The sequence below is a fragment of the Novosphingobium sp. MBES04 genome (assembly GCF_000813185.1).
GTDB lineage: Bacteria > Pseudomonadota > Alphaproteobacteria > Sphingomonadales > Sphingomonadaceae > Novosphingobium > Novosphingobium decolorationis.
On sequence record NZ_DF850489.1, the window covers coordinates 1,000,884 to 1,058,017 of the forward strand.

At 65.2% G+C, this 57,134-nt stretch carries 48 protein-coding genes (2 of these 48 cut by a window edge); 29 read left to right on the top strand and 19 right to left on the bottom strand.

The annotated features are described in order from the left end of the window. The 4 genes from MBENS4_RS18280 to hflX form a co-directional block, all read left to right on the top strand. Positions 1-2,025, top strand: partial view of a HAMP domain-containing histidine kinase gene (locus MBENS4_RS18280; RefSeq protein WP_039393470.1) — the 3' portion only. The gene continues 192 nt to the left of window position 1, outside the view; the window shows 2,025 of its 2,217 coding nt (coding positions 193-2,217); the start codon falls outside the window, past its left edge; the stop codon is at positions 2,023-2,025. 73 nt (positions 2,026-2,098) lie between these two features. Beyond that, entirely contained in the window at positions 2,099-3,496 is a 1,398-nt protein-coding gene (gene ntrX / locus MBENS4_RS18285) for a nitrogen assimilation response regulator NtrX (protein WP_039393472.1), read from the top strand. Positions 3,497-3,639: 143 nt separating this feature from the next. After that, complete coding sequence (gene hfq, locus MBENS4_RS18290) at positions 3,640-4,215, top strand: RNA chaperone Hfq (RefSeq protein ID WP_039393474.1); 576 nt, start codon at positions 3,640-3,642, stop codon at positions 4,213-4,215. Between the two features lie 7 nt (positions 4,216-4,222). Then, a complete protein-coding gene (hflX, locus tag MBENS4_RS18295; protein ID WP_039393476.1) occupies positions 4,223-5,569 on the top strand; it encodes a GTPase HflX in 1,347 nt (448 codons plus the stop codon). Here hflX and mazG read toward each other — a convergent pair. Both mazG and MBENS4_RS18305 read right to left on the bottom strand, forming a co-directional pair. Continuing rightward, on the bottom strand, positions 5,546-6,337 hold the full coding sequence (gene mazG / locus MBENS4_RS18300; protein WP_039393478.1) for a nucleoside triphosphate pyrophosphohydrolase: 792 nt from the start codon (positions 6,335-6,337) through the stop codon (positions 5,546-5,548). The two genes, hflX and mazG, sit on opposite strands and share 24 nt — an antisense overlap. 55 nt (positions 6,338-6,392) lie before the next feature. Beyond that, entirely contained in the window at positions 6,393-8,141 is a 1,749-nt protein-coding gene (locus tag MBENS4_RS18305; protein ID WP_039393486.1) for an acyl-CoA dehydrogenase C-terminal domain-containing protein, read from the bottom strand. A 219-nt stretch (positions 8,142-8,360) separates the two neighbouring features. On the opposite strand from MBENS4_RS18305, the gene MBENS4_RS18310 reads away from it, so the two are divergent. Beyond that, on the top strand, positions 8,361-9,227 hold the full coding sequence (locus tag MBENS4_RS18310) for a DUF1838 family protein (RefSeq protein ID WP_039393493.1): 867 nt from the start codon (positions 8,361-8,363) through the stop codon (positions 9,225-9,227). A gap of 11 nt (positions 9,228-9,238) precedes the next feature. Here MBENS4_RS18310 and MBENS4_RS18315 read toward each other — a convergent pair whose 3' ends face one another. After that, complete coding sequence (locus MBENS4_RS18315; RefSeq protein WP_039393500.1) at positions 9,239-10,483, bottom strand: serine hydrolase domain-containing protein; 1,245 nt, start codon at positions 10,481-10,483, stop codon at positions 9,239-9,241. Between the two features lie 268 nt (positions 10,484-10,751). On the opposite strand from MBENS4_RS18315, the gene MBENS4_RS18320 reads away from it, so the two are divergent. Next, positions 10,752-11,930, top strand: coding sequence for an alpha/beta hydrolase-fold protein (locus MBENS4_RS18320; protein WP_052322521.1), 1,179 nt, complete (start codon positions 10,752-10,754; stop codon positions 11,928-11,930). 20 nt (positions 11,931-11,950) lie between these two features. On the opposite strand, the gene MBENS4_RS26885 is transcribed toward MBENS4_RS18320, so the two are convergent. Continuing rightward, positions 11,951-12,337 carry a hypothetical protein gene (locus MBENS4_RS26885; protein WP_052322522.1) on the bottom strand — a complete coding sequence of 129 codons (387 nt, stop codon included), beginning with the start codon at positions 12,335-12,337 and terminating at the stop codon, positions 11,951-11,953. A 65-nt stretch (positions 12,338-12,402) separates the two neighbouring features. On the opposite strand from MBENS4_RS26885, the gene MBENS4_RS26890 reads away from it, so the two are divergent. The 10 genes from MBENS4_RS26890 (at position 12,403) to MBENS4_RS18370 (ending at position 21,074) form a co-directional block, all read left to right on the top strand. Beyond that, on the top strand, positions 12,403-12,963 hold the full coding sequence (locus tag MBENS4_RS26890) for an alpha/beta hydrolase (RefSeq protein WP_052322523.1): 561 nt from the start codon (positions 12,403-12,405) through the stop codon (positions 12,961-12,963). Between the two features lie 22 nt (positions 12,964-12,985). Continuing rightward, complete coding sequence (locus MBENS4_RS18330; RefSeq protein ID WP_039393505.1) at positions 12,986-13,702, top strand: SDR family oxidoreductase; 717 nt, start codon at positions 12,986-12,988, stop codon at positions 13,700-13,702. Positions 13,703-13,850: 148 nt separating this feature from the next. Then, entirely contained in the window at positions 13,851-15,266 is a 1,416-nt protein-coding gene (locus MBENS4_RS18335; protein WP_084592231.1) for an MFS transporter, read from the top strand. A gap of 8 nt (positions 15,267-15,274) precedes the next feature. After that, positions 15,275-16,102 carry an alpha/beta fold hydrolase gene (locus tag MBENS4_RS18340; RefSeq protein ID WP_052322524.1) on the top strand — a complete coding sequence of 276 codons (828 nt, stop codon included), beginning with the start codon at positions 15,275-15,277 and terminating at the stop codon, positions 16,100-16,102. A gap of 14 nt (positions 16,103-16,116) precedes the next feature. Then, on the top strand, positions 16,117-17,262 hold the full coding sequence (locus MBENS4_RS18345) for a DUF3089 domain-containing protein (protein WP_052322525.1): 1,146 nt from the start codon (positions 16,117-16,119) through the stop codon (positions 17,260-17,262). Between the two features lie 182 nt (positions 17,263-17,444). Then, complete coding sequence (locus MBENS4_RS18350) at positions 17,445-17,831, top strand: c-type cytochrome (RefSeq protein WP_039393511.1); 387 nt, start codon at positions 17,445-17,447, stop codon at positions 17,829-17,831. 2 nt (positions 17,832-17,833) lie between these two features. Beyond that, positions 17,834-18,745: an alpha/beta hydrolase family protein gene (locus tag MBENS4_RS18355; RefSeq protein WP_039393513.1), complete on the top strand. Its 912-nt coding sequence runs from the start codon at positions 17,834-17,836 to the stop codon at positions 18,743-18,745. A gap of 173 nt (positions 18,746-18,918) precedes the next feature. Further along, positions 18,919-19,485: an ureidoglycolate lyase gene (locus MBENS4_RS18360; protein ID WP_039393515.1), complete on the top strand. Its 567-nt coding sequence runs from the start codon at positions 18,919-18,921 to the stop codon at positions 19,483-19,485. Continuing rightward, complete coding sequence (locus MBENS4_RS18365) at positions 19,482-19,850, top strand: hypothetical protein (RefSeq protein WP_242405009.1); 369 nt, start codon at positions 19,482-19,484, stop codon at positions 19,848-19,850. Before MBENS4_RS18360 ends, MBENS4_RS18365 begins: the two co-directional genes overlap by 4 nt. Before the next feature lie 39 nt (positions 19,851-19,889). Further along, positions 19,890-21,074, top strand: a complete 1,185-nt coding sequence (locus MBENS4_RS18370) for a class I SAM-dependent methyltransferase (protein ID WP_039393517.1) — start codon at positions 19,890-19,892, stop codon at positions 21,072-21,074. Positions 21,075-21,087: 13 nt separating this feature from the next. Here the strand turns inward: MBENS4_RS18370 and MBENS4_RS18375 are convergent, their stop codons facing one another. The 9 genes from MBENS4_RS18375 to MBENS4_RS18415 all read right to left on the bottom strand — a co-directional run bounded on the left by MBENS4_RS18375 (position 21,088) and on the right by MBENS4_RS18415 (position 32,893). Continuing rightward, positions 21,088-22,140, bottom strand: a complete 1,053-nt coding sequence (locus MBENS4_RS18375; RefSeq protein WP_159108098.1) for an amidohydrolase family protein — start codon at positions 22,138-22,140, stop codon at positions 21,088-21,090. Further along, positions 22,137-23,093: an alpha/beta fold hydrolase gene (locus MBENS4_RS18380; protein WP_242405010.1), complete on the bottom strand. Its 957-nt coding sequence runs from the start codon at positions 23,091-23,093 to the stop codon at positions 22,137-22,139. Before MBENS4_RS18380 ends, MBENS4_RS18375 begins: the two co-directional genes overlap by 4 nt. Before the next feature lie 5 nt (positions 23,094-23,098). Next, positions 23,099-24,106, bottom strand: coding sequence for an alpha/beta fold hydrolase (locus MBENS4_RS24345; protein ID WP_052322526.1), 1,008 nt, complete (start codon positions 24,104-24,106; stop codon positions 23,099-23,101). Between the two features lie 82 nt (positions 24,107-24,188). Continuing rightward, the gene (locus MBENS4_RS18390; protein ID WP_039393523.1) at positions 24,189-25,592 is read right to left on the bottom strand and encodes an MFS transporter; all 1,404 of its coding nucleotides are present in this window, start codon (positions 25,590-25,592) and stop codon (positions 24,189-24,191) included. 2 nt (positions 25,593-25,594) lie between these two features. After that, positions 25,595-26,611: a phosphotransferase enzyme family protein gene (locus MBENS4_RS18395; protein WP_039393525.1), complete on the bottom strand. Its 1,017-nt coding sequence runs from the start codon at positions 26,609-26,611 to the stop codon at positions 25,595-25,597. Then, positions 26,565-27,413 carry an alpha/beta fold hydrolase gene (locus MBENS4_RS18400; protein ID WP_039393527.1) on the bottom strand — a complete coding sequence of 283 codons (849 nt, stop codon included), beginning with the start codon at positions 27,411-27,413 and terminating at the stop codon, positions 26,565-26,567. Before MBENS4_RS18400 ends, MBENS4_RS18395 begins: the two co-directional genes overlap by 47 nt. 184 nt (positions 27,414-27,597) lie before the next feature. Further along, positions 27,598-30,150 carry a TonB-dependent receptor gene (locus MBENS4_RS18405; RefSeq protein ID WP_039393529.1) on the bottom strand — a complete coding sequence of 851 codons (2,553 nt, stop codon included), beginning with the start codon at positions 30,148-30,150 and terminating at the stop codon, positions 27,598-27,600. Between the two features lie 455 nt (positions 30,151-30,605). Then, complete coding sequence (locus MBENS4_RS18410; RefSeq protein WP_052322528.1) at positions 30,606-32,012, bottom strand: MFS transporter; 1,407 nt, start codon at positions 32,010-32,012, stop codon at positions 30,606-30,608. Next, positions 32,009-32,893 carry an alpha/beta fold hydrolase gene (locus tag MBENS4_RS18415; RefSeq protein WP_052322529.1) on the bottom strand — a complete coding sequence of 295 codons (885 nt, stop codon included), beginning with the start codon at positions 32,891-32,893 and terminating at the stop codon, positions 32,009-32,011. Before MBENS4_RS18415 ends, MBENS4_RS18410 begins: the two co-directional genes overlap by 4 nt. Positions 32,894-33,012: 119 nt before the next feature. On the opposite strand from MBENS4_RS18415, the gene MBENS4_RS18420 reads away from it, so the two are divergent. The 7 genes from MBENS4_RS18420 (at position 33,013) to MBENS4_RS18450 (ending at position 41,468) form a co-directional block, all read left to right on the top strand. Next, the gene (locus MBENS4_RS18420) at positions 33,013-34,311 is read left to right on the top strand and encodes a M24 family metallopeptidase (protein ID WP_039393531.1); all 1,299 of its coding nucleotides are present in this window, start codon (positions 33,013-33,015) and stop codon (positions 34,309-34,311) included. After that, positions 34,308-35,156 carry an LLM class flavin-dependent oxidoreductase gene (locus MBENS4_RS18425; RefSeq protein ID WP_039393534.1) on the top strand — a complete coding sequence of 283 codons (849 nt, stop codon included), beginning with the start codon at positions 34,308-34,310 and terminating at the stop codon, positions 35,154-35,156. Before MBENS4_RS18420 ends, MBENS4_RS18425 begins: the two co-directional genes overlap by 4 nt. Beyond that, positions 35,153-36,382, top strand: a complete 1,230-nt coding sequence (locus tag MBENS4_RS18430) for an LLM class flavin-dependent oxidoreductase (RefSeq protein WP_052322530.1) — start codon at positions 35,153-35,155, stop codon at positions 36,380-36,382. The genes MBENS4_RS18425 and MBENS4_RS18430 overlap by 4 nt, the downstream gene beginning before the upstream one ends. Beyond that, positions 36,379-37,407: an alpha/beta fold hydrolase gene (locus tag MBENS4_RS18435; RefSeq protein WP_052322531.1), complete on the top strand. Its 1,029-nt coding sequence runs from the start codon at positions 36,379-36,381 to the stop codon at positions 37,405-37,407. The genes MBENS4_RS18430 and MBENS4_RS18435 overlap by 4 nt, the downstream gene beginning before the upstream one ends. 111 nt (positions 37,408-37,518) lie before the next feature. Beyond that, a complete protein-coding gene (locus tag MBENS4_RS18440) occupies positions 37,519-38,727 on the top strand; it encodes an FAD-dependent oxidoreductase (protein WP_039393535.1) in 1,209 nt (402 codons plus the stop codon). A gap of 215 nt (positions 38,728-38,942) precedes the next feature. Then, complete coding sequence (locus tag MBENS4_RS18445) at positions 38,943-40,397, top strand: MFS transporter (protein ID WP_039395465.1); 1,455 nt, start codon at positions 38,943-38,945, stop codon at positions 40,395-40,397. Between the two features lie 3 nt (positions 40,398-40,400). Then, positions 40,401-41,468, top strand: coding sequence for an LLM class flavin-dependent oxidoreductase (locus MBENS4_RS18450; protein ID WP_039393538.1), 1,068 nt, complete (start codon positions 40,401-40,403; stop codon positions 41,466-41,468). 100 nt (positions 41,469-41,568) lie between these two features. Here MBENS4_RS18450 and MBENS4_RS18455 read toward each other — a convergent pair whose 3' ends face one another. Both MBENS4_RS18455 and MBENS4_RS18460 read right to left on the bottom strand, forming a co-directional pair. Continuing rightward, positions 41,569-41,934 (bottom strand): hypothetical protein, encoded by a 366-nt coding sequence (locus MBENS4_RS18455; RefSeq protein ID WP_039393543.1) that lies wholly within the window; start codon positions 41,932-41,934, stop codon positions 41,569-41,571. Between the two features lie 26 nt (positions 41,935-41,960). Continuing rightward, positions 41,961-43,190, bottom strand: a complete 1,230-nt coding sequence (locus MBENS4_RS18460) for a class I SAM-dependent methyltransferase (RefSeq protein WP_039393544.1) — start codon at positions 43,188-43,190, stop codon at positions 41,961-41,963. Positions 43,191-43,404: 214 nt separating this feature from the next. On the opposite strand from MBENS4_RS18460, the gene MBENS4_RS18465 reads away from it, so the two are divergent. Continuing rightward, complete coding sequence (locus MBENS4_RS18465; RefSeq protein WP_039393546.1) at positions 43,405-44,460, top strand: DUF1838 family protein; 1,056 nt, start codon at positions 43,405-43,407, stop codon at positions 44,458-44,460. A 163-nt stretch (positions 44,461-44,623) separates the two neighbouring features. Here the strand turns inward: MBENS4_RS18465 and MBENS4_RS18470 are convergent, their stop codons facing one another. Continuing rightward, complete coding sequence (locus MBENS4_RS18470; RefSeq protein WP_039393549.1) at positions 44,624-46,183, bottom strand: FAD-binding oxidoreductase; 1,560 nt, start codon at positions 46,181-46,183, stop codon at positions 44,624-44,626. Between the two features lie 203 nt (positions 46,184-46,386). Here MBENS4_RS18470 and MBENS4_RS18475 point away from each other — a divergent pair, with 203 nt between their 5' ends. Genes MBENS4_RS18475 through MBENS4_RS18485 form a run of 3 tightly spaced genes read left to right on the top strand, consistent with a single transcriptional unit; the run spans position 46,387 to position 49,695 of the window. Continuing rightward, positions 46,387-47,760, top strand: coding sequence for an MFS transporter (locus tag MBENS4_RS18475; RefSeq protein WP_084592233.1), 1,374 nt, complete (start codon positions 46,387-46,389; stop codon positions 47,758-47,760). After that, complete coding sequence (locus MBENS4_RS18480; RefSeq protein ID WP_039393553.1) at positions 47,753-48,817, top strand: Gfo/Idh/MocA family protein; 1,065 nt, start codon at positions 47,753-47,755, stop codon at positions 48,815-48,817. The genes MBENS4_RS18475 and MBENS4_RS18480 overlap by 8 nt, the downstream gene beginning before the upstream one ends. Then, entirely contained in the window at positions 48,814-49,695 is an 882-nt protein-coding gene (locus MBENS4_RS18485; protein ID WP_242405011.1) for a formylglycine-generating enzyme family protein, read from the top strand. The genes MBENS4_RS18480 and MBENS4_RS18485 overlap by 4 nt, the downstream gene beginning before the upstream one ends. Before the next feature lie 169 nt (positions 49,696-49,864). On the opposite strand, the gene MBENS4_RS18490 is transcribed toward MBENS4_RS18485, so the two are convergent. Then, positions 49,865-52,309 (bottom strand): TonB-dependent receptor, encoded by a 2,445-nt coding sequence (locus MBENS4_RS18490; RefSeq protein WP_039393555.1) that lies wholly within the window; start codon positions 52,307-52,309, stop codon positions 49,865-49,867. Positions 52,310-53,088: 779 nt separating this feature from the next. On the opposite strand from MBENS4_RS18490, the gene MBENS4_RS18495 reads away from it, so the two are divergent. After that, positions 53,089-54,045 (top strand): glyoxalase/bleomycin resistance/dioxygenase family protein, encoded by a 957-nt coding sequence (locus MBENS4_RS18495; RefSeq protein WP_039393557.1) that lies wholly within the window; start codon positions 53,089-53,091, stop codon positions 54,043-54,045. 33 nt (positions 54,046-54,078) lie between these two features. On the opposite strand, the gene MBENS4_RS18500 is transcribed toward MBENS4_RS18495, so the two are convergent. Both MBENS4_RS18500 and MBENS4_RS18505 read right to left on the bottom strand, forming a co-directional pair. Further along, on the bottom strand, positions 54,079-54,717 hold the full coding sequence (locus MBENS4_RS18500; RefSeq protein WP_039393559.1) for an isochorismatase family protein: 639 nt from the start codon (positions 54,715-54,717) through the stop codon (positions 54,079-54,081). Positions 54,718-54,844: 127 nt separating this feature from the next. Next, positions 54,845-55,891: an alpha/beta fold hydrolase gene (locus MBENS4_RS18505; RefSeq protein WP_084592234.1), complete on the bottom strand. Its 1,047-nt coding sequence runs from the start codon at positions 55,889-55,891 to the stop codon at positions 54,845-54,847. Positions 55,892-56,109: 218 nt separating this feature from the next. Between MBENS4_RS18505 and MBENS4_RS18510 the strand changes: the two genes are divergently transcribed. Beyond that, positions 56,110-57,134, top strand: partial view of a flavin monoamine oxidase family protein gene (locus MBENS4_RS18510; protein ID WP_255352680.1) — the 5' portion only. 169 nt of this gene lie beyond the right edge of the window; the window shows 1,025 of its 1,194 coding nt (coding positions 1-1,025); its start codon is at positions 56,110-56,112; its stop codon lies off the right edge, out of view.

The following is a 57,134-nucleotide window of genomic DNA, read 5'->3' on the forward strand; positions in this document are numbered from 1 at the left end:
ACGGCAACGCTCCTGGTCGGCATGCTGGTGCCCGCGATGGCGCTGATCGTGCTTCTCGGGCGCTACATAGCCCTACAACGCGCGGCGGAGAGTATCGGCGGCACCGGGCAGATGCACGTGCGCCTGGTGTTCATTTTCTCGCTCATTTCGGCGATTCCGACGCTGCTGGTGGTGGTTTTCGCCTCGTGGTTGTTCCAGTCGGGTGTCGAGTTCTGGTTTTCCGACAACTCGCGCGGTCTCCTCGAAAACGCGAACAAGCTGGCGCGGGGCTATTACGAGCAGACGGTGCGCGACGTCGGTTACGAATCGGTCGCGATGGCAACGGATTCTCGCCGGGAATTGGAGAGCCATCCCGCCGTTAGCCAGACCTTCCAGCGCTTTCTCGCCAACCAAGTCCTGCTTCGCAATCTGTCGGTTGCGGCGGTCATCCAGATCGATTCCGATGGCGAGCAGCGCACTCCCATCATCGTTGATCCGGACAACAAGTCCGAAAACAACCGCCTGAGCAAGGAAATGCTCGAACGTCTCGACAAGGGTGAACCCTATGTCGCGGAATCGAAGGATAACCGCATCGTCGCAGGCGCCCCGATCGAGCGTCAGTCGGGTGTTTACCTCCTGGTTGCGCGCACCAATGATCTTGTTTCGCTGAGCCAGGGGCAGCGCGCCGAGAATATCGTGCAGGCCTACGAGGTGCTCACCAGCCGCGCGCGGATCATGCAGTTGCAGTTCAACGTCGCGCTGTTCGTCGCCTCGCTGGCGCTGGTCGGGCTCTCGGTCTGGTTCGCGCTGCGCTTTGCCGACCGGCAGGTGCAGCCTCTTTACGAGCTGGTCGAGGCGGCGCGCCGCGTGGGGGCGGGCAACTACTCGCTGCAACTGGAGGGGCGCACCGGCACCGACGAGATCGGCCTTCTCAACCGCGCCTTCAACCGCATGACCGCGCAGATCGACAAGCAGACGCAGGCGCTTCTGGGCGCAAACCGCCAGCTTCACGAGCGGCGTCTGTTCATCGAGGCCGTTCTGGAATCGGTGACCTCGGGCATCATCTCGCTCGACGAGAAGGGCTGCATCCTCCTGATGAACAGCTCCGCGCTCAAGCTCACCAACCAGGACGACGTGCCCGAGGGCATGCCGATTGCCGAACTGGCCCCGGCCATTGCGACCATGATCGAGAGCGATGACCGCAGCGGCATCGTCCAGTTCAGCCGGGGCGGCGAACTCCTGACCCTCGCCGTGAAAACGAGCCGCGATGCGACCGGCCACGTCATCACTTTCGAGGACATCACCCGCCAGCTGGTCGACCAGCGTACCGCGGCCTGGTCGGACGTCGCGCGCCGTATTGCGCACGAGATCAAGAACCCGCTCACGCCGATCCAGCTGGCGACCGAGCGTCTCAGCCGTCGCTACCGCAAGCAGATCACCGACAATCCGGAACTCTTCGAGGACCTGACCGCCACGATCATCCGCCAGGTCGGCGATCTGCGCCGGATGGTCGACGAGTTTTCCTCGTTCGCGCGTCTGCCAAAGCCGGTGTTCCGCGCGGAAGATCCGGTCGCGCTCACCCGTCAGGCGCTGTTTCTTCAGGAAGTCGCACGCCCCGATGTCGAGTTCACCTTCGCCGCCGAGGATGAGATCGGCACCATCGATTGCGACCGCCACCAGTTCGGCCAGGCTATGACCAATGTCCTCAAGAACGCGGTCGAGGCCACCGAGGCCAAGGCGCGTGAGGCAGGAGAGGGCTACAAGGGGCGGATCGCGGTGGACGTCACGGCCAGCGACGACTGCATCAAGGTGCGTGTCGCGGACAACGGCATCGGTCTTTCGCAGGCGCGCGAGCGGATTATCGAACCGTACGTCACCACCCGCGAGAAGGGCACCGGCCTGGGCCTCGCGATCGTCAACAAGATCGTTGAAGAGCATGGCGGCGATATGACCTTCACCCCCGCCGAGGGCGGGGGAACGGTGGTAACTATGCGCTTCGCAGCCGACCCGCTGCTGCGCCAGCGCAAGCAGGAGGCCGCCGAATGAAGCCGGCCATGCGGGAACCCAGGCGCCTCGCGCCTGCTACGAACGATACGAGAAACAAGAAGAAGATAGGGCCATGGCACTGGAAATCCTGATTGTTGACGACGAGCGTGATATTCGTGAGCTCGTGGCCGGGGTTCTGAGCGACGAGGGGTACGATTGCCGCACGGCGGGCGACAGCACCCAGGCGCTTGAGGAAATCGACAAGCGCCGTCCCTCGCTGGTGCTCCTTGACGTGTGGCTGCACGGAAGCCGGCTTGACGGGCTTGAGGTGCTCGACGCGATCAAGGCGCGCGAGCCCGAACTGCCGGTGATCATCTTCTCGGGTCACGGCAACATCGACACGGCCGTGGCGGCCATCGGGCGCGGTGCGGTCGATTTCATCGAAAAGCCCTTCGAAGCCGAGCGGCTGATCCACCTCGTCGGCAAGGCGACCGAAACCGAACGCCTGCGCCGTGAGAACGCGCAGCTGCGCCAGGATTTCTCGACCGGGGAGGAGTTCACCGGCTCGAGCGCCTCGATCAACCAGGTGCGCGCGACCCTGAAGCGCGTGGCCAACACCGGCAGCCGCCTGCTCATCACGGGGCCCGCCGGTTCGGGCAAGGAAGTGGCCGCACGGCTTCTTCACGCCTGGAGCCCGCGTGCGGACAAGGCCTTCGTCAGCGTCAACTCGGCGCGCATTACGCCCGAGCGCTTCGAGCAGGAGCTGTTCGGGGAGGAAGCCGAAGGCGCGCTGGTACGCCCGGGGCTTCTGGAAACCGCCGATGGTGGCACGCTCTATCTCGATGAAGTGGCGGACATGCCCCTGTCGACCCAGGCCCGGATCCTGCGCGTGCTGACCGATCAGGCCTTCGTGCGCGTGGGGGGCACCCGCCAGATCCGTGTTGACGTGCGCGTTGTCTCCTCGACCTCGCGCGACCTTGAGAAGGAAATTTCCGAGCGGCGCTTCCGCGAGGACCTGTTCTACCGCCTCAACGTCGTGCCCGTGGCCATCCCGGCGCTGCGCGAACGGCGTGACGACATCCCCGCGCTCGTCGACCATTTCTTCGCACGCTACGCCAACGAGCAGGGCGTCGCGCCGCCGCAGGTTTCGCCCGAGGCCATGACCGCGCTCCAGGCCTACGAGTGGCCGGGCAACGTGCGCCAGCTGCGCAACGTGGTCGAGCGTACGGTCATCATGGCCCCGCGCGAGAAGCTGGACCGGATCGAGCCCGACATGTTGCCCCCGGAAATCTTCAACGCCCGGGGCGGCGGCGATGGCGGCGTTGCGGTGATGATGAGCGCGCCGCTTCGCGAGGCGCGCGAGAGCTTCGAGCGCGAGTACCTGCGCGTCCAGATCCGGCGGTTTTCCGGGAATATCTCGAAGACGGCCTCGTTCATCGGCATGGAGCGCTCGGCGCTGCACCGCAAGCTCAAGCTGCTTGGCATGTCCGAGCGCAAGGAGGAGGAAACCCCCGGTGAAGGCGAGGGGTGAGACACGCGTAAGGCAAACGACATAACTTTCGGATTTACTGCATTGCAGCAAGCGGGTAATTTCGATTCGCTTACGGCATGATCCGGGATGGGCATGCCAGATCGCGGACCGCATCAGCGGCCGCCAAAAAGAAGGAGAATACAATGGCTGGTCGAACGCTTTCCGCGCGGCCGAGAGCGAGCGCCACCACGGAGCCTGCGGACACCAAGCCCGCGGCAGCTCCGGCGCAATCGGCACCTGCATCCGGTAAGGGCCAGAACCTTCAGGATCAGTTCCTCAACCTCCTGCGCAAGAACAAGACCCCCGTGACCATGTTCCTGGTCAAGGGCGTCAAGCTGCAGGGCATCGTCACCTGGTTCGACAACTTCTCGATCCTGCTGCGCCGCGATGGGCAGTCGCAGCTGGTCTACAAGCACGCCATTTCGACGATCATGCCCTCGACGCCCGTCGATGCGGCCCAGTTCAACAGCGGCGAGGGTTCCAAGAAGACCCGCGCCCTACAGGACGTCTTCCTCTCCAGCATCCGCAGCGCCGGCGTGCAGGTGACGATGTTCCTCATCAACGGCGTCATGCTCCAGGGCCGGGTTGCGGCCTATGACCTGTTCTGCATGCTGCTCGAACGCGAAGGCTATGTGCAGCTTGCCTACAAGCATGCGGTCTCGACGATCCAGCCGGTGACCCCGGTGGACCTGCAGAGCCACGAAGAAACGGAAGACTGATTCCAGCTTGGACGACGAACTGAAAGGAGAGGTCACGCGCGGCGCGCGTGCCCTCGTCGTATATCCGCACATGCGCGGCAACCGGGGCAGCGCCGATCTGGACCCGGAAGCCCGCCTCGAGGAAGCCAAGGGGCTCGCACTCGCGATCGGCCTCGTGATCGCCGATGGCCAGATCATCCCGATCCGCGAGCCGCGCGCGGGTACGCTCTTTGGTGAAGGGCAGATCGAGAACATCTCGGTCGCCTGCAACCTGCACGAGGCCGAGCTGGTGGTGGTGGACGGATCGCTCACCGCCATCCAGCAGCGAAACCTGGAAGAAAAGCTCAAGCGCAAGGTCATCGACCGCACCGGCCTGATCCTCGAGATCTTCGGCGAGCGCGCGGCGACCGCCGAAGGCCGACTGCAGGTCGAACTGGCGCACCTCGATTACCAGGCCGGACGCCTGGTGCGCAGCTGGACCCACCTGGAACGTCAGCGCGGTGGCTTCGGCTTCCTCGGCGGCCCCGGCGAGACCCAGATCGAGGCCGACCGCCGGATGATCCGCGACCGCATGGGACGCCTGCGCCGCGAACTGGAGCAGGTGCGCCGCACGCGCGGCCTGCACCGTGACCGGCGCGAGAAGGCGCCCTGGCCGATCGTTGCGCTGGTTGGCTACACCAACGCGGGCAAGTCGACGCTGTTCAACCGCGTGACGGGCGCGGACGTGATGGCGGAGGATCTCCTGTTCGCCACGCTCGATCCGACGATGCGCGCGGTGCGCCTGCCGGGCGTGCAAAAGGCGATCCTGTCGGACACCGTGGGCTTCATTTCGGACCTGCCGACCCAGCTTGTCGCGGCCTTCCGCGCCACGCTGGAGGAAGTGACGGCAGCCGATGTCATCCTGCACGTGCGCGACATTGCCAACCCCGACACCGAATCGCAGAAGCGCCAGGTGCTCTCGGTCCTTTCGGACCTGGGCGTCATTCCGCGCGAGGACGACGAAGAGGAGCCGGGCGAGGAACCCACGATCCCGATCATCGAGGTCTGGAACAAGTGGGACCTGCTCAGCCCCGAGCGTGCAGAGGAACTGCGCGAGGTCATCGACTACCGTTCGGACGAGACCATCATTCCGCTCTCGGCGGTCACCGGCGAGGGCTGCGAGCACCTGCTCGATGTCGTCGGCCACGGCCTCAACGCCGATGCCAAGGTCTATACCTTCGTGCTGCCCGCAGCCGACGGGCAGCGGCTCGCGTTCCTGCACGCGCGGGGTGAGGTGCTCTCCGAAGTTGCGGATGGCGAGGACGAAAATGGTCCCCGCATCCGCATCGAAGTGCGCCTGGCCGAGCGTGAACTAGGCCGTTTTCGCGCGCTCTGACGCCTTTACTGCCTGCCAGAGCGCTTCCTGCGCGTCGAGATCGAGGTCGGCAAAGACCTCGTCTCGCTGGCTGGCGAGGGCTTCCATTCCCCGGAAGCGCCGTTCGAACTTGGCGTTCGCGGCGCGAAGCGCGTCTTCGGGCGCAATCCCGTTGAGGCGCACCAGGTTAACGGCGGCAAACAGCAGGTCGCCGGCTTCCTCCAGCTTTTCCGCATCCGATGCTTCGGCCAGTTCAACGAGTTCCTCTCGGACCTTGTCTTCCGCCCCGCTCGGATCGGGCCAGTCGAAGCCGACGCGCGCGGCGCGCTTCTGCAACTTTTCCGCGCGCATGAGCGCGGGTAGGGCACCCGCGACCCCATCGACAGCACTCGTCTCGCCCTTGGCGGCGCGCTCTTGCGCCTTCAGCTTTTCCCAGCGCTCGGTCTGGCCGGTTTCCGTATCACCCTCACCGAAGATGTGCGGGTGGCGCGCTTCCAGCTTGTCCGAGATTGCGGCAGCGACATCGGCAAAGGCGAAGGCGTCCTGTTCCTCGGCCATGCGCGCGTGAAAGACCACCTGGAGAAGCAGGTCACCCAGTTCCTCGCGAAGCGCAGGAAGGTCCGCGCGCTCGATGGCGTCGGCGACCTCGTAGGCCTCCTCGATGGTGTAGGGCGCGATCGAGGCAAAGTCCTGCGCGCGGTCCCATTCGCACCCGTTCACCGGATCGCGCAAGGTGGCCATGATGGAGAGCAGGCGGTCGATCTGGTCGTGACGGGAGGCGGCGGTCATGGCTGTCCTTGGGCAGGCGGGAAAGGGGAAACGGCGGTGCGCCTCCCTCTAGCGCTCAGAACAGCTCGGCGTCCATGGCCATGATGGTTTCGGGCCCCGCCTCGACCTGCGCGGCAAGCGCGTGGACCTGGGGAAGCACGCGCGCGAAGAAGTAGCCGGCAACGGCGCGCTTCTTGCGCGCAAGGGCGCTGTCCTCGCCCTCGCAGGCCGTGACCATGCGCACCCACATCCAGCCCAGCGAAACCAGTGCGACAAGCCGCAAGGTGTCGGTCGCCGCGGCGCCCAGCGCCTCGACATCGCCCTTCTGCGCGACGAGGGCCTGCGTGATCCGGCGCAGCGGGACGAGGGCCTCGGTGAGCTGCGCAGCGAATGGCGATCCGTCCGCGGCGGCCAGATCGCTTTCTACCAAGGTGAGGAAACGCGCCATCAGATCGCCGTTCTCCATCGGGAGCTTGCGGCCGACCAGGTCCATGGCCTGGACGCCGTTGGTGCCTTCGTAGATCTGGGTGATGCGCGCATCGCGCACGAACTGTTCCATGCCCCATTCGTGGATGTAGCCGTGCCCACCAAAGACCTGCTGGGCCTTGACCGCCGTCTCGAAGCCCATGTCGGTGAAGGCGGCCTTGATGACGGGGGTCATCAGGAGAACCATGCCATTGGCCTGGCTGCGCACCTCGGGATCGGGGTGGCGTGCGGCGATGTCCATCTGCATCGCGGTCCACACCGCCAGCGCGCGCCCTGCGTCAAGGAAGGCGCGGCCTTCCAGCAGCATCTTGCGCACGTCGGCGTGCTCGATGATCGGCACCGGCGCGCGGGTGTTGTCCGAGGAGCGGCCCTGCAGGCGCTCGCGGGCATAAGTCGCGGCCTTCTGGTGGGCGGCCTCGGCAATGCCCAGCCCCTGGATGCCCACGAAGAGGCGTTCGTTGTTCATCATCGTGAACATGGCGTTGAGCCCGCGTCCCGGCTCGCCCACCAGCCAGCCGATGGCCTCGTCGTAGTTCATCACGCAGGTCGGCTGCGCGTGGATACCCATCTTGTGCTCGAGGGCGCCCACCGACATTGTGTTGCGTGCGCCAAGGCCGCCGTCCTCGGCGGGCAGGAACTTGGGCACGAGGAACATCGAGATGCCCTTCACTCCAGCCGGCGCATCGGGAAGGCGGGCCAGCACCAGGTGGACGATGTTGTTACCGAAGTCCTGGTCGCCTGAGGAAATGAAGATCTTGGTGCCTGTAACCTTGTAACTGCCATCGCCGACCGGCTCGGCGCGGGCGCGCAGGAGGCCAAGGTCGGTGCCTGCATTCGCTTCGGTCAGCGCCATCGCGCCGCAGGTCTCGCCGGTGACGAGCCCTGTCAGCCATTGGGCCTTCAGTTCCTCGCTGCCATGGTGTTCGAGCGCTTCGGCCGCTCCACTGGTCAGGCCGGGGAACAGGCCGAAGGAGACGTTCGCGCCGCTCACCATTTCATCAAGCAGGATCTGGAGCGTGCGCGGGAGGCCCTGGCCGCCGAACTCGGGATTTCCGGAAAGGCCGACCCAGCCCGCCTCGACGAAATCGCGGTAGGCTTGAGGGAAGCCCTCGGGCGTGGTGACCTTGCCGTCCTGGAGCGCAGCGCCCTGTTCGTCGCCCGGCAGGTTGAGCGGGGCGAGCTTCTCGGCGGCGAAGCGCGCAGCTTCGCTCAGGACTTCACCCGCGAATTCGGCCGAGACATCCTCGCAGCCGGGCAGGGAGGCGATCAGGCCATCGAAATCGAGCACCTGCGTAAGCAGGAAGCGCATGTCGTCCACGGGCGGTGTGAAGCTGGTCATCGCGCAAACATCCTTTCCAAACCGGGTTCGAGGGTCAGTCCCTCCTGTTACGCGACGCTATGTACCAAACAGTTGTTACAATCAAGTTGGCGCGAGGTTTGAGCGCGTACACAGGCGCGAAGGTCTGTCCGACACGCGAATATCCATGGTGTCGCACATGGCGCCCACGGAAGGCCCGCCGGATGTTTCCTGGAGGAAAACGGGAAGGGGAAATGCGGTATGTCGGGATGGAATCGGCGCGGTGCGATAGGCGCAGGGCTCACGGCGCTGGGGGCGTTCGCAAGCCTGGGGTCACAGACGGCACTGGCGCAGCAGGGCGACGGCGGTGTGCCACTGGATATCGAGACCGCCAAGGGGCGTTTGCGGACCTTCATGATGCTGCGCGGTGCTCTGGACGAAAGGCTTACCATGAGCTGGGTCTCGGCGCGCTACTACGGCGTTGTCGAGGATCGCATGGACCCGCTTTTCGCGGTTGTATCTGCAGTTTTCTCGCGCTCGCGCCAGCTGGCCGACGGCCGCTTCGAGGCGGTCAATGCCGAGATTGCCTGGTTCACCGATCCGGTCAGCGGCGATGCGCTCGATAGCTATCGCAATCCCTATACCGGGGAGGATGTCGAGGTGCCGCAGGGGGGCTATGCGCCATCCAGGGTGCGTTTTGGACCGGAACTGGAATTGCAGCTTGAAAAAGAGATCCCCGGCCTGACGATGGAGCACGAAGTGCTGCCCTTTGACCTGCGCGGGGATGACCTCTGGGTGACCGAGCGCACGCGGACCGCGATGCAGGTACCGGGCGTCGCCAAGCCGTTCCGCTACTCCGAAAGCAACACCTACCACGCAAGCCGCGCCGCGATGGAGGCACCGGGGGCGACCCGCGTGCCGGTCTCGGTGGCTTTCACCAATGTCTGCTCGTGGCGGCCCTGGATGAGCATGGGGGACAGGCCCGGGCATCTCACCGCGACGGGCGTCGGCGCGCACAACGCGGACTGGGCGCAGATGCCGCCCGCCTGGATCACGGCAACGCGCGCGCGCCGTCCCGAAGTGCTGGCGGACCCGGCCGCGCTGCTCGCGCCGCTCTGGGACGCCTGATTACCTCGCGCTCATTCGGGGGAGGACATTCCCCGGATGAGCGTATTCACGAGATAGCTGTTGTCCCATTCCTCGGGTTTTTCCTTGGTGGGACGCGGCGGGTTGCCTCCCATGCGCAGCACGACAAGATCGTGGCCCGGCGCTATGTCGACGATCTGGTCGGCGTTGCCGTCGAACAGGAACAGGTCGGGATCGAGATAGGGTTCGGAATGGAGGACGGTGGGGCCGGGCTGGCCGGGCGCGCCAAAGGAGCGTCGTTCGACATAGGGCGCGCCAATCCACACGCCGAGGCCGAAGTGCGGGTTCTGCGCGGTGCCCGTGCGCATCTGCGCCACGTAGCCTTCGGGGAGTAGCTTGCGCCCGTCCCATGCCCCGTCGTGAAGGAGCAGCACGCCAAGCCGCGCGAACGTCTCGGCGGGCAGCATCATGCAGCAACCGGAGTGGGCCTCGCCGCCCGGCCGATTGAGCCAGAACGTACCGCCCATCGCACCAATGGGGCGCAGGACTTCGGTGTCGACGAACTCGGCGTAGTCCCGGCCCGTGGCCCGTGTGATGACTTCGCCCACGAGGTCTGCGGGGGCATTGGCGTAGGAGTAGAGCGTGCCCGGCTCGGCGATCATCGGATAGCTCGCGATGATGTGCCGGGTGTGCTCGGGCGAGAGGAAGCCGAGGTTGAGCGGGCTTTCGGGATCGGGCGAGAAGCTCTGGTGCTGCATGCCCGAGCGCATGTCGAGCAGGTGGCGCACCTTGATCCGCCCTTTCTGCGTACCTGCCAGCTCGGGGATGAAGTCGGCGATCGGCTGATCGAGCGAGGTGATCTTGCCGAGCGCGATCGCGCGGCCAACGGCTATCGCGGCAAGCGGCTTGGAGAGCGATTTGGACACGAGCGGCGTGGTGCGCGTGACGTCTTCGCCGTACCATTCGAGCGCAATCTTGCCCTTGTGCCATACGATCAGCGCGGTGCTGTTCATGCGCCGGGCATAGGTTGTGGCCTTTTCCAGGGCGGCCTGGCTGATGGCGCTATTCGGCGCAGAGGGCAAGGGCGCCCAGTCCGGCGCCCCTGAGACCGCTGCCATCGGGGTGTAGACGAATTGGCTGTAGTCGGTGACGTAGACTTCGAGCCGTTCGCGGTAGACGGGATCTTCGGAGGGCTTCGTGGGGGCCGCGTCGGCGCCCAAGGTCGGGGCCGCGAGGCTCGCGCACAGCAGCGCGGTGGCTATCGTGCGTGCATGTCTGCGCTTGTGCCTGGAACCCATCCTTCTTCGCCTCCCTGAATGTGCGCGGCGAAGGTGGCATGATCGTTCGCAGGCTCCGTCCGACCTTGGAGGTGCTGTCCACCAGTCGGACAACGGGCCAGAAAAAGCTCGCGTGCAACGGGCCTTGGTGTCGATCCTGCAGGCCGAGGGCCGGATTGTCGGCCGCTGGGCACGCGGTCGTGTGGGTTCAGGCACAAGCAGGGGGAATGCCGGGATGCGGCCTTGGGGATATCACGCAAAGCGCGGACTTGCAGGTGCAGCCGGGGCCATGGGGCTGCTGGCGGGCACCTTCGCGATGGCGCAGATGCAGCCGCCCAAGCTTGACCTCACGACCTGCGTCACACCGCCCTTCTATTCCGGGCCGATGCGCTATTCGTCGGTCGAGCAGCTCCCTGACCAGCGGGTGACATTCCGCCTCTGCGCACCTCAGGCAAAGGACGTGCGGCTCACCAGCAGCGACATCGCCGACGTCATTCCCATGGGCTTTCCGCCGGGCACGCCCAGGGGGCTGGCCATGACGAAGGACGCGACGGGGCTGTGGTCGGTAACGACGCCCAAGCCGGTCGAGGCCGATGTCTACCGCTTTGCCTTCGAGGTTGACGGGGTGAAGACGGTCGATCCGCTGGGCCAGACTTTTTCCGAAGAGCTCAAGGGTACGAACTCGACCTTCGAGGTGACGGGTGATGAGGGCGCGTTCCAGACCTGGCGCAAGGAGGTGCCACACGGCACGGTCGCGACGCTGGAATACTGGTCGCAGGCCCTAGGCATCAAGCGCCGCGCGCATGTCTACACACCGCCCGGCTACATGAAGGACGCTGTGTCCTACCCGGTGCTCTATCTGGTCCATGGTGCAGGCGACAGCGACGACAGCTGGACCAGCGTTGGCCATGCGCACACGATCCTCGACAACCTGATCTCAGCAGGCAAGGCCAAGCCGATGATCGTGGTCATGCCCGATGGCCATACGCCGCTGCGCGAAGGGGTGATGACGCTCGACAATCCGGATTTCGGCAACGATCTGCTGGGCGATCTCATTCCCTACATCGATGCCCATTACCGCACCGATGCGCGGGCCCAGGCGCGCGCGATGGCGGGGCTTTCGATGGGCGGCTCGCACACCTTGCGCAATGGTCTGACCCATCCGGAAACCTTCCACTGGATCGGGGTCTTCTCGATGGGGCTGGCGGAAGGTTCGGCGTTCAATGGCGTGGACACCTACGCGGCCCGGTACGATGCGGCCCTGCGCCGCGATGCAGCCGAACTGGACCTCGTCTACTACGCCATGGGCCGCGAGGATTTCCTGCACGAGACCGTCGCGCCGACGCGCGCGCTGCTGGACCGCTACGGCATCGCGCATGTCTACAACGAAACAGGCGGCGGGCATGAATGGGTGAACTGGCGGCGCTATCTGGCCGATTTCGCGCCGCGTCTGTTCCAGGGCGAATAAGGGAGACACGCGAGATGAAATCAAACCTGTTCATGGGCGCGGCCCTGGCGGCCCTGACCTTGGCCGCGCCGCTGCACGCAGCCGGTACGGTACGCCCCACGGGTCTGGAGGCGACTGCGCCCGGCCTGCAGGCAGACGGCGTGCGCGTGCTGGCTCCCGAAGCGATCTGGCCGCTGGGCGCGCCGGTGGACCCGGATTGGCCCGGGCTCATCGACCAGCCGGTCACCGAAGAAGCGCGCGACGGCGGGGAGAGCCTCTGGAACGTCACGGTGCCCAGTTACCAGGCCTTCCTGCCCGATCCGGCCAAGGCCACGGGCGCGGCGGTGATCGTGGCGCCGGGCGGTGGTTTCCGCCTTCTGGCGATCCACCACGAAGGCTCGCGAGTGGCGCAGTGGCTGGCTGACCATGGGATTGCGGCCTTCGTCCTCAAGTACCGGCTGATCCAGACCCTCCGGGTGAGACCAACGAGGCGATGCGCACGCGCGTCAACACGACCATGCGCCCCGGTGTCGGCGGCGAGCCGGGCGTGGCGGATGGCCTGGAGGCTCTGCGCCTCATTCGTGGGCGCGCCAAGGACTACGGTATCGCGCCGGACCGTATCGGTGCGGTCGGCTTCTCCGCGGGCGGGCACGTCGCGGGCAAGATGGCGCTGGCCCAAGAGGGCCAGCGGCCCGATTTCACCGGGCTCATTTATGGTTTTCCGTTCGGGGAGCGCCTGCCCGAGCTGCCGCCGGCGAACCTGCCCTGGCCCGAAGGCACGCCCAAGGAACCCTGGCTGCGCCCGGCCCCCACACCTGCGCCCGGACGGCTCGCGCCGATGTTCATGGCGGTCGCGCAGGACGATGTCGCGGTGGGGCAGGGCTTCGATGCCTGGGAGGCCGCCCTCAAGGAGGCGGGCTACACCCCGGAGACGCACCGCTACGAACGCGGTGGACACGGTTTCGGCATGAAGAAGACAGGGGGCACGCAGGACCATTGGATCGAGGAGTTCGCCTGGTGGATCGAGGCCGAAGGCTTCACCAGGGCCGATTGATCGCACCCAAGGAGTTATCCGCATGACCCGAACCTGGCTCGTCACGGGCGCCAATCGCGGCATTGGCCTGGAATATCTCCGGCAACTGGCGGCTGCCGGTCAGCGGGTCATTGCAACTGCCCGCGATCTGCAGGCGGCCGAGCCGCTCTCGGCCCTCGCGTCCCAGTATCCAGAGCGTGTCCGCCTCGAAACCCTCGACGTGGCGGACGCGGATTCGCTTACGGCATTCGTCCAGCGACTGGGGGACGAGACCGTCGATGTCCTCGTCAACAATGCGGGGCTCTACGGGGGGAGCTGGACCAGTGATGCGCATCGCCAGTCGCTGGAAGGCATGGACTACGCGCTCTGGGAAGAGATCCTGCGGGTGAATACCATTGCGCCCTTCCGGCTGACCGTGGCCTTGCGCGCGAACCTGCGTCGCAGCGCGCAGCCGCTGGTGGTGATGATGGGATCGGACCTCGGCTCGATCACGGCCAACACCATGGGCCAGAGCCACGCCTACCGTTCGAGCAAGGCGGCCCTCAACATGGTGATGAAGGGTTTGTCGATTGATCTGGCCGGGGAGGGCATCACGCTTGTGTCCATGGCGCCGGGCTGGACGCGCACCGATCTGGGCGGCCCGGCTGCGACCTGGAGTGTGGACGAAAGCGTCGCCAAGCAGCTGGACGTGATTGCAAGCCTGGGCCCTGTGGATACCGGACGCTTCGTCAACCTGCTTGGTGAAGACGTCGCCTGGTGAAATTCATTCCGCCTGTCGGATAGCGCATCCCTAAAGCGGTGCGTGCACGCGGCGAAAGGAGAACACCACTCGGCCATAGACGCCATGCGTTGAAGATCCTTGATTTAACGCAATTGGCACATGGACTTATTCGGAGCTTCCCCCCTCGATGACCGATCTCTCCCCGAGCGGTGCCGTGCCCCCGCCTTCGACCGTGTCTCTCCCATCCGGTCCGGATGGGGGCAAGGTCGGTACCTCTGTCCTGTTGCGGTATGGCACGGGCCAGCTGGGTGCGCAGGTTTTCCGCGACACGCCCGCCGTGCTTCTGCCGCTGTTCATGACCACGATGCTGGGGGTCGAGGCCTGGCTGGCCGGGCTTGTCGTGCTCATTCCCAAGCTCTGGCTGATCGCCTGTGACCCGCTTGTCGGTGCCTGGTCGGACCGGGTGCGCAAGCTCTACGGGCGCACGCCGTTCCTGGTGGGCGGCGCCATCTTGACCAGCCTTGGCTTCGTTGCGCTGTTCACCCTGACCGAAAGCGCAAGCCCGATGGTCTCGGCGGCGCTCACCTGTCTTCTGTTCTTCCTGGCATCGACCGCATTCTCGATGTTCTCGGTGCCCTATCTCGCGATCGCCGCGACGCTTTCGCCCGACCCGCACGAGCGCACCCGGATCATGATCTTCCGCATGATCTTCTCGACCTTCGGCGTCCTTGTCGGTGTCGGGGTCGCGCAGCCGATGATCTACTGGCTGGGTGGGGGCGAGCATGGCTGGACGGTCATGGCGTTCACGCTGGGCGCGGTGTGCCTCGTCACCATGCTGGTGACGGCCATCGGTCTGGCCCGCGTGCCGATGATCGAGGACGATTCCGTGCAGGGCAGCCTGATGAGCCAGCTCAAGGTGATCGGCACCAACAAGCCCTACCTGACCCTGGTCCTCACCTGCCTTATCCAGAACATCGGGCAGGCTTCGGGCTACACCGTGATCGGTTTTGTCTTCCTCTATGCGCTCCAGGCGGTCTGGATCATTCCGGCCTTCATTCTTGTGATGTCGATTGCGGGCATTGCCGCGCAGCCGCTGTGGTTCACGCTCTCGCGCCGCTGGGGCAAGGAGAAGACCTATGTCTTCGCCTCGGCCATGTGGACCGCGGTGACCGTGTCCTGGTACTGGATGGCGCCTGCCACCGACGAGATCATGACGCTGCCCGGCGTCGGTGTGCTCGGCACGCAGCACCTCCTCGTGCTGGTGCGCGGCGCGCTGATCGGGATCAGCAACGCGGCCTTCATCATGCTGGCGCTCTCGATGCTGACCGACACCATCGACTTCCAGCGCCGCCGCATGGGCACTGCGAACGAGGGTGTCTTCGCCGGGCTTTTCTCCGCCATCGAGAAGCTGTCCTTCGCTCTGGGCCCGGTTATCGCTGGCCTTGTGATGAGCGCCTTCGGCTTCGTTTCCTCCAAGGGTGGCGCGGTCGAGCAGACCCCGCATGCGATTACGGGCATCCTGCTGCTCTACAGCCTGATCCCGGCGGCGCTGCAGGTTGTCAGCCTCATCGTCTTTTCGCGCTATCGCATCGCCAAGGACTGATCCCTGCCATGCCGCATTCCCGGCTCCGCCGTGCGTACGTCCCCTCCCGTTTCGGGCAGCTGCACGTGCGGATTGCGGAGCCGGAAGCCGTGCCGGTCGCGCCGCCGCTGGTCTGCTTCCACCAGACGCCGAGCCACGGTGGCGACTGGGACGCCGTGCTCGCGCTGATGAGCCGGGACCGGTGGGTCATCGCCCCCGATACGCCGGGCTACGGGCAAAGCGATGCGCCGCCCGAACCGGCTTCGCTCGAGGCACTGGCCGCGGCGCTGTCCGAAGGGCTCGAAGTCCTGGCCGCAGATGAGGGCTTCGCACTCACCCGCTATGATGCGATGGGCCATCACACCGGCTCTGTCCTCGCCGCCGAACTGGCCCGGCACGATAGCCGCGTGCGGCACCTGGTGTTCTGCAGCCTGCCCGCGTTCGGAGAGGCGGCCCGCCAGGACATGCTGCGCGGGATCGATGGCATGTTCCCGCCCGTGGATGGAAGCCTTGCACGTGCCGAACAGCTCCATGCCTTTCAGTCGAGCTTTGCCGATCGCCGCCTTGATGGCGCGCAGCGACAGGTCGCGATGGCCGAATGCCTGCGCCTGGGCGAGCGTATGGACTGGGGCTACCGCGCGGTCTTCGATTACGATCTGATCGCGGTCCTCTCGGCACTGCCGCACCGCGCGCTCATCCTCAACAGCGAGGATGACCTGAACGCGGTAACGGGCGAGGCGGCAGGACTGCTCGAACGCGGGATCTACCGTGAACTGGAAGGGTGTGGGCACGGCTTCCTGGCCTTTGCCGACGAAGCCTTCGCGGGCGATCTACGCGCCTTTCTCGACGGACACTGACAAAGGGCGGAACGATGGGCAGGACTGGACCGATCCACACAGGCTGGCTGACGCGCGCGGCGCTGGGAACCGCGCTGGCGTGCGTGAGCCCTTCCGTGCTCGCGCAGGGCGTGGGGCCCGTTCCTACCCCCGCGCAATTGGAGGAAGGTGCGCGCGAGGTGCGCGAAGGCGCGGTTACGCCACCCGATTACGCCGATCCGGCCATGTGGTCGGCGGGACCTGAAGGGCCGGGGACGGCCGGAGCCCTGCCGCAAGGCGCAACTCCAGACACCGCCGATCCGGGCGTTGCCGTGTTCTACGTCCACCCCACGACTTTCCTGTCCCAAGAGGATGACTGGACCCAGGACCCGGCCGATGCCGAGGCAAACCGCTGGGCCGACGAGAGCGTGGTCCAGCGTCAGGCCAGTGCGTTCTCGGCGTGCTGCGAAATCTGGTCCCCGCGCTACCGTGCGGCTAGCGCCAACGCCTTGCGCTCACGCCCTCATACCGACGCGGCCTATGCCCTGGCCTATACCGACGTCGAGCGCGCCTTCGACTGGTTCCTGGAGCACATCGGGGAGGGGCGCCCGTTCATTCTTGTCGGGCACAGCCAGGGCGGCAAGCACGTGGGCGATCTTCTTGAGAAGAAGGTTGCAGGAACGCCCCTGCAGGAGCGTCTCGTCGGGGCCTACATCGTGGGCATCAACATTGCCGAGGCCGAAGTGCCGCTGCGCTTCGGGTCCGTGCCCGTGTGCGACCATGCCGACCAGACCGGATGCCTTGTCCAGTGGAACGCCATTCTCGCGGGAACCAAGCTTGATCCGATCGTCTCGGCCTACGAGAAGAGCTTTACCGATATCTATGGGGCGCAGCCCGGGCAGCAGATGGTCTGCGTGAACCCGGTCACCTTTGAGCGCAGCCAGCCGTCCAGCCTTTCGGCACAGGCCAAGGGCGCGGTGCCCGGTTCGCCCGGCTTTGGTCCGATGAAGCCCTTGCGCGAAGGGGCGGTTGCTGCCCGTTGCGAGCGTGGAATGCTGGTGGTCTATCCCGCGCCGGGGCTCGGCCTGGAGCCGCTGCCCGGGACCGGAGTGATGCATTATCACGACATCGGTTTGTTCTGGGCGGATATTCGAGCGAATGCGCGCTTGCGTGCGCAGCGCTGGCTTGCAACACATCGTTGACCGCTGCGCGGATAAAGGGTGCAAACCTTTCCCGGCGCCGTGGCGTAAATGGCTACATTTTATAACAATTAATCGAAAAGCGCGCAGGCACAGCACTTTGGTGCAGCTTTCAGACAGGTAGAACCTGCTAAAGAGAAGCGGTTAATCAAGGCTCAGGCCTGCAAGGAAGGACACAGGATTTCATGCGGAAGATCGTCTCGCTCTCCACTCTCTCCATGGTCGCCGCAGCGACGGCCATGCTCGCACCCTCGGTCGCCTCGGCCGATGCGGCGCGCGGCAAGCAGCTGTTCATGCGCTGCATGGCCTGCCACACGGTGAACAAGGGCGGCGCCAACAAGGTCGGCCCGAACCTTGCCGGTGTTGTCGGCCGCAAGTCGGGCTCGGTAAAGAACTTCAAGTACTCGGCCGCCATGCAGAAGGCCAACCTGACCTGGGATGAAAAGACCCTCGACAAGTGGCTGACCCGCCCCGCGACGGTGGTTCCGGGCACCTCGATGGTCTTTGCCGGCCTTCCCAAGCCGGAAGACCGCAAGTCGCTGATCGAATACATGAAGGCAGCGGGCAAGTAAGCATGACGATGGGTTCCGCGCATTCGCGCCGTATGGTTCTGGGTGGATCGCTGGCTTTGGCAGCGGCGCTGGCGGCAAGGCCGGTGCTGGCTCTGGACCAGCCTGCTTGGGCCACGCGCACACTCATGGCTCAGGGAGGCCGTGAGGTCTCGGTGAGTGAGTGGGTGCCTGATGGCACGGTGCGCGGAACCATCCTCTTCTCGCATGGCGCGGGTTCCGCGCCCTGGCACTACGACCTCATCCTCGCGCCCTGGATTGCAGCCGGGTACCATGTGCTCGCGCCGCTTCACGTGGATTCGCGCGAGCATCCGCGGACCAAGGACTTCCCGGGCCTAGCCAGCTGGAAAACCCGCATCGAGGACATGCGCCTGCTCATCACCACGATTGGCGATACGCCCTTCATTGCGGCAGGCCACTCCTACGGCGGCCTTGTCGCGACGACGCTGGGCGGTTCGCAAGGCGTGGCGCCTGAGGGAATTTCGGCGCCGTTCTATCCGCGTCTGGCCAAGGCCGTGGTCGCCTTTTCGCCGCCCGCGCCTGTACCCGTGCTGATGACGGCCGAAGGCTATGGCAAGATTGCCGTGCCCGCCCTGATCCAGACCGGCACGATCGACAATCCTCCGGGCATCGACGATCCCGAGAGCGAGGCCTGGAAGGGCCACCTTGCACCGTTCGACGCGGCGGCCGAAGGTGGGAACCGCTACGGTCTCGTGCTTCAGGGCGCGAACCACTATTTCGGTGGCATCATCTGCGATGACAGCCAGCCCGGTCCGCCGCAGCTGGCCCAGATCGACCTTGCCAACCGCTACGTGGGGCTATTCCTCGAAGCCTACGGGCAGGGCGATGCGGCTGCGAAATCCGCACTCGATGCCCGGATCACCGACGCGCTTCCGGCGCGCCTGATGGCCAAGTAACCAGGTCGCATCCGCCATTCGCCCCCTTGCAGTGGGGCTCTGGTGACCAATCTGAACGCCATCCTGTCCGCTAGCCGGACAGGATGGCGATCCAGTCCGCGCCAAGGTGCCCGAGGGGTCAAAGTGTCGTCCTGCAAAGCCCGGGCACAACATCGGGCGAGGGGACATCACCAATGGACGAACACACCATCATTTCTCTGACGGTCGAGGAGGCCACGGCGGAGAATACGGCCGCGTTTGGCGACATCGTGGGCCGACAGGCACCGGTCGAGCCGGTCTCGGTGGACTTCTACAAGGGCGCGGTGCGGATGAGCTATCCCACGCGCTTCACCTCCGAGCACCCGGTCGAAATGACGCTGGCGCAGATGACGCGCCGCGAACCCGAAGTGCGCTACATGGAGCGCCATTTCCAGCACACGCAGGCGTTCCTGCCGCTGGGCGGCAAGCCTTTCATTGCGGTCATGGCACCGCCGAGCGAGGGCGAACTGCCCGACCTCTCCAAGGTGCGCGCATTCCGCTTCGACGGCACGGCGGGCTTCGCGCTGCACCTTGGAACCTGGCACGAATTCCCCTTTGCCATCGAGGACGACACCGATATCGTGGTCGTGCTCTCGAGCCAGACGGGATACGATCTCAAGGCCAAGGACGCCGAGACCGAAGAGGCCCACGGCCCCGATCTCGACAAGAAGGACATCGTCGCCCGCACCGGCAACGTGTTCCGTTTCGAACTTACGGAGTGACCCTCAAGATGGTGGAACGCAAGAACCGCGAGCGTATCGCCCGCTCCAAGGGCAGCCAGCCGGTCGTCTTCGAGAACGAGACGGTCGATGCGCTGGCGAGCATGGTCCTCTCGCTCATGGGCGAGGTGGTCGTCCTCAAGGACCGGCTCGATGCCAACGAGCGCCTGCTCGCCGCAGCCGGGCTGCACGGTCCGGCCGATGTCGACAGCTTCGCGCCCGACGCGGCCGCCAAGGCCTACCGCGCGGGCTATCGCGAAGGTATCTACGACCGTGTGCTGGGCGCAGGGCGTGACAAGCTGGTGCCCCAGGCGCTGGCCGAGCAGCAGGAATACGAAGGTGTGCTCGACGCGGTCACCCGCGACTGAGCGTACCCCCAACATACATCCACAGGGCGGGAGACGGCCATGGAACAGTATAAGCAGGAACATTTCGGCCACGCGGTAATGCCGCAGGCCAACCACGATGAACAGGCGCTGGAGGATCACTTCCTCGCCATGCGCGCGTGGACCAACCGCAACATCGATCCGCTCGACCGGCGCCTCCTCGATGAGGTCATCGTGCCCGAGGTCGAGAAGGAAACCGGCGCAGCGCCGACGAACAGCCGCCAGGTCCGCCAGAAGCTGGAAGCCCATCCGCTCCACCAGTACTGGCTGACGCTCTCGCTGCACTACCAGGACCGCATCTGGTACGGGCTCGACGCCGCGATCAACCGCCAGTACGACGAACTGTCGGAAAAGGTCGGCGCGCAGGTGGCAAGCCCCAAGGGTTCGCTGACCCTCAACCCGGAGCTCGAAATTCCGCGCTACATCGCGGCCTTCGACCACCACCGTATGCCCGGCAGCTACGTGGTTGATACCTCGGACTTCGATTTCCGTGCCGGCGCTCTCTACGACCGCTTCGCCTCGACCTATCTGCGCAATCTCAACGGTGGGTGGAAGAACGACGGGCGCGGGCACACGCTCGCCAGCCACGTGCAGGACTTCCATCCCGACCTGAAGCCCATGCGCATTCTGGACCTGGGCTGCTCGGTCGGCCACTCGACTCTGGCGATTGCCGAGGCTTTCCCGGATGCGGAAGTCTTCGCGCTCGATGTCGGTGCGCCGATGCTGCGCTACGGCCACGCCCGCGCGGAATCGATGGGCGTCCCCATCCATTTCAGCCAGCAGGACGCCGAGCACACCAACTTCGAGGACGGGAGCTTCGATCTCGTCTGCTCGTCGGCCGTGCTGCATGAGACTTCAGCCAAGGGCATGCGCGGCGTGTTCAAGGAGTGCTTCCGCCTCCTGCGCAAGGGCGGCGTGATGTGCCACGTCGACGTTCCGCCGCGCCATGAGCACATGGCCCTGTGGGACCAGATGCGCTGCGACTTTGAAAGCCACTACAACAACGAGCCGTTCATGACCTCGCTCGCCCGCACCGACTGGGTGAAGGTCGCGACCGATGCCGGTTTTGCGGAAGAGAACGTTCACGTCGGGTACCGCAAGGGCACGACCTGCCTGAAGCCTGACCGCGCGGATTTCTTCACCGAGGGGCACCCCGAAGGGCGCGCCTTGCTCGGCAGCTGGTACGCGTGCTCGGCGACCAGGTAGGTCGCCGAGGCTTTCAGATACGATAGATGGAGCGGGCCGTGCTGGAAAACAGCGCGGCCCGTTCGTCTTGCGACAGGCCGCGGGTGACGAGCTTGAAGGCGTTCCAGATCTGGCCGTAGGTCGAGGCAGGGCGGTTGGCTGGCCAGTTGCTCTCGAACATGCAGCGCTGCGGGCCGAACAGCTCGATGGCGGTCTCGATCCAGGGCTTCCAGTCGCGCGCTAGCGACACCGATGTCGTCTCGGGTCCCGCCATCTGTCCCATGAAGGGGCCGAGTCCACCGATCTTGGCGACTACGTTGGGACATTGCGCAAGGCGTGCCATCGCCGGGCGCCATTCGGCAAATGTCGTGTCGAGCTTGCCCGCATAAGGCCCGAGCCCCAGCGGGCAGCCCAGGTGTTCCAGCACGATGGTCGTGTCCGGACAGGCTTTCGCAAGGTCCGCCAGTTCGTCCATCTGCGGATGAAACAGCCAGGATTCGAACACCAACCCCTTGCGTCCGAGCAGGGTGATGCCCGCGCGAAGGGACGGGGCCTGCAATAGCTTGGGATCGTTGCGGATACCCGAGAGTGGCGGGAACGAGGCAGTCGCGATCGAGTTGCGCACGCCGCGAAGATGGCCCTTTGCAGCCTCTTCGTGGCGGGCGAGCAAGGTCTCAAGACCTTCCGTACGGGTCAGGTCCACCTTGGCAACAATACCCGAGGCAAGGCCGCTCTTGCGATGCGCCTGCGCGAGTTCGCCGACGTATCGGGTCTCCCCCAGCGAGCGCACGGCGTCCTCGCCTTCGGTATCGTACATGATCCCGCATTCGATGAAGACGCTGCCCGTGATCCGGTGTCCCGAACGGGCGATGTCGTCCCTGAAGTCCTGCGCCAGATAGCGTTCGCCCGATGCTTCGGGATCGGAAAAATCGCGCAGGTGGAAGTGCGGGTCGACTATCTCGAGTTCGGGCTCCAGCGCAGGTTCCTCGGCCATGGCTTCGGCCGCGCGCGCCGGGAAAGGGAGCGCGCTGGCCGCGAGACCCAGTCCCAGTTTACCCAGCGCGCTGCGGCGATTGAGGCCGCTCATTTCGTGGCCACACGCGCAAAGAAAGGCAGCGCCTTTTCCAGCGCGCGTGTCGGGCAGTCGAGCGGCATCATGTGCCCGCATTCGGGAACTACCGACAGGGTCTTGTCATGGGTCTTGAGCGCACTGAACGCCGTAAGGCCATGGGTTTCCAGCTTGGTCTCGTGATCCTGATCCGACCACAGGAGAAGGGTCGGAACCGTGATCTGCGCGAGATCGGCGGGCGTGCGGTCGTGGTCCATGGCGGCAAAGACCTGCTTGGGCACTTCCGGATCGCGCAGCATGCGGTGGTTGAGCCCGGTCCAGCGGGTGACCAGTTCGGGCGTGACCTTGCTGTCGTCGACGACATTGGTGAGGAGGATCTGGCGCCAGTATTCCGGGCGGTGCCAGCCGGGGTGCGTGGCGTCTTCGGCCAGCACGGCTCGGAATTCCTCGGACAATGTCGCGACGTCGAGATGGATGGGTCCGGCCGCGATGTTCGAGAGGACGAGGCCATCGAGCCGTTCGGGGTGCGCTGCAGCGTAGGCCGCCGTCGGCGTGCCGGCGCTCGACGTGCCGACGAGAGTGAAACGCTCCACGCCCAGCTTCGTCATCAAGGCATCGATGACCCGGATCTGGTGCTCGGTCGAATAGTCCCCTTGCGGGTTCGGGCCGGAAAGACCGGCCGGTGCCTTGTCGTAGCGGATGACGCGGTAGCTTTTGGCCAGTTCGGTGGCCCAGTTGTCCCACTGGCGCAGGCTGGCAAAGGAGCCGTGGACGAGCAGGATTACGGGGCCCTTGCCTTCATCGACGAAGTGGACGGGCTCGCCCTCGATCATGGCAAACTGCGAGTTGGGCAGTGCGTAGCTGGCGCGCAGCGCGTCGTCGCCGGGAAAGTCGGGCGCTGCGGGGGCCGCAAGGGCTCCCGTCGCACAGAGAGCCAGGGCCGAACCAAGCGCCAGAAGAGGGCGGGCCATTCGCATCATGGGGTGTCCTTCGTTTCGGTGGCCGGGGCATCATCGCCCAGCGTCGCGTCAAGCCAGGTGCGCAGGTCCGCCCCGGTCTTCTCGGGCAGTTCCAGCATCGGGTAGTGGCTGACATCGGGGTAATGGATCACGTCGACAGGCGCGTTGCTGAACTGCTTGACCGCGTCATCAGAGAGGTACTTGGGGAGCACCGGGTCGGCATCGCCCCATTGCAGCAGGATCGGCACGCGGATCTGTGCGGCCTCGTCGCCCGCGCCCTTGGCCCAGACGGCCTTCTGGTTCGCGGCGTAGTACTGGCGTACGTTGTCGAAGCCGCCCGGAATGTTGTTGGTCTGGTAATACCACTCGACCGTTTCGTCGGTCAGGCGCTCGGGCTTTCCGTAAAGCTCGGAGAGCGAGACGCGGTAGTAGTAGGGCGGGTAGTAGTTGGGCACGAGGTTCTCGTGGACCCAGACCATTGACCACAGGAGGCGGCTGAACTCGGGCGGCGGCGGCGCCTTCAAGGGCAGGGTGGAAAGCGCGAGAGCACGGACCTTCTCAGGATGCTTGGCGGTGTAGAGCGTGGCGATGGTCGAACCACTCGACGTGCCCACGAGGACGAAGCTGTCGAGCCCCTTGCGCTCCACGATCTTCTCGAGAAGCTCGACGATGCCGGGCATGCCGCGCGAAGGGGCCGTGTCGGTCGAAAGTCCATAAGGCGGCCAGTCGAAGCGGATGACGCGGTAACTGTCCTTGAGTTTGTCGCTCCAGGCATCCCATTCGCGCAGGTTCGTCATCGAGCTGTGCAGCATGATGACGACTGGGCCATCGCGCGGGCCTTCATCGCGCATGTGGATGTTGGCGGTGCCGTATTGCTCGAAGGTGGAAGGGGGCGTTGCCTGCGCGGCCTTGACCTCTTCGTAGGATGGGTTCCACCAGCCCAGGCGCATCGTCAGGAGGACGCCGCCCGCCAGTACGATCACGGCAACCAGCGCAATCGCCAGCCCCTTCAAAAGACCCCTCATCAAATCGTTCCCCCCGGAAATGTGTGGTGCTTGAAAATGAAACGGGGCGGGAGCCTGTCCGGCACCCGCCCCGCAAATGTTGTCAGGCCAGCTCTCCGTCGATGAGAGCGGCGCATTCGCTGCCCCCGTTCGCGCGGGCTTTCCGCATCGCGCGCCAGGAGAGCGCATAGAGCCCTGCCGAAATCAGCAGGAAGGGCAGGCAGACCCAGGCAATCGACCAGCCCACCTGGCTCTCGTCCTGAAGGACGCGCTGGGTGAAGGTCGCCACCAGAAGCGGTCCGAGGCTGGCGCCCAGGATCGTGTTCAGGACCAGCGTCAGCGAGATCGAACTGCCGCGCATGCGCGGGGGGACGACCGACTGGAGCGTGGCGAACATGACCGTGCCGATCACCGAGAACACCGCGTTCGAGGATGCGACCATAACCGAGGCCACGTGCAGGTCGGTGGAGATCACGGCGAAGATCGAAGGCAGGGCAAAGAACGGCGCCAGCGCGAGGATCGCGAAGCGCGCCATCGTGTTGCCCGAGCGCATCGAGCGATCGAGCAGGGTGCCGCCCAGAAGAGGACCGAAGGCCGAGAAGACGATCGAGACCGGGCCCAGGAAGCTCGCCATGAAGCTGGCATCCGCATCGTAGCTGCGGATCAGCATCGTGGGTGCCCAGGACATCGAGCCATAAGCGACGGTGAAGACCAGCGCGAAGGCGAGGTAGAGCGGCATCAGGATCGCGCGGTTGCGCCACAGGTAGGCCGCTTCCGCAGCACCGGGAGTACGGGGCACACCCTGCGCGGCCACGTCCTGGCGGGGCGGCTCGCGCGTCAGGAACAGCATCGTCGCCGAGACGAGAAGGCCGATCGCGCCAAAGATCACGAAGACCATGCGCCAGGGCACGAGGTGGCCGACGAAGGGCAGCCCGTCAAAGCTGCCGGCGGCGGCAGCGGCAACGAGCAGGCCCGTCACCGAGATCGCGATGCCGTTGGCGAGGCCCTGGCCCATCATGTAGACCGAGATCGGACGCCCGCGCCGTTCGGGCGCGAAGAGATCGGCGATGAGCGAGATCGCCGCCGGGCCAAGGGCCGCTTCGCCGAGGCCGACGAGAAGACGCGCACCGAACAGCCAGCCGAAGCTCTGCGCAAGGCCGCTGCCGATGGTCGCGACGCTCCACAGCGCAATGCCGCCCGCAATCAGGTTGCGGCGCGAGATGCGGTCGGCAAGGAGGCCCATGGGCAGGCCCATGAAGGCATAGAACAGGCCGAAGGCCAGACCCTGGAGAAGGCCGATCTGCTCATCACTGATGCCAAGGTCCCCACGGACCGGGTCGACCAGAATATTGAGAGCGGCGCGGTCGATGACCGAGAGGATCCCGGCCAGGAACAACATGCCCACCATGACCCAGCCCTGGGCCGGTGAGGGGCGGGGCGCGGACGCGGTGAAGACCGGAGCCGCAGAAGCGGCTCCGGTCGAAGTCGAGGAAACGGGATCCGTCATGATCAGAGAAGGCCGGCGGCGCGTGCGCGGGTCTTCACGTAATCACCCAGCCAGTCGAGGTTGCGGAAGCGCAGCGTGCCACGGCCAACCGCGGTCGAGCTGTGCGCCATGCCTGCGATCAGGCGGAAGCACTTGGCCATGAGGAAGAGCTCCTTGTTGTCCTTTTCCTCCTGGGTGAAGGGGCGGACGCTCTCGTAGCCGTTCTCGAAGGCTTCGCCGATCTTGGGATCGAAGCCGTAGAACAGGTTGCCCCACACGAAGTTCTGGACGTCCTGCATCATGAAGTCTTCGCCCGCCGCGTCGAAGTCGAGCAGCGTGATCTTGCCGTTCTCGTCGACGTGGACGTTGCTGGGGTGGAAGTCGCGGTGGCACACGCCCAGCGGAACCTTGCCCGAAGCGGCCAGCTCGTCGAGGCGCTTGTCGAGGTTGGCGGCGATGATCGGGTAGTCGCGCAGGTCGTCGGGGCGATCGTACACGAAGTCGATCAGCGCGGGCATGCAGATGTTGTAGTCCTTGGCCGTGTCGGTCGAGAACACGTGGTCCTTGCCCGCCCAGTCGTTGCCGTGGAGGTGCATCTGCGCCATCGCCGCACCGATGCGGAAGGCGGTTTCCTCGGAGAGACGCTCGCCGAACTTCACGCCGTCGGCCCAGTCGTACATCGCGATCGCGCGCTCACCCTCGGGCGAGTTGACCTTGAAGTACAGCGCACCGTCGTGCTGGGGCACCGCGACCGAGGCCGGGAAGCCGATCTGGCGCAGGTAGTCGAGGAAGTTCAGCTCGTAGGCGACATCGTCGACGTCGCGGTAGGTCTTGCGCCACACGCGAAGCGCGTACTTGGTCTTCTCGTCCTGAACGAGGTAGACATCGTTCATGCCGCGATAGAGCAGGAAACAGGTCAGCTCGCCCTCGATCGGGAAGCGGCGGGCCACTTCGCGTGCGATGAAGTCGGGGTGCAGGACCGAGTGCGAGACCTCAGCGGTCGGAAGGTCCGTGTTGATCGAAGAAGTTGCAGAGTTCATTTGCTATACGTTCCGGTGCAATATCGAAAATGTCCCTGTCGAGATCGGGCATTTCCGTGACAGTGCAGCGCTGCATCCGGGCGGCGGCCTTCAGGCTCGGTTCGCGGATCTGTTCGGCAGGCTGCAGAAGAAAGGCGGGCTGTTCGACCATTTCGAGGCGGGCGTAGTCATAGGACCAGACGCCCTTGTATGCCCATGTGAAACGATCCAGAACATGCGCCTTGTCGGCAAAATTGAAGACGGCCTTTTCCAGCGGGACCCTGGGGTCGCGCCCTCCCACCACGTATTTCCAGAGGTTGGAGAGCAGGTCGATGATGACCGTGCCGTCCTCGTCGGGCGTGGGGAAGGTCTCGGCGTAGGCAAGCTTGTCGGCAAGCGTTGCCTCGTCGAACATCGGGATGCCTGTCAGCGCCACCGAACGGACCCGGTCGGGCCGGGCCAGAGCGAGTTCGCAGGCAAGAAGCGTCCCGGTGTGAAACCCGTAGAGATCGACCTTCCCGGTCAGTTCGCCGCTTTCGGCAAGGGCGTCGAGCCCATCCGAAAACGCCTGCGCGTAACCTGCCATTCCCGGCGGGGCCGGTGGTGCATCCGACATCCCGTAGCCGGGGGTGTCGAAGGCATAGACAAGGCGGTCACGTCCCAGAGCCTCGATCAGTGCCTCATATTCGTAGGAGGACGACGGGTTCTGGTGCAGGAGAACGACCGGATTGCGATCCGGGGCCGCGGAGCCGCAGCTGCGATAATGCAGATGGCCGAAGCGGCAGGATGTATATCCACGACGTATCCGGGAGCTCTTGTGCATGGAAATCACTGTGCGCGATATCGTTCCCGCTTTGCAAGCGCGCGCAAGTTTGTTCGCACAGCGGTGATTTGCTTGCCGGCGGCATGGCGGCAAGCCCGGATGCAAGAAGGGCCGCTGCGCCGTGCAGCGGCCCTTCGGGGATGCCCCGCCGGCGCATGGCCGGCAGGGACGCATGATGCCAGGATCAGAAGTTGTAGCTGGCCTGGAGCCCCCAGGTGCGCAGCTCGGGCAGCGCGAGGTTGAGGTAGGCGTAGGACTGGCTTGCCAGCAGGTACGAGGGTTCGAGCAGGTTGTTCTGCGCGATCGAGGTGTACTGCTTGTTGTTGAAGAGGTTCGTGACGAACCCTTCGAGCGTGAAGTCCCCCTTGGTGAAGCCGATGCGGGCGTTCACCTGGGCGCGGCCCTTGATCCAGGTCTGGTTGGCCGGATCGACGTACTGCTTCGACTTGTAGCTGAGATCGCCACGGGCGAAGTAGCTGAAGTCGTCCCAGTCGGACACTTCGCCGGTGTACATGAGCGCGAGGTTGCCCGAGTATTCCGAGGTCAGCGGCAGCGTGTTGCCCTTGAAGTCATCGCCTTCAAAGCCGGTGCGCAGGGTGACGGCGGGGTTGTCGAACGAGCGCACCGAGCTGCCGTTCCAGGCGCCCGAGGCGGTGATCGAGAAGCCGTCGACAGGCTCGGCCATGACATCCAGTTCAAGGCCGTAGACGTTGGTCTTGCCCGAGTTGGCGACACCGCGCACGATCAGCGGCTGCCCGCCCGAGGCGAAGATCACGCTGCGGTCGTTGTGCTGGTCCTTCCAGGTCGCGAAGTAGGCCGCCGAAGTGACCACGAGGCGTCCGTTGAGGAAGCTGCCCTTGAAGCCGAGTTCATAGTTGTCGAGCTTTTCAGGCTTCACGATGACGCCAAGGCCGATCGACTCGCCCGCTTCGACTTCGGCCTGCGTGCCGGAGATGAAGCTGGTGTTGAACGAGCTGAGGCTGACGTTCGCCGCCTTCGACCAGGAGGCGTAGATCATCATGTCGGGCGTCAGGTCGTAGTTGATGATGACGCGCGGCAGGAAGTTGTTGAAGGTCTGGTTGTAGAAGGATTCCAGCGGGGCGAAGTTGCCCGCGGGAAGGCCGTAGATCTCGGCCGCATCGGCCGAGATGTTGGTGCCTGCACCGCCCGCGAAGGCATAGATCTTGTCGCGCTGGTAGCGGCCTTCGAGGTTGATCGAGAGCGCATCGGTGATCTCGTAGCTGAGGCTGCCGAAGATGCCATAGGTGCGCGCCTTCTGCGGAGGCTGGCGGGCGCTGGCCGGAGCCGGGATGCCGTACTGCTCGAAGTTCGAGACACTCACCAGACCCGGCGTCGCCGAAGTGTAGAGGTAGCTGGCGCCCAGCATGGCCTGGAGCGGACCGCCATCATCGAAGGACAGGCGCAGTTCCTGCGAGAAGTCCTTGTTGCGACGCTCGACAAGGTAGGGGAACGACCAGTATCCGCGCAGACCGTTTGCCGGCGTTGCGGCGAAGTTGGTGAAGGCGCTGCTGTCGTAGTTGTCGAGGTCGGCGAGCTCGGAATAGAACTCGTTGTTGTACCCCGTGAGCGAGGACACGGTGAGGCCGGTGTCACCCAGCTCGTAGTCCACGTTCATGTGGAGGTGGTAGTACTCGCGGCTGAGGCCGTAGCCGTCCACACCCTTGCCGTGCGAGGTGATGCGGTTGGTGTCGTCACCCAGGATACCGGCAAGGAGCGCGTCCTCGGTGGTGTTCTGGGCCGGGCTGTAGCGGCTGTCGATCTTGGGCACTGCGCCGCAGATCCAGGGGCGTCCGGCAAGCGTGCAGTTGGCCATGCTGGGGATCACGACCTCACCCGCGTTCGATCCCGAGAAATAGGGAACATTGGGCGAGCCGTTGTTCGCGCGCACCTCGTAGGCCGAGGCCATGCCCTGTGCGGACGGACCGTCCTTGTCGCGGCTGTACATGCCGAAGGCCTTGACAGTCAGCTGCGAAGTGGGCGTGAACTCGAGCTGCAGCGTGCCGATGTCGCTCGACTGGTCGCCCAGCGTCTGGTTCGGGTTCGCGCCGTTGGTGTAGGAGCCCGACTTGCTCATCGAGCGGCCGGTCAGGCGGAAGCCCAGGATGCCCGGTACGAGCTGGCCTTCAAGCGAGCCCTGAACGTCGAAGTTGTCCCGCGTACCGACCATTGCGCGCACGTTGCCACCGAAGCTGTCGGCGGGCGTCTTGGTGACGACGTTGATGGCGCCGGCAAAGGCGTTGCGGCCGAAGTAGGCGTTCTGCGGACCCTTCAGGATCTCGATGCGTTCCGGGTCGGTGATGCCCATGAGCGCGGTGGCCGAGGCGACCGGCACGCCGTCGATGAAGCTGGCGGTGAGCGTCGAGTTGGTGGTCGAGGGCGTCATGCCGCGCAGCGTGATCTGCTGGAACGAGCGGTCGTTGCGGCCCGAGTTGACGTTCGAGACGTTGATGCCGGGCGTGTTGAGCACGACGTCGTTGATCGAGCGGATCCCCTGCTTCTCGATCTGGTCGGAGGAGAGGGCGGTAATCGCGATCGGCGTTTCGAGCAGCGATTCCTCGCGCTTGCGCGCGGTCACGACGATCGAGGAGCCGGCAAGGCCCTCCGACCGGGCGGTTTCGGACTGCGCCTGGGCCGGGGCGGCAACGCCCACTCCCAGAAGTGCGCTGACAACCATCATGGATGCGCCCGAAAGCTTGGTCTGAAGTCGAGTGTTCATTAGACTTTCTTCCCCGCTTGTATGTTCTCTCACGCCTCTTCGCGTCGGTCGTTGGTGCCGTGCGCGCCCTCGGACGCGGAGAACTGTTATGTGGGCAAGGCGCCGGTCTGTTGCGGCGGGTGGTCCGTACCCCCAAGCAGGACCACTCCGCAGCGCCTTGCGGTACCTGCCTCGTCGCTCCCCTTGAGACGACTCATCATTGCAGGTCCACGGACGTCAGGATTGGTTGCATTGGGAAAATAGAAATTAAGGCTGCGTGCTAGTATTCGCCTGTCGGATGTAATTGGGCGATTGCACGTGGAAATTGGACAACTGCCAACTTGACTTTGTCAAATGATCCTCTCTGGATCGGAGTCTTTTTTGTATTGAAAATAAAACAAAAAAAGAGGCTCCCATCGGGTGATGGGAGCCTCCAAACACGCGAAAAAGCGCGGCGTAGCAAAAATGTCACGCCATCAGGTCAATGTCGCTCCCGTGCCCTCCGTGGTGGCCATGCGGGCTGCGGCGAGCTTGTCCTCGTCGAGATCGTAGGCCCACAGGAAGAGGCCGTTGATGCCGAACATGATTGCGGGGATCACCGCGAAGCCCAGGGTCAGGGCGAGAATGGCGCTCTCGGGCTGTTCGACGATCTTGCCGCCGGTGGTCGGGACGTAGTGGAGGGCCTCCAGGAAGATGCCCAGGACTGCGACGCCAAGCGCGTAGCTGACCTTCTCGATGACGGCGATGGCGCTGGCGAGAAGACCCTCGCGGGCCTCGCCGGTGACGAGGCGGTCATAGGACTGCGTGTCGCCCAGCATGGAGATCGCCATGAGGATGATCGCGCCCGAACCCACGCCGCCAAAGGCACCGCGAATGATGATCCCGGTGTTGGTGATGGTGTTGTCTGCAAACAGCCAGCTCAGCGTCACCAGGCAGAAGATGATCACGCCCATGAGGTAGGTCTGGCGCTTGCCCATGGTGCGCCCCGTACGCACCCAGAGCGGCATGGCGCAGGCCGTCGCGATGTTCTGCGTGACCGCAAAGACGATGAGACCCGAGTAGCCCACGTTCAGGACGTTGAGCATGTAAAGCGCCATGGTCGAGGCGACCGAGGCGAAGGAGAGAAACTGGAAGATCTTGGCGCCCAGCAGCATCATGAAGGGGCGGTTGCGCGCGATGGCGCGGATTTCCTTCAGGCCGGGCAGGTGGGTGCCGGTGCTCGATTCCTTGTGCTTGTGCGTCGGCATCGAGAGCGCGGTCGCGGTCATCGCGCCGCCAATGATCAGCGCCATGACAAGGCCCATCGTGGCAAAGCCCGAACGGTCCCCGCCACCGGCCTCGATCAGCCAGCCCGTACCGGCCAGCGCGAGCAGCTGGCCGATGGAGACGAACACGGTGCGGAAGCTGATGAGGCGGGTGCGCTCATGGAAGCCTTCGGTCAGCTCGGCCGGAAGCGCCATGTAGGGCACGTTGAAGAGCGAGTAGGCCAGCGAGTAGATCAGGAGGCCCGCGCTCATCCAGATGATCAGCCAGGTGTCGGTCAGGACCGGTGGGGCAAAGAGCATGAGGAAGGCGATGACGGAGAAAAGCGCACCCGCGGCCAGGAACGGCTTGCGGCGGCCCCAGCGCGTGCGGGCCCGGTCCGACAGCGAGCCCACGGCAAGGTCGATCACCGCGTCGGCGAGCTTCGAGATCATCAGGAGATAGCCCGCGATCTGGGGCGATTGGCCCAGCACCGTCGACATCATGAGCGGGAAATAGGTCGAGACGGCGTTGAGCATGATCGACACGCCGATGGTGCCGACGCTGAAGCCCAGGCACAGCTTTGTGCTGAGCCTGGCGTGTCCGGTCTCGCCCTGCTGTGCAGGTGCAGAAGTTGTCATGTGTCCGCTTCTCCAAGGAACGCGCCGATCGCGTCGGCCTTTGCGGCGGGCGACCCCGCCGTCGACACGGCTTTGCCGTTGTCGAGCAATTCAAGTGCTCTGGTCACCGACTCGTTGAGCAGGGCCAGTTCGGTTTCGGGCTTGAGCAGGAGCGTCGGCGCCGCGACCAGACCCATGCGTTCGAACGCCTTGTAGCGGAACGCGGCAATGTAGGGCTTGGGGTAGGTGTCGAGCGTCTTGAGGACGTCCAGCGTGATGCGGTGCAGGATCTGCGGCGGCGGCATGCCGACCGCGAGGCGCCGTTCCGGCTCCTTCATGAAGTGCGGGAAGAACAGCGCCTGGTCCCGGCAGAAGTTGAAGGCCCAGATGAGGTGGCGGCCATATTCGTCGGGCTCGACGACGGGCGCGTAGTTGGCGATCACCGCCTCGCGCAGGTCGTCGGGGTACTCGGTGATGCCATCCAGGACGAGCTTGCGCACGCGCGCCGGGTAGGCCGCGGCCAGCTCGCAGGCGATGCGCGCGCCGGTGTGGGTGCCGTAGGCATCGACCTTGTCGTAGCCGAGCGCCGCGCATAGGCGCTCCATCGATCCCGCGAAATAGGCGATGTCGGGTTCTTCCGGGCTCGGCGCGACGGAATCGCCGTTACCCAGCGTGTCGGGCGCGATGATCTCGCCAAGGCACCCGGCCTTGCGCAGCGCGTGCATCAGGTCCTGCATGAACCAGGACGAGGCGGGCGAGGCGTGGAGCAGCAGAACCGGCACTTCGCCCGCGCGTGCGGCGGGCAGGCGGCGCAGGTGGAGCTGGCCTTCCTCGAGGCGCACGAAGGCGCGTTCGATCTGGGTGGCTTGCGTGCTATCCGAAGCAGGGGGCGTCTTTGTCATGGCTAAAGCCTATCGTGGGCGGGGTGAAAGCCGAGCCCGTGAGGGGCGCAATAACCGGCAGGCGGACAAGATCATCCGAACAGGGGTCGGCGAAGGGAGGCAATAGGCATGCTTGGGTCATGGCGATAACAACATACACAGACGCCGAACTTCTTGCCTGGCTCGAGAAGTCCGGCCCGATGAACATGGCGCGCGCCGTGGAGATCATGGAGCGCCACGACCTGGAAGGGCTGGTCCTGGGCGAGCCGGTCAACGTCTTTCATGCGCTCGGCCACTGGCCCCAGATCGGCCGCACGCGCATGGCACAGCCGCCGGGCACGTTCGCGGTCATCACCCGTACCAAGCCCGAGGAATTCGGCCTCGTTACCAGTCGCTTCCTGCACCACTACACCTGGGCTGACGGGCGCGACCGCAGCGACGTGCACTGCTGGCTCTATACCGCGCTGGGCGACGAAGGCGACGAGACCCTTTCGGTCGTCCCGCCGGGCCCCGTCCTCCCGCAGCGCGAAAGTGCGCCGCTTACCCAGGTCGAAGGCCATCGTGCACGTGCGTCCGCGCGTGAGGCCGGCGCCAACACCGCCACCGGCGATGCGGGCGCAGCCATCGTGGCGGCGATGCGCGGCATGGGGCTGTGGCAGGGCCGTGTCGGTTTCGACCACAGCGTCATCGCCGAGGTCGCCGCGCGCCACGATCATCCGGGCGCCATGGTCCAGGCCGACAACATCCTGCGCGAGATCCGCCTTATCAAGTCGCCGCTCGAACAGGCGCTGATGGCGCGCGCCGCAAAGGCCAACGTCGATGCGCTCAACGCCGTCGGCCAGGCCGTGCGTGCGGGCGCGGTTCATCACGAACTGATGGCGCTGTTCCGCCTTGAGGCCGCCAAGCGCGGTAACGGGGCGGTCTTCCTCAACGTCGACCGCGTGTCCTCGGACCTTTCACGCGCGACCATCGCCGATGGGCAGACCCTGATGATCGACGGCGTCAGCCAGTTCATGGGCTACCACGGCGACTTTGCGCGCACGGTCTTCGTCGGCGATCCGACCCGCGAGGCCGAGGCCGCCGCAAAGGCATCCGCCTTCGGGTGGCAGGCCGTGCGCGAAAAACTGCGTCCGGGCATGCGCTTCTCCGAGATCGTCAAGACCGGCGAAGAGGCGCTCAAGGCGGCGGGCCATACCGCGCTCGTTGGCTTCGGCCCGCACAGCTGCGGTCTGGCCCATACCGACGAGCCTGGCGAAGTCCACGGCGGCTTCTGGCGCAAGCCGGACATCATTCTGCAGCCCGGCATGATCCTGTCGGTCGACTGCCCCACTCTCGACACCGGCATCGGTGGCTCGGCCCATTGCGAGGACCTTGTCCTGATTACCGAAGACGGTTGCGAACCCATCCATCCCTTACACGAACCGGTGATTGTCGTATGACCAGACCTTTCATCCTGTCCGCCGCGATTGCGGATCCGGAACTGGCCGTTCCCGAAACGGCCGCCACCTATCTTGACGCGGCCGACGCGGCAGGGCTCGACCTGCTGCTTTTCGGTGAGGCCGGTGGCCGCCCGTTCGACGCGCAGGTCCTCGTCGCCTGGGCCGCGCCGCGCTCGCAGCGCGTCGGCCTCGTTGCGACCGTGCCCGCCTCGAACGCGCACCCCTTCCACGTGGCCCGCGCGCTTTCGGCGGTCGACTTCCTGAGCGCTGGTCGCACGGGCTGGTCGGTCATTCCCGAAGGTGCCGCAGAAGGCACGGCCGAGGACATGGTGGGCGCGGCGCGTTCGCTGTGGGACGGTTGGGGCAGTGACACGCTGATCCTCGACAAGGCATCGGGTCGCTACCTCGATGCCAGCAAGGTCAAGGCCTCGAACTACGAAGGTCCCTTCTTCAAGGTGACCGGCCCCGTCAACGCGATGCGCCCGCTGCTCGGCCAGCCCGTGCTCGTGCTCGACGATGCTGCGCCGATCGCGATCAAGGACGCCGACATCGCGCTCGTCTCGCAGCCGACGGCGGATGCGGGTGCAACCAAGAGCCTGCTCAAGGTCACGCTCGACACCAAGGTCGAGGACGTTGCCGCGCTCTTCGCCGAAGGCAAGATCGAGGGCGTGCACATGAGCCTCTCCGATCCGCTCGCCGAGCTGCCCAGGCTGGCCGCGCTCTTCGCCGAGCTGGTCGCTGCCAATCCGGGCGGGGAGGGCGACCTGCGCGCGCGCCTCGGCCTGCCGCTTGCGTCCACTGCCTCGAACCAGCCTGACGGCGCCAAGATCCCGGAGATCGCATGATGAGCAACGAAATCCACCTCTGGGCCTTCCTGCAGGGCATCGGCTTCTACCCCACCGGTTGGATGCACGAGCGTGCGCGCCCCGAAGGCGTGTTCTCGATGGACTACTACAGCTACGTCGCCAAGCTGGCCGAGAAGGGCCGCTTCGACGCCATCGTCTTCGGTGACCAGCTGCAGTCGCGCGGCGCCGGTGGCCGTACGCCCGAGCGCATGGCGATGCCGACGCTCGACCCCATGACGCTGCTGACCGCGATGGCCGCCGTCACCGACCACGTCGGTCTGGTCGCGACCATCTCGACCACCTTCAACACGCCCGAAATGCTGGCCGAGCGCTTTGGCACCATGGAGCGCATCACCGGCGGCCGTGCAGGCTGGAACATCGTCACCTCGGTCCACCCCGACACCGCGGGCAACTTCGGTCTCGACGAGATGCCGCCCAAGGAAACGCGTTACAGCAACGCGGCCGATGTCGTCGACAAGGCCTGCGAGCTGTGGGCGGCCATGGACCGTGCAGGACCGCACCTGAACCAGGGCCGTCCGGTCCTCGTCCAGGCTGGTCAGTCGCCCGCGGGCCGCGAGTTCGCCGCACGCACGGCCGAGGCCATCTTCTGCCCCGCGCCCTCGATCGAGGCGGGTATCGACTTCCGCAACGACATGCGCAGCCGCATTTCGGGCGTGGGCCGCAACCCCGATGGCACGCGCGTCATGCCCGGCCTGTCCTGCGTCCTTGGTGGCACCGAGGAAGAGGCCAGGGCCAACCACAAGGCGATCATGGACATGGCCAGCGTCGAGCTTGCCATCGAGTACCTGTCGGAATCGCTGTGCTGCGACCTCACCTCGTTCGATCCCAACGGGAAGCTGCCGGTCGAGGCGATCCTCGAAAAGACCCTGCTTCCCACGGCCGACGTCGGCCGCATGGTCACGCCCGCTGGTGAAAAGGGCACGAGCCTTCGCGACTTCGCGATGAACTTCATGCTCAATCCGCGCGGTCACAACGTCTTCATCGGCACGCCTGAGCAGATGGCCGACATGATGATCGAATGGCGCGATGCCGGCGCGTGCGATGGCTTCACGCTGCAGCCCAGCTACATGCCGGGCGGCCTTGAGGACTTCGTCGATGGCGTCATTCCTATCCTTCAGCAGAAGGGCCGCTACCGCACCGAGTACCCGGGCACCACGCTGCGCTCGACGCTGGGCCTTCCGGCCTACGAACGGGCCGAAGCGTGAAGACTGGACGCCTGATCTTCGGCGCGCTGGGCGCGGTCGCACTCCTTGCGGGGGGCAGCGTCGCTGCCCTTCGCCTGGGGGCGGGTGAACCCGACCCGGCCGAACTCGAGGCAAAATGGGTCGATGGCCCCTCGCGCTTCGTCGAGGTTGACGGCGTGCGCATGCACGTGCGCGAGGAAGGCCCCGAGGGCGCGCCGGTCGTCGTCCTCCTGCACGGTTCGATCGTCAACCTGCACGAGTGGGACGATGTGGCCCCGATCCTGGCGAAGAGCTTCCGCGTCGTGCGCTTCGACTGGTCGCCTTACGGGATGACCGGGGTCGACCCGAGCGGTGTCTATTCGACGCCCCGTTCGGCCGAACTCATGGACAAGCTGATGAAGCAGCTGGGCCATGACAAGTTCGCCGTCGTGGCGACGTCGAACGGCGCCAATGTCGGGCTCGAATTCAACCGCGCCTATCCTGGCCACACCACGGCCATGGCGTTCTCCATCCTTCCCCTCGAGCGTCCCAGCCAGACCCGCAAGGTGGACTGGCGTCTCAAGTGGATGCTCCAGTTCCACAACGCGGTGCTGCCCAACTGGCGCTCGCACACGTTCTGGCGCCTCATGCTGGAAGACACCACGCCCCCCGGCTTCGAGCCGAGCGAGCGCATGGTCGACCAGATCTACGACATGAACAACCGGCCCGGCGCGCTCGCGCGGCAGGCCCAGTATATCCAGGCCAACGTCAAGCTGTTCCAGACGCAGGATGTGGGCGCTGTTGCCGAAGCGGTGACCGTGCCCGTGCTCATCCAGTGGTGCACCTACGACGATGTGATCTCACAAGGGGCCAACGCCTCTGTCGACCGCTTCACCAACACCGAGGTGAAGATGATCGAATACCCGGACCTCGGCCATTTCCCCATGTGGGAGAACCCCGAGAAGTTCGGCGGCGATCTCAAGGCCTGGCTCGAGACGGCAACGGCCCAGCCCAAGGCGGAGCCCGAGCCTGAGGATACGGCACAGGAGGCCGCCCCCACCGCCTGATCGGCACCCGCGCTCTCAGTTCCGAGCGTCGGATACAATCCGCACTGGTCCAGCATGGCGCGTAGTCACGCCATAGGCCGGGTGCCACGTACTTTGGAGTTTTCTCGTATAATGTCAGCTGTTGAGCGTTGCGAAGTCGCAATCGCCGGCGCCGGTCCTGTCGGCACCGTCATGGCGACCCTTTTGGCCAAGGCCGGCGTGTCCGTCGTCCTGATCGAGGCCGGTCCGGACTGTGCGCAGGATCTGCGCGCCTCCACCTTCCATCCCCCGACGCTCGAGATGCTCGACGAGATCGGCATCACCTCGATGCTGCTCGAGCGTGGTCTCAAGGCGCCGCTGTTCCACTGGCGCGATCGCGCTTCGGGCGAAGCGATCGAGTTCGATCTCTCCGAAATCTCGGACGTGACGCGTTACCCGTTCCGCATCCAGTGCGAGCAGTACCACCTCAGCCGCGCGCTGGCCGATGGTCTGGACAGCTACACGAACGCGGACCTGCGCTTCAACAGCCGCCTGCTTCACGTCGCCCAGGACGACACTGGCGTCGACCTCTCGGTCGAGACCATGACCGGCATCGACCGCATTCGCGCCGACTACCTGATCGGTGCCGACGGCGCGAACTCGGTCGTGCGCAAGTGGCTGGGCATCGAATTCGACGGCTTCACCTACCCCGAGCGCTTCCTGACGCTCTCGACCAAGGTGGAACTGGCCGACTACCTGCCCAACCTTGCCTACGTGAACTACGTCAGCGATCCCAAGGAATGGCTGGTCCTGCTGCGCGTTCCTTCGGTGTGGCGCGTTCTGGTCCCGGTCAACGGGCTGGTCGATGAGAACCAGCTGCGTTCCGAGGAAAACAAGAACGCGATCTTCGAGCGTCTGATCGGCCGCGGCGCGGACGTCGAGACCGAGCACCGCACGCTCTACCGCGTGCATCAGCGTGTCGCCAAGTCGTTCCGCGAGGGCCGCATCATGTTGATCGGCGATGCCGCGCACCTCAACAACCCGCTGGGCGGCTTCGGCATGAACTCAGGGATCCATGACGCCTTCAACCTGTTCGAGAAGCTCGAGCCGGTGCTCAAGGGCAAGGCCGCGGCCGACGCGAATCTTTCGCTGTTCGACCGCCAGCGCCGCGAGGTGACCCACACCTTCACCCAGACGCAGACCAAGGCCAACATGTCGATGATCAACGGGGCCAAGGAAGACGGCCACGAGGAGCGTCGCCGCAACCTTCAGGCCGTCCGCGACGACGACGACAAGCGCCGCGCCTACATGCTGCGCCAGTCGATGTACCAGAGCCTCAAGCAGGCTTCCGAAATCGTCTGAGGCTGGCGCCGCAAGGCGCTTCAGCCGATCACAAGCGGGGCGCTGGACCTGGTCGGTTCAGCGCCCCGTTTTCGTGGAAGCGCGGTTTCCTGCAGGAAATTTTGGCGTGACCTGTCCGCGTGTCGGACAGAGCCGCGATGCCGCTCCGGGAGGGACGGCTTGGTTGCACACTCCTCTTCGAACCCGCGATGCAACAGACGGGCGAGGAGAAGCGTGTGACGAGTGAAACGCAGATGGCCGCCGACGCGGCCTTGCCCGTGAGCGAGCCGCAGTTTGCCGCGGTGCCGAGCGCGCCCGGCGCCACCTGGAAGATCCGTTTCGGCTCAGCGATGATCCCGATGGGCCATGCCGCGGGCCAGAACCTCGTCACCGTCCTTGGCCTTCGTTTCATGACCGACAGCCTCGCGATTTCCGCAGGTGCAGCGGGGCTCATGTTCGCACTGATGAAGATCTACGACGGGATCACCGATCCGGCGGTCGGCGCCTGGAGCGACCGTGCCCAGACGCGCTGGGGGCGTCGTCTTCCATTCCTCTTTGCAGGTGGCCTTGCCATGCCGGTGGGCCTCGCGCTTCTGTTCGGCGCGCCTGATTTCGGCTCGATCCTGCTGGCCCAGGCTTTCGTTCTCCTGGCCCTGATGATCCACGCGACGGGCTACACGCTCCTCACCATTCCCGGCTTTGCGATGCTGGTGGAGAGCTCCACCGACCCCAAGGAACGCACCCGGCTCATGGCCTGGCGCACCTATGGCAACGCGGTAGGGACATTGCTTGGCTCCACGCTTCCGGCCTGGATCCTGGGTGCGCTTGGCCCGTCGCGCGAGAGCCATCTGCTGGTGGCCCTCGCGGTGGGCGCGGTGGTCTTTACCGCGACCGTGATCGCGGTCTGGCTGCTGCGCGAGGCGCCGCGTACCACCCCGCGTGCGGCCGATCTCGCCAAGGCGCCGCACCCGCTGCGCAGTCTTGCCCACCAGGTGCGCCTTGCCTGGCATAACGTACCGTTTCGCATCCTTGCCATCGCCCACGTCTTTCTGCTCTTTGGCACGGCGATCGGTTCGGCGGGGCTGGCCTATTTTACCCGCACCTTCCTCGACCTGCCGGACTCCGCGCTCGGCACCTACTTCGCCATGGCGACCGGCGCGATGCTGGTGGGCATGACGCCCTGGGTCTGGCTCTCCAACCGCATCGGCAAGAAGGAGAGCTACATTTCTGCGCTCGCCATGTTTGCCGCCGTACAGCTGAGCTGGCTGCTCGCTGGGCCGGGGGAAAGCATGATCCTGGTAAGCGCGCGTGGTATCCTGAGCGGCCTTGCCGGTGGTGGCATGATCCTGTGCGCCTATTCGCTTCTGTCCGATGCGGTCCGCTACGACTTCATCACCAGTGGCGAGCGGCGGGAAGGGGCCTTTGCCGGTTTCACCACGCTCTTTGACAAGCTGTCGTCGGCCGCGGCCCTAGCGGCGATGGGCGGGTTCCTCAGCGTCATGGGCTATGTCTCGTCCTCGAGCGGGGAGGCGGCGGTGCAGAGCGACAGCGCCCGGCTTGCCATTCTCCTGTGCGAATCCGCCATTCCCGCCGCCGCAATGCTCGCGGCTATCGTTGCCATGCTGTTCTACCGTCTCGATCCGGCCATGCTCGAAGCGCTGGAGACGGGCCGTATCGAGAGGGACGCCTGAGCCATGTCCGGTCATCAAATCGAACTCGTCGGGCTTGTCGCCCCCTACCGCGCGTCCGAAGCGAGCGAGGCGCCGCCTGCCTATGACGCCAGCTTCGTGGCCGAAGCGGCGAAAGGCTATGAAGCGGCCGGTTACGACCGGGTGCTGATCGGGCAGAACGCGCGCTCGGCCGACAGTCTGGTTACCGCAACCTGGGTGGCGGCGGCGACCACGCGGCTCAAGCTCATGGTGGCGCATCGTCCCGGCTTCATTGCTCCGACCATGGCCGCACGCGCCTTTGCGACGCTCGACCAGTTTTCCGGCGGGCGCGCCGGGGTCCATATCATCACCGCCTTCTCGGATATCGAGACGCGCTGCGACGGGGATTACCTTACCAAGGACGAGCGTTACCGCCGCTCGAACGAATACGTGCGCATCCTACGCCGGATCTGGGCGGGCGAGGCGCCGTGCAACCATGAGGGCGACTGGTACCGTTTCGACGAAGCGGGAAGCGAGGTCCATCCGGTGGACGGCACGGTTCCGGTGTTCTGGGCGGGCAACTCGGAACTGGCGGTAAAATTCGGGTCCGAACTGGCCGACGTCTACGCCTTCGGGCCGGGCAGTGTGGCGCAGGTAGGCGCGCAGGTCGCGCGCGTGCGGGCCGAAGCGGCGAAGCACGGGCGCAATCCGCGCTGCTCAATGTCGATGCGCCTCGTGGTCGCCGATACCGACGAAGCCGCGTGGGAGCGCGCGACACAGATCCTGCGCGCGGTCGAGGCGCGCCAGGCCGCGCATGGCCTGCTCGGCCGGGATCTGGGCAAGGCGGCGCAGGAGACGGCAAGGGGCGCAGCCGAGGCCGACGCGGCCTCGGAGGATCCGTGCCTGTGGACCGGGCTCACCAGGGCGACACAGGGGCGACTTCAGGTCATGTGCCTGGTCGGCTCGCCCGAAACGCTGGTCCAGGCGCAGCTGCGCTACCGCGAGGTCGGGATCGACAATTTCCTTGTCACTGGCTTTGACTGGCTGCCCGATGCGCACCGCATCGGCACCGAGATCGGCCCGGAATTGCGACGCCTTGGCAACGCGATCTAGCTCGGTCGCGCAAGGCCCAGACAGCAAGTAGGCCCGGCGGTCATCCCGCCGGGCCTTCTTGCTGTCTGGTGGGGAAGGGGCACGCAGCCCCTTCGCCCGATCAGGGCTGGGCGATCTCGTGGATCGTCGCCTCGAAGCCTTCCGAGGTCTGCGCCTGGGCCGCTTCGTCCGCGTCCTTCAGTTGCAGATAGAACAGGCGCTGCATGAAGTTCTGGCGGCGTGCCTCACGCTCTTCCAGGGCGTCCTGGTCGAGTTCGAGGGCCTCGATACCGGCGGCAAGGTCAAGGCCATTGGCCTTGGCGACGCGCTCGGCGCTGTCGAGACGATCGCGCACGACCGAAAGCTCGCTGGCGAGGACCATGATCATCGACATCGCGGCATCGACACCCGGGGGCTCGTAGAACTCGGGGCGCTTGCCCTTGGCGTGGCGAATGACGTGCGGGCGCTCTTGGGTGGTGTTGTCCATCTTGGTATCTTGTCCTTGCTTGCGCCTCAGGCCGCGATGGCCTGCTTTTCGCCCTTCTTGGCGATGAGCACTTCCCAGCCACCGCCGGGCGCGAATTCGCCTGCGGTGAAGTCACGCTCGGCGACGTGCTCGGAAGATTCCTGGCTGTAGCCCGACGCCGCGGCGGCGAACTCCATGACCGCCATCGGGGCGGTGTCGAAGCGCACGGCGTCGCGGTCGAAGCCGGCCTTCTCGGCGAGGCCGATCTGGTCCATGTCGCGCATCGCGCCCCAGAACGGCTCGTTGTTGTACCAGGTCTCGTTGTCGAGGATGAACTGGGTGAAGGGGTCCATCAGGTCGAAGGGCGGAAGGTCGGCGTGGATCATCAGGCCGCCGGGCTTGAGCACGCGGAAGGCTTCGTTGAACACGCGCGGCATGGCCTTGCCGCTGGTCTCGTGGAGCAGGATGTGGCTGACGACGAGATCGAATTCCTCGTCACCGAAGGTCGTTTCCTCGGCGTTCATCTGCGCGAAGTTGACATCGAGGCCCATCCCTGCGGCACGTGCGTGCGCATAGCGGATGCAGGGACCGCCCACGTCGATGCCCCAGACTTCGGCTTCGGGGAACAGCTCCTTGTAGGGCAGGGTCGAGTGGCCCACCGTGCAGCCCATGTCGAGAATGCGCTTGGGCTTGAAGTCGGGCATGTTGCGCTTGAGGTAGTTCACCACCGAGCGGCCCATGTCGTCGTTGTTGGGACCGGTGTAGCCCATCGAGTAGAGGTACACGCCGCGATCGTAGAGCGCGCCAACCGAAACGTCGTCCTCGGTCACTTCCGAGCAGTAGCCGCCGGGCATGCAGTGGATGTCGAGCGCGGTGACGTAACGCGGGGGCTCGAAGCCCTCGGGAATGACCAGTTCGCCCTTGTTGGTCGCCGACAGCTCCTTGGCCTTCTCGATGAGGTCGGGCAGCTGGCGGTCGATCGAGACGTTGACCGATTCCCACAGCAATTCCTGCGCCGTGCGGTTGGCCATGGCGTAGTGCTGGAAGTAGAGGTCGTGGATCATGACCGAGCGGATGTCGCGGCGGTTCTCGGGGAGACGGCCGTTGGCCTTCTCGAACGCCTTGGACACGCGCGTCTCGTAGATCGGGGTCAGCCCGGGCAGCAAAGTGGACTGGATGAAGCCCTTGAAGCTCTTGGCGAACTCTTCGCGGGAAGCCTCATCCGCCGTCGCCTTGGGCAGAATCGGATGGTCGGCTTGCTGAAAGGTATTGAGCATGATGCGACTCCTCTGTTCATCGGGCTCTTGCGGTTTTCTTGCGGACGGTGCGTGGAGCGGCATAGTCGCCCCGGTCCGCTATCCGCTTGGCGATCATGCAATCCTATCGCGATGCGCTGGATCAAGGAAAGCACAAAAAGTATAAGTCTAGATCAATTGACGGGGCCGATTCCGGTCCGACCGAGTTCACCAGCCCCCTAAAGGGAACCATACCATGGACGAAATGAAATTCAGCCGTCGCCAGAGCCTGGGAATGGCCGGACTTGGCGCCGGGCTTGCCTCGGGCCTCGTCGCCGCGCCCTCGCTGGCGCAGGCCGCGACCGGCGCCAAGGGTCCGAGCCCCAAGACCCCGGCCTTCAAGACGAAGATCGATTTCAAGGATCCGGAGTGGAACCGCGACACTTACGTGCGCATCGACGCCGACATCGATCCCACCAAGGAGAAGGTGGGCTGGCTCAAGGGCAAGGTCTATGGCGTGCGCCCGAATGAGCCGGTGCGCCAGCTCTTCATCAATGAAGGCTTCAGCGTCGTGCGTTCGGTCCGCCAGGAAGACGGCTCCTACCGCCGCCTGCTGCGCGAGATCGTGTTCTACCGCGACATCGAGACCGGCAAGCTGATCGACAAGTGGTACAACCCCGATACCGACGAGACCGTCGATGTGGTGCCGATCGCCAACGATCCGTTCAACTTCACGATCAGCCAGTGGGCGCCCGAGCCGCCGTCGTACGGCGGTCTCAACAAGGACAAGCCCCCGCGCAAGCCCTTCCTGATGGAATGGGAAGAGGGCCCGAACGACACGCTGATCCTGCGTTCGGACATCGACATGATGTACCCCAACGGCCTCACCCCCGACAAGTGGGTGCGCGAGTCCTCGGGCCCGTTCAACCGCGTTTCGGAGCACTTCATCTACACGGTGAACCGCAAGGACGTGGTGAACCCCAAGGTGACGCACATCCAGCACGTGGGTGCCTGGAGCCGCGTGACGCCGTGGCTGCCCTGGATGCTCATGGGTCAGGCCGAGGGCCACATCAACTACTTCAACAACTTCACCACCGCCGAAGACGGCATTGCAGGCCTGCCCGAGGATCTCGTCGCGGCCGCGCGCAACATGGGCGAGAAGTGGCTGCACGCGCCCGAAAGCGATTATGGTCCCTCGCTCTCGAGCATCGAGAACTACATCCACGACCATGAACCCGCGCCGGTGCCCGAAGGTTGGGAGCCGCCCAAGGCACCCGCCGCACCGCAGCCGCTGCAGCGCGGTGGCCAGTAAGGCCTGCGGCCGGACGGCACCGTAAACAGAAGAGGTCGGGAGCTCTGCTTCCGGCCTTTTTTGTTATCCCACAATGCGTTGCGGGCGATAGTTGCAAAAGGAAAGCGGCCCCACCCGCATCCGGGGAGGCCGCTTTCCTTTTGTTAGTACGTGTTCGCCCGGATCAGAAGCCGAGCGCACCCGGGTTCATCAGGCCCTTGGGATCAAGCTCGGTCTTGATCGCGCCGAGCAGCGACTTGGCTTCGGCTGAGAGGCGCTGCTGATAGGGGTAGGCGCGGCCCAGCTGGAAGTGGCCGGCACCGTGCTTCTGGTAGGTCGCAACGATGGCTTCCTTCAGTTCATCGGCCAGCGCGCTGGCTTCGGGGTTCGCGGCGAACTGGGGCTGCTGCGAGAGATATTCCTCGCCCAGCGTGGTCGTGTGGTAGGCCGTGCGGTCCTCGGGCCAGTAGAGCGCGACTTCGTAGAGGAAGCCGGTCGAGCCGACAGGCGAGAACATCGTACCGATCCAGATGCCGAGCTTGTCCATCTTCGCCTGGTAGCTCTTGATGAGCGCCTTGAAGCTCTCGTCGAAGGCAACGACTTCGTCGTGGGCAAGGACACCGTGGATGGGAACCCAGCGCTCGCCGCCGGGGCCAAGCACGTTGAAGAGCGGGGCGAAGGGCACCGAGTGGACGAAGGTCGGGATCGAGTTGGCAATCTCGCGGCCGAGGCCATCGAGCAGGCGACGCAGCTGCTTGGCCTTGAGTGCGGCCTCGTCGTCGTCCGCGCCTTCCACGATGAAGTGGCACATGTAGGCGCCCGCGCGCATCGGGTTCTCACCGGCAAAGGCCATCTTCACGAGCTGGGCGACGCCCTTGAGCTTGTTGGGGGCCTTGCGCAGGATGTCCGCCGCAATCTTGAGGCGCGCGCCCATGCCTTCCTGGCGGCCGATCTGGCCCTGCGAGAGGGCAAGGTCGAGGCCGAAGTGGCTGTCATCCAGGCGTGCGGCGGCGGCCTTGCGCGAGGCGGCGTGGTAGTCGGCAAAGCTGTCGAAGGCGAAGCTCAGGCACTCGAACTTGGGCAGGACGGGGAGCAGCGGCAGGCGAATGCGCGCCTTGATGCCGAACACGCCGCAGTCGCCGGTGAACAGGCCGGTGAGATCGGGGCCATAGAAACGGGTCGCCTTCGAGGAGCTCGTCGAAAGGAGCGCGCCGCTGGCCAGGACCACGTCCATCGAGACCACCGACTGGGCCGAGATGCCGTGAATGGTCGTGCCGTGGCTCAGCGTGTTCTGGCTGACGCTGCCGCCGACCGTCGCCGCGATGCCCGAGAAGGGGCCCCAGAACGGGGTGCGCAGGCCCTTGGCGTCGAGCGCGGTCTTGAGGTTGGCCCAGGTCACGCCCGCGCCGCAGGTCACGATGGCGTTGCGCTCATCGATCTCGATCGTGTCGATCGCGCCGGTGTCGAACAGCACGTGGCCACCTTCCTGGCGCACGTAGCCGTCGGTGTAGGACGCGCCGCCGCCGCGTGGGACCATCGCGATGCCCGCTTCGCCGCACAGCTTGACGGCCTCCTGCAGGAGCTCGACCGTCGCGGGGCGCACCACCGCCAGCGGCTCTGCACCGGTGCGGTAGACGTCGTTGGCGAAGTACGCGAGCTTCTCGCCGGTGCTGATGACGGCATCCGGGCCAAGCGCCTTTTCCAGAGCGCCGATGATCGTCGTGTCGTTTGCCGTGGTTGCCATGCGGTCTCTCTTTGAAGGAACTGGAATTTCGACCAAGGTGCTTGGCCCGCGGGACGCGTGTGGGCGAGGGCGCTATCCCCGTTATCCGTTGTACGATTATCCGATGCGCGGGTAAAACAGGACGAGTTCGGGCCTGTGGAGGATGCTCTGGGCACCTTCCCGGCAAAGGCGGTCCGAGCTTGTGGGCCTGCGGGGAGTCGTACATGAATACTGATGCAGCGAAGTTGCCGGGCCGCCTGGCGACCTCGACAAAGGCCGGGTTCGGCGTGGGGCAGGTGGCGGGCCAGTTGTTCCGCGATGCGCCCTCGCTTCTCCTCATGTTCTATCTGACGAACGTGATGGGCGTAGCCCCTGCGATTGCGGGGACCGCGATCTTCGTACCCAAGGTCTTCTTCAGTCTCGTCTTCGACTTGTGGATCGGCGTGGCCTCGGACCGGCTCGCACCGCGCTTTCCCCGGCGCCGCTGGCTGCTGGTCGGCGGGCTTGCCGCGCCGTTCGCGATGCTGGGCGTGTTCGCTGTCCCCGAGGCCTCGATGACCTTCCAGGTGGCCTGGGTCTTCGTGACCTTCAGCGCTTACATGGCGGTCTATTCGACATTCTCGGTGCCCTACCTCGCGCAGTTCTCGGAGATGTCGTCCGACCCGGCCGAGCGCACTGAGCTCATGGGCTGGAAGCATGCCTTCACCGGTCTTGGCGTCCTCATGTCTTCCTCGGTCGCGCCCATGGCGGTCAACGCGCTGGGCACCGACCGTCCGGCCTATCTCATCACGATGAGCCTGATCGGGGTCATCTGCCTTGTCTGCCTGCTGGTCGCCTGGCGCTTTGCCGCGCGCATTCCCGAACCGGCCGAAGTGGCAACACCGCTTGCCGCACGCGACCTGCCGCGCGCCTTCTCGGACCGCCGTTTCATGATCCTGTGCCTCTCGGCCATCGTCATGACGGTCGCGGCGGGCATCAGCTACGCCAGCTTCCCCTTCTTCGTGAAGTACGCGATGGCGCGTACAGAGCCCCTGCACGACATCGGCGTGATGTCGGCGATCATGGCCTTTGCGGTCATGGGCGGCTCGCCCCTGTGGGTGATGGTTTCCAAGCGTCTCGGCAAGAAGCTGACGTATGTCATCGCCGCGGCAGGCCACGGCCTCGTCACGCTCGTCTGGGGCTACCTGCCCGACGCCCCGATCGAGGTCGCCTATGTTCTGGCGGGGCTCATGGCGGCCTGTAACGCTGGGTGGGGCACCATCGTCCTTTCGCTGCTTTCGGACAGCATTGCCGCCGCGCGGGAAGAGTATGGCGAGAACCGCGCCGGGTCCTACTCGGCGATCTGGTCGATCATCGAGAAGGCGGGCATTGCGCTGGGCGGGACACTGATTGTCGGCCTGATCCTCTCGGCCTTCGGTTTCGACGCGGCGGCGGCCAGCGCGGGCATGCCGCAATCGCCGCGCGCTCTTGCCGGGATCATCGTCAGTTATTCGACGGTGCCCGGCATCGCCAAGCTCGTCGCCGCCGTGATGATCTGGCGCTACGTCCACGAACAACCGTCCAACTCGCAGGGAGGGGCCACGCCCGCGCATGCCTGAAATGAACGAACAGACCGCGCCGCTGGCGCCGCTCAACCTCGCCGTTATCGGTTGCGGGCGCATTTCCGGCGCCCACTTCAACGCGGCGAAGGCCCGTCCCGAAGCGGTGCGCATTGTCGCGACCCATGACATCGATGCCGCGCAGGCGCAGGCGGCTGCCGGGCCTTTTGGAGCGGTGGCGTGCGCCAACTTCGAAGACGTGCTCGCCATGCCTGAGGTGGAGGCGGTGCTCATCGCGACGCCGAATGGCCTCCACGCCGAGCAGTCGATGGCCGCGCTTCAGGCGGGCAAGCACGTGCTGGTCGAGAAGCCTGCTGCGGAGACCGGCGAAGACGCGCTGGCGCTGGCGAACCTGGCGGCCGAGAAGGGCCTCGTCTTCGCCGTGGGCCATACCTTCCGCCATAACGACGCGGTGCGCTACATCGTCGATCACTGGGACGACTTCGGGAAATTCCGCTCGCTTGAGGTATCGTCCTGCGTGTTCTGGGACGGGCCCCAGGCGCCCTGGTGGGCGACGCGGACGCCCGAGGAAGGGCTGATCCTTTCGCTTTTCGCGCCGCACTCGCTCGATTTCGTGCAGCTCATCATGGGCGAGGACGATCCGGTGCGCGTCCATGCCGAGGCCGCGCGCCACCAGTCGGGCTGGCAGGGCGAAGACGAGGCCATGGTGCTGCTGGCCTATCCCGGCCGCCGCCTTGCGAGCGTCCACATCTCCTACAACCAGCCTGCCGTCCTCGATCGTAAGGTCCTGCACTTCGACAAGGGCGTGCTCGAGATCGAGCATGGCGAGATCCTGCGCTGGAACGGCGAGGAACTTGTCCATCCCCCCGAAGGTGTGCTGATCGATCCGCGACGCATGGGCGGGCGCACGCTGGGGCACTACTTCGCCGACCAGCTCTGTGAGATGCACGCCGCCGTACGCGGCAAGCCGCATCGTCTGCCCACGGGACGCGACGCCGCGCGGCTCATTGCGCTGATCGACCGGGTGAAAGCCTCGGCCCGCGCGAACTCGGCGGCGGACGCGATTGATCCACCGCTGGCGGACGCGGCGCAGTGAGGTCGGTTTTTGCGCTTGCCCTTGGGGCAAGTGCTCTCACAGGACCTGTCGGCGCCGCGCCGCCCGAACCCAATGGACACGTGCCCGCCAAGGTCGCGGCGCCTGCCCCGGTATTCCCGCCGCGCGTGGCGGGCAGCGCCTTTGCCGAATGCCGCGATTGTCCCGAGATGGTCGTGGTGCCGCCGGGCAACTTCGTCATGGGATCGAGCGAGGAGGAACGCCGCACCCTGGGCGTTCTTGCCATGTTCGACACCATGGAAGAGCCGCGCCACCCCGTGACCATCGGCTATCGCTATGCCGTCAGTCGCTACGAGGTGACCTTCGCGCAGTGGGACGCCTGCGTCGCCGATGGCGGCTGCAACGGCTACCGGCCGGATGACGCGGGGTGGGGGCGGGGCCGCCGCCCGGTCATCAATGTCAACTTTGCGGATGTGCAGAGCTATGTCGCATGGCTGAGCGCAAAGACCGGCGCGAACTACCGGCTGCTGAGCGAAGCCGAATGGGCCTACGCCGCGCGTGGTGGCACGCAGACCTGGTATCCCTTCGGCAATGCCTTGTCGGCCGACAAGGCCAACGCGGCGCAGGTGCTGGACCGGACAACCCCGGTGGGAAGCTATGCCCCAAATGGTTTCGGCCTGCACGATGTCATCGGCAATGTCGCGGAGTGGACGCAGGATTGCCACCATGACAGCTATGATGGAGCGCCTGATGATGGCTCGGCCTGGCTGACGGGCCCGTGCGAACTGCGCAATGTGCGCGGCGGCGGGTGGAGCCTCCAGGGCTGGAGCGTTCGCGCTGCCCAGCGCATCGGCGACCCACCAGGCGCGCGCAATGACCACTTGGGCTTTCGTGTTGCGCGCGAGATGCCGCAGGACTGAGGCCCCCATATCCCGATACCGGAAAGCCCGGTGCGATCACGCGGATCGAACCGGGCTTTTTCGTGGCAGGCGCGCGAGGAGTCTTTGCACGTGGAAGGGCCCGGAAGCGTAACGCTTCCGGGCCCTTTTCTATGTCATCTCGGCTCGTTGGAGCCGATTTCCGATTAGATCAGAACTTGATCTTCGCCTGGAGACCTGCGGTGCGCAGGTCGTTGAGGCCCAGCATCAGCGCCGAGAAGGTGCCGGTGTACTGGAAGTTCGGCGTGAAGACGTAGTTGTCCGAGACCGAGATCGGGGTGTGGTTGTTGAAGATGTTGTTCACGAACGCTTCGAGCGAGATGTTGCCGTGGCTGATCCCGGCGCGCGCGTTGAACAGGTGCAGGTCGGGAAGACGTGCCAGGTTGGCTTCGTTCGACCACACGCCCGACTTGAAGTTCCAGTCGCCACGGACGAACCAGCGGCCATCGTCCCAGCCCTGGATCTCGTCGCCGATCGTGACGCCCACGTTCGCCGAGTACTTCGAGGTGTTCTTCAGGTCGTTGCCACGGAAGCTCATCGGACCGGTAAGAGCGGTGACCGTCGGGCTCACGAACTGCTTGATGTCGCTCTCGTTGTACGACGCGGCCGCATCGATGGTGATGAGGTCGATCGGACGCCAGGTGACATCGGCTTCGATGCCGTAGAGGTCGACCGAACCCGCATTGCGCGCGGTGTTCACGAACGAGTAGCCGGTCTCCTGCGTGGTGTCGGGAACGACGATCTGGACCGAGTTGATCTGGTCACGCCACTGCGCATAGTACGCGGCCACGGTGTAGCGGAACGAACCGTCGATGGTGCGACCCTTGAGACCCACTTCGTAGTTCGTGACCTTTTCGGGGCTGATCGCGAGCTCGCCGCCCAGTTCGGCCGCGGCCACCTGGACTTCGTAGCTGTTGTTCAGGATCGAGGTGTTGAACTGCGCCGGGTTCACGCCCTTCGCCCACGATGCATAGACCATCATCTCGGGCGTGATTTCCCAGTTGACGATGATGCGCGGGGTGAAGTTCTTGTACTTCGAGGACGCCAGCTTCTCGCCCGAGGCGTAAGTGCCGGCTTCGAGGTACGGGCTCTCGCCGATGGTCAGGCCGCGCTGGCCGGCATAGGCCGACAGGTCGTCGATCTGGTAACGGCCTTCACCGCTGATCGAGAGGGTGTCGGTGAGGTCGTAGGTCAGGCCGAAGAAGAAGCCGAGCGTCTGCGAACGGCTGAGGCCGCCGCCGTTGTTGACCGCTGCGGTAAGCTGGCCCGAACCGCCGCCCAGACCCTGGTAGAGGTCCGACTGCAGATAGCTGACGCCCGCCACGCCGTGGAAGCGATCGCTCTCGTAAGCCAGGCGGCCTTCCAGCGACCAGTCCTTGACGTTGCGTTCGATCAGGTAGGGGTAGTCGAAGTAGCCCGCGCCATAGTTTCGCTCCGGATCGAACGAAGCGTTGGTGTAGCCGCTGGTATCATAGCCATCGAGGTCGATGAGCGTGGACCAGGTCTCGTGGTTCCAGCCACCCAGCACCGTGGCGGTCAGGTTGCTGGTGACGTCCCAGTCCATCGTGCCGTGGAAGTGCTTGGTGCGGCGACGCAGGCCATAGCCCTGGACGCCGTCTTCGGGATCGACCACGCGGCCCGTGGCGATGCCCAGGTACTGGCGGATGCGGTCGTTGTCTTCGACGTTGGCGGTGATCGGATTGGCGATGCCGGGGATCGCGCCGAAGAAATAGGGGTTGCCGTTGGCCGTCGTGCCGTTCGACTGGCCGATCAGGTAGGGGGTGCTGTAGGCGTTGAGGCGGGTCTGGGCGGCCGGGCCGTCCTTGTCTTCGCTCATCATGCCGAACAGCTTGATGGTGACGTCGGTCGAGGGCGTGATCGCGAGCATGGCCGAGCCGATCACGGTCGACTGGTCGCCCAGCGTCGTGCCGTTCTGGTTCTGGTAGGAGCCGCCCTTCGAGTACTTCTCGCCCGTGACGCGGAAGCTGATGAGGTCTTCGATGATCGGGCCTTCGACCGAGCCGCGCAGGCGCCAGTTGTCGCGCGTGCCGATCATGCCGAGCACTTCGCCGCCCCAGTAGTTGCTGGGCTGCTTGGTCACGACGTTGATGGCACCGGCAAAGGTGTTACGGCCGAAGTAGGCACTCTGCGGACCCTTCATGATCTCGATGCGCTCGGGGTTCGAGACAGCGTTGATCTGCGAGGGCGAGGAGACCGCGACACCATCGATGAAGGTCGAGGTGGTGGTGGCCAGCGTCGTCGAGGGGGTGAAGCCGCGCAGCACGACCTGCTGGAACGAACGGTCGGCGTGGCCCGAGGACGAGTTGTTGATGTTGATGCCCGGGGTGGCTTCGGCCACGTCGTCCATCGAGACGATGCCGCGCACGTCGAGCTCTTCCGAGGTCATCGCGGCGACGGTCACGGGGGTCTTCAGAATGTCTTCACCGGTCTTGCGCGCAGTGACGACGATTTCGCCGGGCATGGAAGCCGGAGCGGCCTCCTGGGCGAAGGCAGGCGCTGCGTAGAGCAGGCTGCCCGCAACGGCGAGCGTCGACAGCGTCGATGCGAGCCGCATGGTGTTTGCAGTACGATTCATAGAAGACCCCTCAATAATAGATCTTGGTGCGCCCCATGGGGAGGCGATTGAAGTAATGGTCCCGGTATCCAGCGACCGGGATGCAGTTTTTCGCTAACCGAAGGGAGACGAATGCACGCGCATACGCCTCGATAGTCCCTGAACTCTCAGCATCCGGTTTTCGGGTGATCTTGTGTTCTCTTGTGCATACCGGCCTCTCTTTGGGAGGCCTCTACGCTTCGGGTGTTTTACCTATGCGTCGTATGCAGTGGAGAGATTGGCGGCGACCTTGGTTAGATGGTTGTCAATTCTGTTTGCTATTCGCCTGTCGGATGGTTGGACGTCTGTCAGGCAATATAATTTCGTACACTTATCAAGATTCTGCTGCGCGAGCGAGTTGGCGCAGCGTCCTCTTTGTGGACGGTCCTGGCGCCATACCGGCGTTCTCGCGTGCAAAGACCTGCGTACCGCTCCCGGCCGAACTGCGCGCAGTTGGCAGGCCGTCGAGGCACCAGGTCTGTCGGGTTCGTGCCCTCCAGAAAATCGCACGCCCACAACCGCCTCCGAGGCCGCCTCGAGGTGCGGCAGCGGGCTCGCCCAATCACTCCTGCGTACGGCAGCGTCAGGTGTCGCGCCGGTGCTGTGGTGATTGCGAGAGCAGGCGGGGGGCGTGCTGTGCATGGCCATACAGGTATTCGACCTTGGCTTCGTGCCATCGCGTATCGGCATCTCTATCCGACAGGTGGTGATGGCGGCGTGGATCAGGTGGTCGATCCGGAAACTGCGTCAGGCTCTGGCCCATGATTTCTTGCGACAATGGATTTCAGGAAGCCCTGGGGCTTGTGAGCGATGCCTCGGCAAGCGCGGCGCGATTCTGCGCTGCGACGGGCTATATCAAGGCATTTGAGGGCATTGCCTCACCGCATGTTGTGCAATTCCTGGGGTTAGATCCCACCATCTCGGGCCATGAAGTGCTCGTCCGGCACCCGGATTCGGAGCGGGGAGCCGTGCGCTTCCTGTCTCTTGATGGCCCGCTGCCACCTCTTGATCGCGACGGAGCGCAAGCCTGGGACCACGGCGGAATTTTCGACGTCAATATCCGCGCCTTCGATGATCTCGATGCGGTACATGCCGCTTTTGGAGCGCAGGGGTTCCAGTGTCCGGCCCCGGTCACGGACTGGGACTTCGGTGCGCTGGCGGTTCGTGAAGTGGTTGAGCGGGATGCGGACGGGATCTGTGTCGCGGCCATGCAAAGGGTGCATCCTCCCCTCGAAGGTTATGCCGGCATTGGCGGGGCAACGTCCTGGGTCTTCAATTCCACTCAGATTGTTCCCGATTTCGAGGCGGCACGGCATCTTTTCGTCGAGGCGTTGGGGTGGCTGCCGGTCCAGGAAACGCAAGGCTTTGCGGCCGGGGAGGACGGCGCGAACTGCATGGGCTTTCCGCCGGGTCTGGCTCCGAAGATTCCGATGAAGATCGGCATCTATCATCCCCATGGGCGCATGGAGGGCTCGGTCGAGGTGATCGCGTTCGACTGCGGTGGGCGGAACTTTGGCGGCGTCACCCGGCCCGGCAGGGGCTGGGCGGCGCTGCGCTTTGCGGTCACGGATGTCGATGCGATGGCGGCCCGCCTGGCGGGGACAGGCTGTACGCTATCGCCGCCCGTATCGCTTGAGTGGCAGCCCTATGGGCCGATGCGCGCTCTTGCGTGCATGACCCCGTGGGGCGCCCGGTTCGAATTCTTCCAGGCGGCCTGAGCGCGTTTCGCCGAGGCCGCCTGGAGAGCTGGATCAGGCCGACTTCAGGCCTTCGAGATAGGTAATGGTTTCCTCTTCGCTGACGACATCGGCGTACTTCGCGTTCATGTCGAAGAGGTTGGCATCGTGGGGGCCTGCGTGGCGGTCCCCGCAGGCTTCGGCGACGACGGCCGTGCGGAAGCCGTGGCTCATCGAATCGACGCAGCTCGCGCGCACGCAGCCCGACGTCGTAAGGCCGGTCAGGATCACGCTGTCGCAGCCCGCGGCCGTCAGGGTCGAAGCGAGCGAGGTTCCGAAGAACGCACTCGGGTACTGCTTGGAGACGATCAGTTCGTCCTCGAAGGGCTCGAGGCCCGGACCCCATGCGCCCATCGGGTTGCCTTGCGTGAAGTTCTGGAGCGGCATTGCCTTTTCGAAGAAGCGCCCGCCGTTGAAGCCCGAGGGGTGGTAGACGACGTTCGTGAGAATGACCGGTATACCGGCTTCACGCGCGGCGGCGCGCACGCGCAGGGCCGAGGCGATCGCGTCCTCGACTTCGGAGTAGAGCATGTTGCCCGGTTCGAAGTAGGCCTGACAGAAGTCGATCAGCAGGAGCGCGGGGCGCTTCCCGAAGCCGACCTTGTTGTCATAGGCCTTCTTGTAGTTGGCGAGGAGGTCTTCGTCGCTGCTCATGGGGGCAATCCTTGTTCTGTTCGGGGCTTTGGCGCGGGACCGGTCGAGCGGAGCCGCGCTGGCCTCGTGGGCGTATCGGGAGAGGGCGGGAAGGCAAGTGGCAAGCGCCTGCGCTTCCGCAGGACGGTCAGGACTGGGGCGCCACGTCGGGCTCGGCTTCGCTCGTCGTCGGCAGGATCGGGGTTCCGGCCTCGACGTAGGCGGCGACCAGCTGGGCAAAGCGGTCAGGAACCTCCAGCGGCGGGTAGTGGCCAACATCGGGCATCAGCACGCGTGAGATCTGCGCGTTCTTGAGGTAGCGCGAGATCGCGTCCGCGGCCGATTCCGGCAGCAGCGGGTCGGCCGTACCCCAGATCAGGAGCGTGGGCGTCTTGACCTTGGCCATCTCGATGGCGGCCTGCTTGCCATCCCCGATGCGGGCGATGAGGCCGACGAGGTGCTTTTCCGGAAAGCGGCGGTAGAAGTCGAAATATTCCTTCTTCGTCTGCTCGGAAATGCGCGCGCCATCACCGGCGAAGTAGGTCAGGAAAAGATCCCAGAACTCGGGTCCTCGCCAACCGGTTTTCTGCGCCTTGGCAACGGCGTCGAGGAATTCCTGCGACATCTTGAGGCCGCTTGTGTCGACCGGATCGGACGGTGTGTTCGAAAGGATCAGGCGCTCGACCATGTCCGGGCGGCGCGCGGCAAGGTACATGCCCATGGTGCCGCCGCTGGAGACGCCCACATAGGTGACCTTGGTGATGCCCAGGTGATCGAGCACGCCAATCGGGATGTCGGTGGGCTGCAACGTTTCAAGCGATGTGTCGGTAGGGCCATCGGACAGGCCATAGCTCGGCAGGTCGATGCGCACGATGCGGTAGCGGTCCTTCAGGAGCTCGGTCTCGCGGTCATAGGTGCGCATCGAGCTTTCCGAACCGTGCACCATCAGGAGGACCGGCGCATCGCGCGGGCCCTCATCCTTGTAGTGGATGGTGAGGTCGCCGATCTTCACATAGCGGCTTTGCGCATCGCCATACATGTTGCGCAGTTCCTTGACCTTCAGGAAGGGGTACTTCGAGAGGTCCTTGGGTGCCGAGGTGATCTGGGCGGTGGCGGGCGTCGCGGCAAGGCCAGCGCCTGCCACCGAGCAGGCGAGCGCAACGAGAAGGGAGAGCTTGCGGGAAATACGCGGCATCGTGGGAGCTTCCTCGGCTTGTCGACGGGATTTCGTATCCCGGCATGCCTATCGTGGGGGCCCTGCGCAACGCACGATCTCGAAAACTTATCCGACAGGTGGTGAGCCAATGGACGTCCTTTCGAGCCGGGTCCGAGCGCAGTAGGAAGGAGCCCATGGTGGCGCCCGCCTGCATCTGCGTACCGTGCGCCGAGACAGACAAGGAGTATGGGGTTCTCATGGGATTTGATCGCCGCAAGTTCACGCTGGGGGCCTCGGCCCTGGGCCTTGGCGCCATGACCGGTGCGCGGTTCGCGCAGGCGGCCCCGACCATGAATGCCTCCTCTTCGGCCGGACAGCCCGACGTGCTGATCCTGGGGGCGGGCATCTCGGGCCTCCACTCAGCACATCTGCTTGAGGAAATGGGCATGAAGGTGACCATCCTCGAAGCACGCGATCGCGTGGGCGGTCGTATCCTCACCCTGATGGACCAGCCCGGTTACCCGGAGATGGGCTTCAACTCGATGGCGGCAGGCTACGGCCGCGGCATCGATGCGGCCCAGCGCGCAGGCGTCGAACTGCAGGAAGTCGGCGCGCGCTACCGCATCGGTCCGCCTTCGCTTCTCTACATCGGCGATACCCCGCTGACCCGCGAGGAATGGGCCCGTTTCCCGGGCAATCCCTTCCCCGAGCAGTACAAGAGCGTGATGCCGGGTGAACTCGTCGGCATGCTCGTGGCGCAGAACGGCAGGCTGGACGACTGGACGCGCTGGAGCGATCCGGCGAACGCCGCGCTCGACGTTTCGCTGCACGAATTTCTCAAGGGGCAGGGGCTCTCGGACGCGGCGATCCACCTCGCGAACGATCTGGCGCCGTACTATGGCGTCAATGCCTACGGCACGTCTTCGCTGATGATGGAATTCAACGACGGCTTCATCAAGACGATGATGGCGGCCGGCATGGAATCGCTGGCGGTCAAGGGCGGCAACCAGAAGCTTCCGATCGCGCTTGCCGAGCAGATCAAGGGCGACATCCTGCTGGGCCGCGAGGTTCTCGGCATCGTCCAGGAAGAGGCGGGCACCACGGTCTTCTGCGCCGATGGCTCGCGCTTTACCGCGCCCAAGGTCATCTGTTCGCTGCCGCTTTCGGCTCTGCGCAACGTCAAGATCTCCCCAGCGCTCAACGGCGTGCAGGCCGAAGCCGTCGCGCAGCTGGGCTACCAGCCCATCTCGATGGCCTTCATCACCGCTGAGAGCCCGTTCTG

Excerpts from the sequence above, each read along its gene's own strand:
- ntrX (WP_039393472.1), top strand. The coding sequence starts at position 2,099 with ATGGCACTGGAAATCCTGATTGTTGACGACGAGCGTGATATTCGTGAG.
- hfq (WP_039393474.1), top strand. The coding sequence starts at position 3,640 with ATGGCTGGTCGAACGCTTTCCGCGCGGCCGAGAGCGAGCGCCACCACG.
- mazG (WP_039393478.1), bottom strand. The coding sequence starts at position 6,337 with ATGACCGCCGCCTCCCGTCACGACCAGATCGACCGCCTGCTCTCCATC.
- MBENS4_RS18305 (WP_039393486.1), bottom strand. The coding sequence starts at position 8,141 with ATGACCAGCTTCACACCGCCCGTGGACGACATGCGCTTCCTGCTTACG.
- MBENS4_RS18310 (WP_039393493.1), top strand. The coding sequence starts at position 8,361 with ATGTCGGGATGGAATCGGCGCGGTGCGATAGGCGCAGGGCTCACGGCG.
- MBENS4_RS18315 (WP_039393500.1), bottom strand. The coding sequence starts at position 10,483 with ATGGGTTCCAGGCACAAGCGCAGACATGCACGCACGATAGCCACCGCG.
- MBENS4_RS18320 (WP_052322521.1), top strand. The coding sequence starts at position 10,752 with ATGGGGCTGCTGGCGGGCACCTTCGCGATGGCGCAGATGCAGCCGCCC.
- MBENS4_RS26885 (WP_052322522.1), bottom strand. The coding sequence starts at position 12,337 with ATGGTCAGCCAGCCACTGCGCCACTCGCGAGCCTTCGTGGTGGATCGC.
- MBENS4_RS26890 (WP_052322523.1), top strand. The coding sequence starts at position 12,403 with ATGCGCACGCGCGTCAACACGACCATGCGCCCCGGTGTCGGCGGCGAG.
- MBENS4_RS18330 (WP_039393505.1), top strand. The coding sequence starts at position 12,986 with ATGACCCGAACCTGGCTCGTCACGGGCGCCAATCGCGGCATTGGCCTG.
- MBENS4_RS18335 (WP_084592231.1), top strand. The coding sequence starts at position 13,851 with ATGACCGATCTCTCCCCGAGCGGTGCCGTGCCCCCGCCTTCGACCGTG.
- MBENS4_RS18340 (WP_052322524.1), top strand. The coding sequence starts at position 15,275 with ATGCCGCATTCCCGGCTCCGCCGTGCGTACGTCCCCTCCCGTTTCGGG.
- MBENS4_RS18345 (WP_052322525.1), top strand. The coding sequence starts at position 16,117 with ATGGGCAGGACTGGACCGATCCACACAGGCTGGCTGACGCGCGCGGCG.
- MBENS4_RS18350 (WP_039393511.1), top strand. The coding sequence starts at position 17,445 with ATGCGGAAGATCGTCTCGCTCTCCACTCTCTCCATGGTCGCCGCAGCG.
- MBENS4_RS18355 (WP_039393513.1), top strand. The coding sequence starts at position 17,834 with ATGACGATGGGTTCCGCGCATTCGCGCCGTATGGTTCTGGGTGGATCG.
- MBENS4_RS18360 (WP_039393515.1), top strand. The coding sequence starts at position 18,919 with ATGGACGAACACACCATCATTTCTCTGACGGTCGAGGAGGCCACGGCG.
- MBENS4_RS18370 (WP_039393517.1), top strand. The coding sequence starts at position 19,890 with ATGGAACAGTATAAGCAGGAACATTTCGGCCACGCGGTAATGCCGCAG.
- MBENS4_RS18375 (WP_159108098.1), bottom strand. The coding sequence starts at position 22,140 with ATGAGCGGCCTCAATCGCCGCAGCGCGCTGGGTAAACTGGGACTGGGT.
- MBENS4_RS18380 (WP_242405010.1), bottom strand. The coding sequence starts at position 23,093 with ATGGCCCGCCCTCTTCTGGCGCTTGGTTCGGCCCTGGCTCTCTGTGCG.
- MBENS4_RS24345 (WP_052322526.1), bottom strand. The coding sequence starts at position 24,106 with ATGAGGGGTCTTTTGAAGGGGCTGGCGATTGCGCTGGTTGCCGTGATC.
- MBENS4_RS18390 (WP_039393523.1), bottom strand. The coding sequence starts at position 25,592 with ATGACGGATCCCGTTTCCTCGACTTCGACCGGAGCCGCTTCTGCGGCT.
- MBENS4_RS18395 (WP_039393525.1), bottom strand. The coding sequence starts at position 26,611 with ATGAACTCTGCAACTTCTTCGATCAACACGGACCTTCCGACCGCTGAG.
- MBENS4_RS18400 (WP_039393527.1), bottom strand. The coding sequence starts at position 27,413 with ATGCACAAGAGCTCCCGGATACGTCGTGGATATACATCCTGCCGCTTC.
- MBENS4_RS18405 (WP_039393529.1), bottom strand. The coding sequence starts at position 30,150 with ATGAACACTCGACTTCAGACCAAGCTTTCGGGCGCATCCATGATGGTT.
- MBENS4_RS18410 (WP_052322528.1), bottom strand. The coding sequence starts at position 32,012 with ATGACAACTTCTGCACCTGCACAGCAGGGCGAGACCGGACACGCCAGG.
- MBENS4_RS18415 (WP_052322529.1), bottom strand. The coding sequence starts at position 32,893 with ATGACAAAGACGCCCCCTGCTTCGGATAGCACGCAAGCCACCCAGATC.
- MBENS4_RS18420 (WP_039393531.1), top strand. The coding sequence starts at position 33,013 with ATGGCGATAACAACATACACAGACGCCGAACTTCTTGCCTGGCTCGAG.
- MBENS4_RS18425 (WP_039393534.1), top strand. The coding sequence starts at position 34,308 with ATGACCAGACCTTTCATCCTGTCCGCCGCGATTGCGGATCCGGAACTG.
- MBENS4_RS18430 (WP_052322530.1), top strand. The coding sequence starts at position 35,153 with ATGATGAGCAACGAAATCCACCTCTGGGCCTTCCTGCAGGGCATCGGC.
- MBENS4_RS18440 (WP_039393535.1), top strand. The coding sequence starts at position 37,519 with ATGTCAGCTGTTGAGCGTTGCGAAGTCGCAATCGCCGGCGCCGGTCCT.
- MBENS4_RS18450 (WP_039393538.1), top strand. The coding sequence starts at position 40,401 with ATGTCCGGTCATCAAATCGAACTCGTCGGGCTTGTCGCCCCCTACCGC.
- MBENS4_RS18455 (WP_039393543.1), bottom strand. The coding sequence starts at position 41,934 with ATGGACAACACCACCCAAGAGCGCCCGCACGTCATTCGCCACGCCAAG.
- MBENS4_RS18460 (WP_039393544.1), bottom strand. The coding sequence starts at position 43,190 with ATGCTCAATACCTTTCAGCAAGCCGACCATCCGATTCTGCCCAAGGCG.
- MBENS4_RS18465 (WP_039393546.1), top strand. The coding sequence starts at position 43,405 with ATGGACGAAATGAAATTCAGCCGTCGCCAGAGCCTGGGAATGGCCGGA.
- MBENS4_RS18470 (WP_039393549.1), bottom strand. The coding sequence starts at position 46,183 with ATGGCAACCACGGCAAACGACACGACGATCATCGGCGCTCTGGAAAAG.
- MBENS4_RS18475 (WP_084592233.1), top strand. The coding sequence starts at position 46,387 with ATGAATACTGATGCAGCGAAGTTGCCGGGCCGCCTGGCGACCTCGACA.
- MBENS4_RS18480 (WP_039393553.1), top strand. The coding sequence starts at position 47,753 with ATGCCTGAAATGAACGAACAGACCGCGCCGCTGGCGCCGCTCAACCTC.
- MBENS4_RS18490 (WP_039393555.1), bottom strand. The coding sequence starts at position 52,309 with ATGAATCGTACTGCAAACACCATGCGGCTCGCATCGACGCTGTCGACG.
- MBENS4_RS18495 (WP_039393557.1), top strand. The coding sequence starts at position 53,089 with ATGATTTCTTGCGACAATGGATTTCAGGAAGCCCTGGGGCTTGTGAGC.
- MBENS4_RS18500 (WP_039393559.1), bottom strand. The coding sequence starts at position 54,717 with ATGAGCAGCGACGAAGACCTCCTCGCCAACTACAAGAAGGCCTATGAC.
- MBENS4_RS18505 (WP_084592234.1), bottom strand. The coding sequence starts at position 55,891 with ATGCCGCGTATTTCCCGCAAGCTCTCCCTTCTCGTTGCGCTCGCCTGC.